Consider the following 55,859-nt stretch of genomic DNA (forward strand, 5'->3'; position numbering starts at 1 on the left):
GTTTTTTAAAGAGTCTTTGATAATTGTAAGTTTGAAAATCAAGCTCAGTTGAACACTTCAGCATTAACCGCCAGTAGTTTTTTAGCTTGCGATAATCTTTCATTTTACTAGCGTTCGAACCAAAGAACTGTTTCATGATTTGAATGCGTGTTTGATTCAATGAACGAGAAATTAATTGAACCACATGGAATCGATCAATGATTACTTCAGCGTTAGGGAAGAGCTCGCAAGCCAATGTAAAATAAGCGGCATTCATGTCAACAACGATTGTTTTTACTTGTTGTCGTGCTTCTAAGCTAAAGCGAGAAAAGTACTCTTTTAAACCGTTTAAGCGACGGTCTGGCAGAATATCAATGATTTCATGAGTAACGGAATCACAGTAAATAAAGCTCATTTTTCCGACAACATTTTTAACAGACTTGAATTCGTCTAGAGATAGGTTGGGCGGTAGATAAGTATAGTCAACTTTAAAAGCAGCGCCTAACTGAGTTAAAATACGTTCAGCAGTTGTTGGAGAAACGTTGTGTCGTCGAGATAAATCCTTTAACGAAATGGCATCACCTAATTCAATAGCGAGGGACTGTTTCACTTTATTAGCTATAAAACAGCTAGGGGCAACTTCTTCTGATTGGGCGACAAAGGTTCTTTTACATTTACGACAAAGAAACCGTTGTTTCTTTAACTCGATATAAGCTGGCCGATTGGCCAGATGAAGCCATTTTACCCTTGAAGTTAGAAAGCCATTCTTAACAAGTAGAAAATCAGTGTTTTCTCGGTCACAACATTTACAATGAGTGGGTGTATAAGTCAAAGTAGCAAAATAAAGGGTTGCAGTAACGCCTTTTATTTTTTGTTCAACGCATGCTTTTTCAGCAAATGTGATATTGGGGTCTTTTAAATTAAGTGATAATCGGATATAATCGTTATGAAACATATGAATTTTCCTCCCTGAATTGGTGTAAGCAACTTTATTCTAACTGGAAAGTTCATATGTTTCTATTTTTTTGCGTAAAAATAGGTGTGAATGAATCTCTTCATCCACACCAAAAATTATACAGCCAGAATTTTCTGTTTGGTTTTTTTGTAATTATTGTCTAATTAAGTAATCAAAAGCCCCTAAGGCAGCTGTTGCACCTGCACCCATGGAAATAATAATTTGCTTATAAATACTTGTGGTACAATCACCAGCAGCAAAAACCCCTGGTAGATTAGTCATCCCGTGGTCATCAATGATAATTTCTCCCCGGTTAGTGACATCAATTGTTTTCGGTAGCCATTCAGTGTTAGGCATTAGCCCTATCAGAATAAAGACCCCTTCAACGGCTAGTTTGTGGGTTTCTTTCGTTAGTTGATCTTCATAAACTAACGACTCAACGTGTTGCTGACCTTCAATGGCTTTAGTCGCAGCATTCGTAATAACTGTCACATTACTTAAAGAAGCTAATTTATCTTGTAAGACTTGATCGGCTTTTAATTCTGGTAAAAACTCTAAGACGTAGACGTGTTGACCCATGCCCGCTAAATCGATGGCGGCTTCAACGCCAGAGTTCCCACCACCGATGACCGCAATATTTTTATTAGCGAATAAAGGACCATCACAATGTGGGCAATAAGCAATGCCTTTGTTTTTAAATTCTTGCTCACCAGGGACATTAATGTTCCGCCAACGAGCGCCAGTTGCTAAAACTAAAGCTTTAGTTTCTAAAACGGCGCCATTTTCTAAAGTTAATTCAATGTGTTCTTTCTTTTGAATGTCTTTTCCTCGTAGGCCTTTCATCACGTCGACGCCGTATTGATTAACATGCTCTTCGACTTGGCGCATCAGTGTTGGCCCTTCAATATAAGGGGTTCCGATGACATTTTCAATCCCTAAAGTATCTAAGACTTGACCGCCGAAAGTATCAACGACCATGCCTGTGCGAATGCCTTTACGAGCGGCGTAAATAGCAGCACTGCTACCAGCCGGTCCGCCACCAACAACAAGGACATCAAACACTTCTTTCTCAGCTAGCTCAGCAGAGTTCACTGGACCAGTGACTTTCGCTAAAATGTCTTCAATCGTCATCCGACCATTGGCGAATTCTTCTCCATTTAATAAAACAGCCGGAACGGCCATAATTTGTTTAGCAGTGACTTCTGCTTGGAACATGCTACCTTCAACCATAGTGTGAGAAATCTTCGGATTTAAGACCGCCATGATATTTAAGGCTTGAACAACATCAGGACAGTTGTGACAAGTTAAACTGACATAACTCGTAAATGCTAATTCTGTTGCAATGTTTTTAATCACCGTCATTTGGGCATCAGGTATTTTCGGTAGCCGACCACTGACTTGAAGTAAGGCTAAAATAAAAGAAGAAAATTCGTGTCCCAGCGGTAACCCTGCAAAAGCGATCCCGCTTGGTGATTCTCCTTGATTGATTTCAAAACTAGGAGTCCGGCTTAAAGGGGCTTCTTTTAACGTTAATTTGTCAGACATTTGAACAACAGTCGTTAAAAATTCCCGAAGCTTGTCAGAGTCTGGACTCTGATCCAGACTAGCAATAAAAACAATGTCTGACTCTAATAAGGCTAAATATTGCTCTAATTGTGTCTTAGTATCTTGATCGAACATAGTGACCTCCTTAAATTTTACCAACTAAATCAAAGCTTGGTTTTAACGTTTCGCCAGTTTCTTTCCATTTAGCAGGGCAAACTTCTCCGGGATTAGCGCGTACGTATTGGGCAGCTCTAATTTTATCAATTAAAGAACTGGCATCACGGCCGATGCCATCTGCGTTAATTTCCATCGCTTGGACAATGCCTTCTGGGTCAATGATAAACGTTCCACGTTGGGCTAAGCCGCTAGCTTCGTCTAAGACGTCAAATTGTCTTGAAATAGCATGGGAAGGGTCACCTAACATAATATAGTTAATAGTTCCGATAGCATCAGAAGTATCGTGCCATGCTTTATGAGTAAAGTGGGTATCAGTCGAACAAGAATAAACTTCCACACCTAGCTCTTGGAGCGTAGCGTATTGTTCTTGTAAATCTTCTAATTCCGTGGGACAAACAAACGTAAAATCCGCTGGGTAAAAACAAATAATGCTCCATTTTCCTTTTAAATCCTCACTTGTTACTGAGATGAATTCTCCTTGATGGTAAGCTTCTGTTTGAAACCCTTCGATTTCTTTTCCAATTAATGACATTAATAATTCCTCCTATGATTGTGAATTTAGTACTTTATAATCATTATAAATAAGGAGTAGTTACAAGTCAATAATTAACCTTCGTTATTTGATGAAAGGGAAATAAAAAAGCCTGACAGCCGGTGTTGGCTATCAGACCTTTTTAAAAAAATTAACCGAGGAGTAAGGCATCGTCTTGTACAGCACTGCCACTATTTTTGTGGAAGAGCTCTAAAAGATCTGCTACGGTTAAGTTTTCTTTTTCAGTTTGGGCTAAATCAACGACGATTTGCCCTTGGTGTAACATGATTAGGCGATTGCCGTAAGTAATGGCATCGGCCATATTATGAGTTACCATAAAGGCGGTTAAACCTTGCTCAGCGATGATTTTTTCTGTTAAGTCCATCACGACAGATGAGGTTTTCGGGTCAAGGGCGGCGGTATGTTCGTCAAGTAAGAGTAAATCCGGTTTAACAATTGCTGCCATCAATAACGTAATCGCTTGTCGTTGGCCACCAGAAAGTAAGCCGATTTCCGTTTGTAAGCGATCTTCAAGACCTAAGTTTAAGGTAGCTAACTGTTCTTGGAAAAACTGCCGATCACTTTTCTTAACGCCAGGAGTAAAGCCACGACGGGAGCCACGTTTCATGGCAATCGCTAAGTTTTCTTCGACAGTTAAACGGACGGCAGTGCCCATCCGGGGGTCTTGGAACACCCGACTAATTTGTTTTGAGCGCTTAACGACATTCTGTTTAGTAATGTCTTTGTTGCCTAGGAACATTTGGCCTTCTTCAATTGGTAAAGTGCCAGCGATACTGTTTAGTAAGGTGGATTTACCAGCGCCGTTGCCACCGATAATCGTAATAAAGTCCCCTTGTTTAATTTCTAAGTTAAGTCCTTTTAAGACGTGGTTTTCATTAACAGTTCCCCGTTCGAAGTATTGGTGAAGTGCTTTAATTTGCAGAATGGTTTCCATTAATGTGACCTCCTTGACGTTTTTTACCTTGGAACTTTTTCTTAATGAGGGGCAATGATAAACAAAGAATTAAAATTAAAGCTGAAAAAAGTTTGTTGTCATTTGCTTCAATAGGAAATTCTAAAATAATTGCTAAGATAAAGCGATAAATAATGGCGCCTAAGACAATTGAGCCCATTCTGAAAAGGAGGGGCTGACTAGCAAAGAGAACTTCTGAGATGATAATCGAAGCTAAGCCAATCACAATCGTACCAACCCCAGCATTTAAGTCAGCGAAGCCGTTGTTTTGGGCTAATAAAGCCCCACTTAAAGCGATACAGCCGTTGGCTAACATGTAACCGAGAATCTTAGTCGTATTAGTATTGATGCCGTTGGCTTGACTCATGTCAGGATTATCACCAGTGGCAATAATTGATAAGCCGATTTCAGTTCTAAAGAAGATAAACAAACTTAAAATCAAGACAAGGACAATTAAGCAACCAACTAAAATGACAGCATTATTTTTACTTAAGCCGAGCGTTTCAAACCAAGTAAAAATTCGTTGTTCACCGATAAGGGAAACGTTGGGACCGCTCATAATCCGAGAATTAAGAGAGTAAAGGCCGGTCATTGTAATAATTCCCGCTAAAAGTGGCGGGATTTTTAACTTAGTGTGGAGTAAGCCAGAAACTAAGCCGGCTAACATGCCCCCAATAAAACCTAAGAGTGTACCGACAACTGGCGGTAAGCCGTTAACAATCGCTGTCGCAGCAATCGCCCCACCAAGGGGAAAAGTCCCCTCAGTCGTTAAATCAGCCACATCTAAAATCCGATAAGTAATAAAGACGCCAATTGCTAACAAGGCCCATAATAAACCTTGAGATAAGGAAGACAAGAAAATACTTGGTAAATTTAAAAAGATTGAGACAATGGTTTCCATGAAAAACGTCCTTTGTTTACGAAAGCAAAAAGCCTTCGCTTATTTTGGTGCTTGAATACTACTTGGGTCAATGCCTAAAGCTTTCGCCATGTCTTCATTAACGACTAATTTTAAATCTTCAGAAGTTTCGATTGCCATTTCCCCAGGATTTTCACCTTCTTTTAAGATGCGAGCCGCCATTTTACCAGTTTGTTTACCTAAGGCTTGGTAATCGATGCCGAAAGTTGTTAAACCGCCGTCTTCAACCATTTCAACGGAACCAGCCACAACGGGAATTTTATGTTCTTTCGCAACATCACCGACAATCGCCATGGCACTAGCAAAAGTATTATCAGTGGGGATGTAGATGCCATCAACGTCTTTGGCTAAACTAGTAGCCACTTGTTGGACGTCGTTAGTGCTGTTGGCCACAGCTTCTTTGACTGTGACACCACTTTTTTCCAGGGCAGCTTTTGCTAAGTCAGCTTGGATTTTCGAGTTAGCTTCTCCAGCATTGTACATAATTCCGATTGTCTTAGGAGCATCGATGACGCTTAATAGTAGTGCAATTTGTTTTTCAATCGGTACCATATCAGAAGTTCCTGTTAAGTTACCACCGGGTTTTTCGTTAGAGTCAACGAGTTTGGCGCTTTCTAAGTCAGTAACAGCTGTGACGACAATCGGAATCTCACTCGTTTCGTTTAACAGGGATTGACCAGCGGGTGTGGCGATTCCTAAGAGTAAATCAACGTTGCTTTTAACGAGTTTTTCACTAATACTTTTTAACTGATCTTGACTGCCTTGAGCATTTTGAAAATCAATCGTGATATTTTCGCCATCAGTATAACCAGCTTCGGCTAAGCCTTCAACGAAGCCAGCGTAAGCGGCATCTAAAGAGCCGTGTTCAACTTGTTGTAACACCCCAATCGTTAAGGTATCTTTGGCGGCTTGATCTGTCCCTTGTTTGCCACAAGCCCCTAAAGCTAATAAAGCGGTGCCTGCTAAAAGTGTTAATCCTAATTTCCATGTTCTTTGTTTCATCCTAATTCCTCCTAAGTTGGTGTGACTAGTATTTTTAACAAACAAAAAGCCATTTAGATATGATTATCTAAATGGCTGTGTAAGTCTAATGTAAAACTCATACGTTATTGAAATAGCCACTTAGATTTTAATTAATCCTACGTGGCTTTTTGTCGGTACGACAAAATGCTTTAGCCAACATAGATACAAAACATTGTTTGCACCCATGAGCTCATGACTACAAACACTATCTAAAGAAGCTAAAGTAAAAGAAAGTGTTATTCAGTTGTTTGGTATTTAATGGTTTCATATAAAAACCCTCCACTGATTTGAGATGAGTTTAGTATATGTTAAAAAGGGAACCTTTGTCAACTTAAATTTTGAATTGTCTGACAATTCAGTGTTGGGGAAGTGCAGCTCAGAAAGGGAGTGTTAATTATTCCGAAACTTTGCTATGATAGTTGTAGAATAAGTTACCAGTTAGTGACGGACTATGAAAGTGGGCAAGGAACATGAAATTAACGATTAAAGACATCGCCAGTAAAGCTGGTGTTTCAACAACTACCGTTTCACAAATCTTAAACAATAAAGGCAGCCGCTTTAGTGAAGAAACGAAACAAAAAGTCCTAGAAATTGTTGAAGAATTTAATTATAAACCTGATTTTTTTGCCCAAAGTATGATTACTAAACGTTCTAAAACAATTGGCATGATTGTGCCAGATGTTACCGATTTCTTCTTCTCTAAGTTGATTGAAGGGGTGGAGACTTATTTGAATTCTCTAGGGTACATGATTATTTTATGTAATTCGAAACATGACAGTCAATTAGAAAAGAAATATTTTGAAGAATTGATTCATCGTTCAGTAGAAGGGATTATTATTGCTACACCGAATACCTTAGATGAAGAGATTATGAATTACTGTTACGCTAAAAAGAAACAATTGCCAGTAATTTTAGTTGATTTAGGTAAGAACCAACGTAATGAAGGGAAGTTAATTGTTGAAGAATATAAAGGTGTCTATGAAGCGGTCAGTTACTTAATCGATCATGGCCATCGGAAGATTGGTTTTTTAAGAGAAGTCGAAGATTATTACCAGTTGTCGGAACGGATTACCGGTTATTTGAATTGCTTAGAAGATCACGGCATTGCCTATACTAAAACGTTAGTGGCGGAAAGTTACTTAACGATTGAAGGTGGCTATAAAGGGACTAAGAAACTTTTGAAGCAAAATACTAACGACTTCACGGCCTTAGTCTGTACAAATGACCAAATGGCTGTTGGGGCTTATCAAGCGATCCATGAAGCAGGCTTACGAGTGCCTGAAGATATTTCGGTTATTGGCTTTGATGGATTAGACATTGGTAATTATTTAGCACCAGCCTTAACGACTGTTTATCAACCCATTTTTGAGATTGGCTTTTCAGCAGCGAAGTTTACTGTAGACGCCATTGCTAATCCTTATTCGCGGATTCCTAATAAAATTTTTCCGACCAATTTAGTCAAAAGAAATTCAGTAAAACGTTTGACTATTTAAAATTATGATGGTATCATCATAAATGAAAGCGGTTGTAACACGAATGTTTAGGTTTGGTAAAACGTTTTACTAAGTTTTATTTTTACCTTTGCCGAATGTTTAGTTATAATAGTGATGACATATAGGGGGACAAGTTTGTGAGAATGATTGATTTAATCGAAAAGAAACGTTCAGGTGGCGAATTAACAAAAGAGGAAATTGAGTTTTTCGTAACAGGTTATACGGAAGACACGATTCCAGATTATCAAGTAAGTGCCTTTTTAATGACAATTTTTTATCAAGACATGACAGACGAGGAAATTACATATTTAACATTAGCAATGGCTAATTCAGGAGATGTAATCGATTTATCGTCTATTAATGGCGTAAAAGTTGATAAACATTCAACAGGTGGCGTTGGTGATACAACGACAATCGTCTTAGCACCTTTAGTTGCTAGTGTCGGTGTACCAGTTGCGAAGATGTCTGGCCGTGGGTTAGGTCATACTGGTGGTACGATTGATAAGTTAGAAGCAATTCCTGGTTTCAAAGTAGAGTTACCTAATGAAGACTTCTTACGTTTTGTTAATGAAAGTCAAGTTGCGGTAACAGGTCAATCAGGTGACTTAGCTCCAGCTGATAAAAAACTATACGCTTTAAGAGATGTGACAGCAACAGTTGATTCGATTCCCTTGATTGCTAGCTCGATTATGAGTAAGAAAATCGCTTCAGGAGCCGATGCCATTGTTTTAGATGTCACAACTGGTGATGGCGCCTTTATGAAAAACATCGACGATGCTAGTCGTTTAGCAAAAACAATGGTTAACATTGGCAAGCTAGCTGGTCGTAACACAATGGCTGTGATTTCTGATATGTCTCAACCTTTAGGTGAAGCCATCGGAAATACGATTGAAGTCGTAGAAGCGATTGAAACTTTAAAAGGTCATGGACCAGCGGACTTAACGGAAATGGTTTATGTGTTAGGTAGCCAAATGGTTGTTTTAGCTGGTAAAGCTGAAACGTTAGAAGAAGCTCGCGGCATGTTGATTGAAGCCGTTGAATCAGGGGCAGCCCTTGAAAAGTTCAAAGTCATGATTGCTAACCAAGGTGGCGATGCTGATATCGTTGACCATCCGGAAAAAATGGCTCAAGCCAAGTATGTTATTGAATTGCCAGCGAAAGAGTCAGGGTGTGTTCGGGAAATTCACGCTGAAAACGTGGGAATTGCAGCCATGCTTTTAGGAGCAGGCCGTAAGACAAAAGAAGACGTCATCGACTATAGCGTTGGTGTTAAGCTACATAAAAAAGTCGGCATGATGGTTGAAGCTGGCGAACCTTTAGTAACGGTTTATGCTAACCGAGAAGATATCGCAGAAGTGACGGAAATGTTATATAATAATATTGAGATTGGTGAAACAGTTGAAGAGCCAGTTTTAGTTAGAAAAATAGTAACTGAATAATAGGAAGAGGTTGAAAAGATGAGTTTCAATAGAAAGATCGATCATACCATTTTAAAAGCTGATGCAACGGAAGCTGATTTACGTAAATTAATAGATGAGGCAAAAGAGCATCAGTTCTACTCAGTTTGTGTGAACCCAACTTGGGTCAAGTTAGCAACTGAGCTATTATCAAAAGAGCCGGTCGCAGTTTGTACCGTGATTGGCTTCCCTCTAGGTGCCAATACGCCAGAAGTGAAAGCTTTTGAAACAAGAGATGCGATTAACAATGGCGCAGACGAAGTTGATATGGTTATCAACGTCGGCCAATTAAAAGCTGGTAACGAAGACTTTGTTAAAAAAGACATCGAAGCAGTTGTTAATGAAGCAAAAGATAAAGCCTTAGTAAAAGTTATTATTGAAGCTTGTCTCTTAACAGATGAAGAAATTGCTACAGCTAGCCGTTTAGCTAAAGAAGCTGGGGCAGAATTTGTTAAAACGTCAACTGGTTTCTCAACAGGTGGAGCAACTGAAGCTGCTGTCGCAATCATGCGTCAAACAGTTGGGCCAGAAATGGGCGTTAAAGCTTCAGGTGGGATTCACTCTGCTAAAGATGCTCAAGGCATGATCGATGCAGGTGCTACTCGTTTAGGTACGAGTGCGAGTATCGCGATTGTAACTGAAGGATAAAGGAGCGTTTCTAATGAGCCAAAAAGATAATTGGATTAAAGCAGCTCGGGAAGTCTACGCTAAGGCCTATGTGCCTTATTCAAAATTTCCAGTCGGTGCCTGCTTAGTAACGAAAGATGGTCAAATTTTTACTGGAGTCAATATTGAAAATGCCTCATTTGGTTTAACGAACTGTGCGGAACGAACGGCCTTTTTCAAAGCTGTTTCTGAAGGCAACCGTGAGTTTAAACATTTGGTAGTCGCAGGTAACACTGATGACCCAATATCTCCATGTGGTGCATGTCGTCAAGTAATGGTCGAGTTTTGTGAACCGTCAATGCCAGTTACTTTGGTTAATAAAGATGGGCTAACAAAAGATACGACGATTGCTGAGCTATTGCCGTATTCATTTACGGAAGAACAACTATAATGATTTGTGATTTAGCCAGTCAGAAATGACTGTTAAATAAAAAAAATACAGGGGGCTTTAAAGATGAAGACATCGAAAAAGATCGGAATGGGTTTATTAACACTAGGTTTGGCAGCGACATTAGTTGCATGTGGTAGCGGTAAAGACGCTAAAACAGACGAAAGCGCAGCTGGCGGTAAAGACAAAGCAAGTGATTTTTCAGCAGCATTAGTAACTGACTTAGGTGGCGTAGATGATAAATCATTTAACCAATCTGCTTGGGAAGGTTTACAAGAATGGGGTAAAGAAGCTGGTAAAGAAAAAGGAACTGGTGGTTTTAACTACTACCAATCTAACTCTGACTCAGAATTCACACCAAACTTAAACAGTGCAATCGATGATGGCTTTAACTTAGTATTTGGTATTGGTTTTAAATTACAACCAGCAATTGAAGAAATTGCCGGAGCAAATAGTGAAACAGAATTTGTAATCATCGACTCAGTCGTCGAAGGTAAAGATAATGTGGCATCAGTTGTCTTTAAAGATAACGAAGCATCATACTTAGCTGGAATTGCAGCTGCTAAAACAACTAAAACTAACAAAGTTGGTTTCGTTGGCGGACAAGAAGGCGAAGTTATTGGTCGTTTTGAAGCTGGTTTCGTAGCAGGCGCTAAATCAGTTAACAAAGACATCGACGTTGATGTTCAATACGCTGGATCATTTGGTGATGCAGCTAAAGGTAAAACAATTGCTCAAGCAATGTACAAAGGTGGAATTGACGTAATCTTCCACGCATCAGGCGATACAGGTAACGGTGTCTTCTCAGAAGCAATCGATATCATGAAAACTAACCCTGAAAACCCAGTATGGGTAATCGGAGTTGACCGTGACCAAGAAGCTGAAGGCGAATACGATGGTAAAAACGTAACATTAACTTCTACTCTTAAAGGTGTAGGAACAGCTGTTAAAGATTTATCAGAAAAAGCTGAAGCAGGTAACTTCCCTGGTGGCGAAACAATGGTTTATGGTTTGAAAGATGGCGGAGTTGATTTAACAGAAGGTCAATTAACAGATGACATTAAAACAGCTGTTGAAGCTGCCAAAGAAGAAATCAAAGATGGCAAAGTTGAAGTTGCCGAAGCACCAGAAAAAAAATAATTTTAAAATGAAGTAAGCTAATGCGTAAACGTATTTAACCGAAACAGTTAGGAAGTGAACATAGTGAACGAATCACAATACGTGATTGAAATGGAAAATATCACAAAAGCATTTGGAACGTTTAAAGCCAATGACAATATTAATTTAAAAGTTAAAAAAGGTGAAATCCATGCTTTACTAGGTGAAAATGGGGCAGGGAAATCGACACTAATGAACATTTTATCAGGTTTATTAGAGCCAACTTCAGGTACCATTCGCATTAAAGGAGTAGAGGAAAAAATTTCTAATCCCACTGTGGCTAACAAGCTAGGGATTGGAATGGTCCATCAGCATTTCATGTTGATTGATAATTTTACAATTGCCGAAAATATTATCTTAGGTAGTGAACCGACGAATGCAGGGAAGATTGACAAAAAACAAGCTTACCAAGATATTATGGCTGTTTCGGATAGATACGGATTTAAAATTGAGCCCGATGAATTAGTCGCCAACGTTTCTGTTGGGATGCAACAACGGGTGGAAATTCTGAAAACTTTGTATCGTGGAGCAGACATCTTAATCTTTGATGAGCCAACTGCCGTTTTAACGCCTCAAGAAATTGATGAGTTAATTCAAATCATGCACGGTTTGGTCGACGAAGGAAAATCAATTATTATCATTACGCATAAACTTGATGAAATCAAAGCTGTGGCTGACCGTTGTACGGTCATCCGTCGTGGTCAGAGTATCGACACTGTTAATGTGGCCGATGTCTCACCTCAAGAATTAGCAGATTTGATGGTTGGTCGTTCGGTGTCATTTAAGACACCGAAAGGTCCAGCTAATCCGACAACACCGGTCTTGAAGATCGAAAATATTGTCGTGAAAGAAAATCGTGGATTAGACGCGGTTAAAAGTCTGAGTTTAGAAGTAAGAGCTGGTGAAGTCTTAGGAATTGCGGGAATTGATGGTAATGGTCAAAGTGAACTATTACAAGCGATTACCGGAATGCGTAAAGTCGAAAGTGGTACGATTGAAGTAAACGGTCAAGATATGACGAATATGAAACCTCGTCAAATTACCGAAAACAGTACTGGCCATGTTCCAGAAGACCGTCACAAATTTGGTCTTGTCTTACCAATGACTTTAGCCGAAAACATTGCGATTCAAACTTATTATAAAGCACCTCTAAGTCGCAATGGACTCCTAAATTATGGCAAGATTAATTCTCACGCTTGTGAGTTAATTGAAGAATTTGATGTCAGAACAGTTAATGAATTAGTACCGGCAAGTGCCCTTTCTGGTGGTAACCAACAGAAAGCAATCATTGCCCGGGAGATAGATCGTGACCCAGATTTACTGATTGTCGCTCAACCAACTCGTGGTTTAGACGTTGGGGCGATTGAGTATATTCATAAACGCTTAATCGAGCAAAGAGACAATGGTAAGGGTGTTTTATTAGTGAGTTTTGAGTTAGATGAAATTTTAAACGTCTCAGATCGAATTGCTGTTATGTTCGAAGGAGACATTGTAGGGATCGTTGACCCTCAAGAAACAAGTGAACAAGAATTAGGATTATTAATGGCCGGGGTACCTTTGTATAAAGCCCGTGAAGGTCTTAAAGAGGAAGGAGCGGCGACTAGTGAATAAACAAAATTCATTGATTAAAAGTATCGCAGTTCCGGTTATCTCCGTTATCGCAGGTCTTTTATTAGGAGCTATTATTATGGTAGCCTTCGGTTATAATCCAGCTGAAGGTTATGGCGCAATGTTAAGAGGAGCCTTTGGTCGTTCTTATAACATCGGTGAAGTTCTCCGTTTAGCAACGCCGCTAATTTTAACTGGTTTAGGTTTCTCGATTGCTAATACTGCTGGTTTCTTCAACATCGGTTTAGCCGGACAAGCCTTATCAGGATGGATTGCTGCAATTTGGATGGCAATGACTTTCCCAGATTTACCAAAAGTTATTTTAGTGCCACTTTGTATTATTATTGGGGCAGCTGCTGGAGCTTTTTGGGCAGGGATTGCTGGCTTCTTGCGAGCACAATTTGGAACAAGTGAAGTCATCGTGACGATTATGTTAAACTACACAATCTTACACATTAGTAACCACTTAGTTCGTAACGTCTTTACAGAAAATGCAGATGCCACACCTAAGATTTCTGAGAATGCCTCTTTAAGAGCTGGCTTCTTAACAGAAATATCTGGCGGTTCCCGCTTAAACTTAGGAATCTTCTTAGCGATTATTATGATCGGCTTAGTTTGGCTCTTAATGAAACGAACAACAACTGGTTTTGAATTACGTTCAGTTGGTTTAAATCCTTTTGCTTCTGAGTATGCTGGAATGAACGCTAAGAAAAATATCGTCTTAGCAATGTTAATTTCCGGCGCTTTAGCAGGGATGGGTGGAGTTGTTGAAGGTTTAGGTACTTTTGAGAACTTATACATCTTAAGTGCTGCACCAGAAATTGGTTTCGACGGAATGGCCGTGTCACTATTAGGTGGCGGTAACCCAATCGGAATCTTCTTATCAGCGATTCTCTTCGGTATTTTAAAAATTGGTGGACTGAAAATGCCAAGTGTTGGGGTACCAAAAGAAATTGTTGAAATCGTGATTGCGTCAATTATCTTCTTCGTTGGAATCAGCTTTGCGATTCGCTTCATTATGGATAAAGTCGCACCTGATAAAAAAGTTGTCGAGAAAGGAGATGCATAATCAATGGTTGGAATTTTAGCTATTATCGTCTCTTCCTCACTAGTGTATTCTGCTCCTCTAATTTTTACAGCTTTAGGTGGAACGTTCTCTGAACGAAGTGGAGTTGTCAACGTTGGTTTAGAAGGAATTATGACAATCGGGGCCTTTAGTGCTACCGTCTTTAACTTATTTACAGCTAGTACTTTTGGGGCAGCGACACCTTGGATCTCAATGATTTTTGGTGGCTTAGTCGGAGTTCTCTTCTCCCTAATCCATGCTGTTGCCACAATTAATTTAAGAGCAAACCATATTGTTTCCGGAACGGTTATTAACTTAATGGCCCCAGGATTAACGGTTTTCTTAACAAAAATGATCTTTGATGGTCATGGTCAAACAGATTTAATTAAAATGCGTTTCGGTAAAATGAGTGTGCCAATCTTAAAAGATATTCCCGTTATCGGTGAAATCTTCTTCAAAGATACGTCAGCACCAGCTTACTTAGCAATTGCTGTAGCTTTTATCGCCTACTTCGTCATCTTTAAAACGAAGTTTGGTTTAAGACTACGGGCCGTTGGGGAAAACCCTCAAGCAGCTGATACTTTAGGGATTAACGTTTACGGCATGAAATATGCTGGCGTTATGATCTCTGGCTTCTTAGGCGGAATTGGTGGAGCGGTAGCCGTTCAATCAATCTCTGGTCAGTTCTCAATCTCAACGATTGCCGGTCAAGGGTTTATCTCTATGGCAGCAATGATCTTCGGTAAGTGGAACCCGATTACCGTGATGGGGGCAGCGATTTTCTTCGGATTAGCCCAAAGTTTAGCCGTTATCGGTGGATCAATTCCATTTATTAGTAGTTTAGAGCCTGTTTGGTTACAAGCAGCACCGTATGTCTTAACAATCATTGTGTTAGTTGCCTTTATTGGTAAGTCACAAGGACCAAAAGCTAACGGACAAACTTACATCAAATCTAAATAGTTCTAACTGAACGTGCCAAGATGAAAGCTTACTTTCGATCTCTGGCACGTTTCTGCTAGAAGCAGTTTTAAAACAACATGTTTTCTTAGCGAGTCATCACTGGAAAAGTAGTGAAAGCTGATCAGCTAATTGTTATAATTAACAAGAAACAACAATGAAGACATCGAAATAACTGAAAATCAAGAAAGAAGGAATTAGATGTTTAAAAGAGTACATTTAGTCGTATTAGACTCAGTTGGTATTGGTGAAGCACCAGATGCTGAAAAATTTGGAGACTTAGGTAGCCATACTTTAGGGCATATTGCTGAAACAGCAGGCTTAACCGTTCCGCATATGGAACAATTAGGTTTAGGCACAATCGAACCTTTAGCAGGGGTTAAAGCTGTTGCGGACCATCAAGGCTACGCAACGAAGCTTGAAGAAATTTCAGTAGGTAAAGATACAATGACTGGCCACTGGGAAATTATGGGCTTGAACATTGAAACGCCTTTCCGCGTCTTTCCAGAAGGCTTTCCAAAAGAGTTATTAGATAAAATTTCGGAATTTTCAGGTCGGGGCATCGTCTGTAACTTACCTTACAGTGGTACAGCCGTCCTTGACGACTACGGTGAACATCAAATTAAAACTGGCGATTTGATTATTTATACATCGGCTGACCCAGTCTTACAAATTGCTGCTCATGAAGAAGTGATTCCTTTAGAAGAGCTTTACAAAATTTGTGAGTACGTTCGTGAAATCACTAAAGATGATCCTTACATGATTGGTCGAATTATTGCCCGTCCGTATTTAGGAGAACCAGGAAACTTTGCAAGAACAGCGAATCGTCATGACTATGCCTTAGATCCTTTCGGCGAAACAGTCTTAGACTCTCTGAAAAATGCTGGCAAAGATGTGATTGCTGTTGGTAAAATCAATGATATCTTTAACGCTCAAGGGATTACTGAATTCGTCCGGACGAAGTCTAACATGGATGGCGTTGATCAATTGATCAAAGTCATGGGTCAAGACTTTACTGGCATGAGTTTCACTAACTTAGTCGACTTCGATGCTCTCTTCGGTCACCGCCGAGATGTGACTGGTTACGGCCAAGCAATTGATGAGTTCGATGCTCGCTTACCAGAAATTTATGCAGCGATGGCAGAAGATGACTTATTATTAATTACAGCGGACCACGGCAATGATCCAACCTTCCCAGGAACAGATCATACTCGTGAATATGTGCCATTACTTGCTTATAGTAAAAAAATGACCGGCCAAGGCAACTTGCCACAAGGCTATTTCTCAGATATTTCAGCGACAATTGCTGAAAACTTCGGTGTACCAGCCACAGAAAATGGCAAAAGCTTCTTAGATAAATTAAAATAAACCACCATTTACGGTGAAAGGACGATATTAATGACAAAAGTATTAAGCGAACAATTACAAGAAACAGTTGCCTATATTCAAAGTAAAGGCGTGAAAGAATTAGAATTTGGTTTAATTCTTGGTTCTGGTTTAGGCGAACTTGGGGATGAAATCGATAACCCAATCGTGATTCCTTATGAAGAAATTCCCAACTTCCCAGTTTCAACAGTCGTTGGCCATGCAGGGCAATTAGTGTATGGTGAATTATCAGGTAAAAAAGTCTTAGCGATGCAAGGTCGTTTCCACTTTTACGAAGGCAATAGCATGCAAGTCGTGACTTTCCCAGTACGAGTGATGAAAGCGTTAGGCGCCCACTCAATGATCGTTACTAATGCGGCTGGTGGTGTGAACACATCATTTACGCCAGGTAACTTAATGTTAATTACCGATCAAATCAACTTCACCGGGGCTAACCCATTAATTGGTGATAACGATGAGAACTTAGGACCACGCTTCCCTGACATGTCAGAACCTTACGATAAAGCTTACGGTCAAATCACTCGTCAAGTCGCTGATAAACTAAAAATCACTTTACAACAAGGGGTTTACATGGGGTATTCAGGACCAACTTACGAAACACCAGCGGAAATTCGCATGTCTCGTGCGATGGGTGCTGATGCTGTTGGAATGTCAACAGTCCCAGAAGTCATCGTTGCTCGTCATATGAGTATGCGTGTCTTAGGAATTACGTGTGTGACTAACTTAGCAGCTGGGATGCAAGCGAACTTAAACCATGCCGAAGTTGTTGAAACAACTGAACGGGTTAAAGCTGACTTCAAATCATTAATTAAAGAAACATTGAAAAACATTTAATTGAATTGTTAAAAATAGCAAGTTTAGCGACGTTGCCAGTTAGTGACGTCGCTGAGTTGCTAATTTTTTTCAGTCCAGGAAAGACTAACTAAAAAAATAGAGGAGCGATACTAATGAGTGTTCATATTGCAGCCCAACCAGGCGAAATAGCTGAAAAGATTTTATTACCAGGAGACCCTTTAAGAGCGAAGTACATTGCCGAAAAATTTCTTGATAACCCTAAATGTTACAATGAAGTTCGAGGAATGTTAGGGTATACCGGAACTTACAAAGGCGTACCAGTCTCAGTTCAAGGAACTGGTATGGGAATGCCTTCAGCGGCGATTTACGTTAATGAATTAGTTCGCGAGTACGGCGTGAAACAATTAATTCGTGTCGGAACGTGTGGCTCGATTCAAAAAGACGTCCATGTCCGTGACTTAGTGATTGCTCAAGCAGCAGCCACATCTTCAAATATTATTCGGAATGATTTCCCGAAACACGATTTTCCACAAATTGCTGATTTTGATTTATTATTAAAATCATACAACTTAGCCAAAGAAAAAGGCTTTAATATTCATGTCGGCAATGTGTTATCTGATGATGTTTTTTACAAAGACAGTATGGATGAAGTCTTCCGCCTAGGAGAACATGGCGTGTTAGGAATTGAAATGGAAGCAGCGGTTATTTATTATTTAGCAGCTAAGTACCATGTCCAAGCCTTAGCGATTATGACCGTCAGTGATCATATCTTAACTGGTGAAGAAACTAGTTCTGAAGAACGTCAAGAAACCTTTGATGAAATGATGATTGTCGCTTTAGAAGCGATTATTCAAGAGTAAGGCATAAAAGTTAACGGTCACTTTTAAGAAGGGCGAATTCTTCTCAAAAGTGGCCTCTTTGCTGTACAATAAAGCTATGACGTAATAAAGGAAGGAGTCACCAATGGAAATTGCAGAAATGAAGTTGATGATGAAGAATATGGCCACAAGCGATGGCATCCGTGATGCCGATCTGAAGGAACCAACAGATTTAGTTAAAGTCCGAAATATCTCTTACGGTCCTTATGGTTCAGAAAATTTGTTAGACATTTACTATCCTGAGAGTCAAGGTGGGAAGTTACCTGTTATTTTTAGTATTCATGGTGGTGGTTATTTTTATGGGGACAAAGAGTTATATCGCTTTTACACGATGGCCTTAGCGAAAGAAGGTTTTGTTGTCTTAAATTTTAATTACCGTTTAGCTCCCGCAGCCACGTACCCAGCCCCTTTAGAAGACACGAATAATGTCATGGCTTGGCTAGTTGCTAATCAAGCCGATTACCCAGTGGATTTGGAACAGTTGTTTATTGTCGGTGACAGTGCGGGTGGTCAGTTAGCAGAACAATACGCGACGATGCAAACGAACCCAGCTTATGGTAAATTATTTCCGTTTCCCTTAGCCCCAATTAAGATTAAAGGGTTGGGCTTAAACTGTGGGGTTTATTTTATCGGCACTAAAACCGCTATTAATGCTGATTTTCCTTTTTACTTTGGGGAGGAACTGACGGAAAGTATTAGTGAGCAATTTCCAGTCGAAAGTTATCTCACGGCAGAATTCCCGCCAACGAGTTTGACAACGGCAACTGATGACTTTTTACGGGACTTAGCCCAACCTTTAGCGGAGCAACTAGTAAGTCTCGGCGTTCAGGCGACAGCGAAAGTCTATCGAGATCCAGCAGGTGGCAAGTTGACTCACGTCTTCCATATTAATCAAAAGCTCGCCGTTAGTCGGGAATGTAATCAGGAACAAGTAGCGTTTTTTAAGAGTTTATAAGTAGTTTAATTAGTCAGATAACGAGAAAAGAGGAAGTTCATTATGAAAAACTTTGTATTTCAAGCACCAACTAAAATTGCCTTTGGCGAAGGTCAAATCAGTCATTTACCGAAACTTTTAGCAGAACACGGTCAAAAGGTCTTATTAGTCTACGGTGGTGGGAGTGTTAAACGGAACGGAATTTACGAAGCGGCCATTGGGCTATTAGCTGAAAATAAGTTCATTGTGACGGAATTAGCTGGCGTGGAACCGAACCCGCGGATTGAAACAGTGTTAAAAGGTCGGGAACTATGTCTGGAAAATGAGATTGATGTGATTTTAGCAATTGGTGGAGGCTCAACGATTGATTGCTCAAAAGCGATTGCTGCTGCCCGTTATTATGATGGCAACCCTTGGGACTTCACTCAAGATCGTAGTCTCGTTGGCGAAGCGTTACCTTTAGTGACAATTTTGACGATGTCAGCCACTGGTTCAGAAATGAATGGTGGAGCCGTCATTACTAACTTAGCAACTCAAGAAAAACTTGGGATGGGTGGTCCAACCTTAATTCCGAAAGCCTCAATTTTAGACCCAACTTACACGTATTCCGTACCAACAATTCAAACAGCAGCTGGTTCAGCTGATATTATGAGTCATTTGATTGAAAATTACTTTAGTCGTAATACGACGGCAGCTTTACAAGACCGAATCGCTGAAGGGATTATGAAGACAGTCATTGCCTATACACCAGTCGCTTTAGCTGAACCGACTAGCTATGAAGCACGGGCTAACTTAATGTGGTCAAGTTCATTGGCTTTAAATGGTTTAACAGGTAGTGGTAAAGAGGGAACTTGGACGTGTCACGCCATTGAACATGAACTAAGTGCTTTTTACGATATTACCCACGGCATTGGTTTAGCGATTGTGATTCCCCGCTGGATGGAACATGTCTTAAATGAGCAAACTGTCAGTCAATTTGTGGCTTTTGCTGTAAATGTCTTTGGGATTGAAGCCACTGGCGATGACTTTGCTGTGGCAAGAGCAGGAATCAAAGCCTTATACGAGACATTTGCTAGCTGGGGTATTCCAATGACTTTACCAGAAGTTGGTATTGATGAAAGCAAACTAGCCTTAATGGCAGAAAAAGCCATTGAACATAGCGCCATTACAAAACATGGCTTTGTTTCTTTAGAAGCAAAAGATGTGGAAGCAATATTGAAAAATTGTTTCTAAAATGAATGACTAAAAAAGTGTCAGAGACTAGGGGTCTTTGACACTTTTTTGTTTGTTGTAAAGTAGGGGGATTCTCAAGAAACGGGAGAGCTAATTTAGATTTAAAAAATAATCGTAAACGAGTTTTTTTAATTGAAAATTCTGCACGCTTATGTTATTTTTTAGCTGAGGACTGCTTAGATTTGACTGTTTTGTTTCAAGAAAGGAACGTTATGAGAAAGTACGTATTGATGTTTGTTCTAATACTGTTTGTCGGAACGAGTGGCATGGTAGCCGATGCTGTAATTAGTTCAGTTGGTGGAGGTAGTGAGAATTTAGATGGCTATAGTGGGGTATTTTACTCAACTATTTACTCGGAAGAATCTGAAAGCAATATAAGTCAGAGAAAGGTAACGTCGGGACCAGTTTCTGATGGACGTGGTTGGTGGCGGCGAGGTAAACGTCAAAACGAAGGTATTTCAGAATATGTTGATTATGTTAGTCGAGGTCATGCCTCAGTAGAAAATGGTAACGGTGATTACCATAGTGGTGGATGGAAGAACGCGTATATTTGGAGTAAAGCTAAGTTAGATTGGACCCGTAGTGGAAACAAAGCTTACTACAATTATCGTTAAATGATAGTTATTACTAGTTGCTAAAACTTATGGAAGAAAAAATTTAGGCAGTCCAATTGATCTTAAAAGGGGTCAGTTAAACCTATGAAAAAAATTGCGGTAGTCGGTTTAGTTTGCCAGTTGTTACTTATTGGCTTCGTCAGTCTCTTGTTACTCAATCAAATGGTTTTGAATAACTGGCAATTTCATAATAAAGACCGGCTAAGTTTATTAATGGCAGATGAGATAGCACAGACGGAACTTACCGAACAACGGCAGTTTTTAGAAAGCCTAGCTCAAACATATCAAGTTAGTGTAGCTAAATATCTCTGGCAAGACCAAGAGACACTAATAATTTATACGACTGATCAAAGTTTACAAGGTCGTTTGCAGTTAAAGGCTTCAGCTCAAGGAAGTTCGGCAAGGGGTAGTTTGTTTTCAAATCAAGACTTTATTTGGGACGACCCCAAAATTTCTATCGAAGTTAGACCTTTTAGAGAAGTTGAAGAAACGGGCATAGTCGGCATTTACTATATTGATTCCCTTCCGCCCCCTATCAGAAGTGTTTTTTTAGAAGAGTTAACAGCGGAGTTAGGGAATGTTACTTATGAAGTAGTTGAGGAGTATCATTATCGCTTAGTGGACATTTTGTTAGATCAGTCCCTCTGGTTAGTCGCTTTTAGTTTGTTATTACTCGTTAATCTGCTGAGCTATTGGCAATTTCTTTTGCAACAGACTAAAAAAATTGCCATTCTGAATTTGTTTGGTTACAAAGGCTTAGCTTGCTTTTGGCAGACTAGCCGAAGTTTAGTTTACTTAGGCTTAGTTTTGGTCATTAGTTTGCTAACGAGTGTCACTAGTTACTTTATGGTGACAAGAGGTGGTTTTTACGCCTTTTGGCTCTATAGTTTCAGTTTAATCAGTGGGTATCTTTTGTTAGTGATTAGTTACTTAGTGCTATTTTTTCTATGTTGGCGGCAACACTCTCAAGGATTTATGGCTGAACGGATTAAAGATAAAAATAATTTAACTTTAGGATTCTGGGTCAATCAAGGCAGTAAAGGACTTTTGTTAGCCAGTTTACTATTTTTACTTGTTGATGGCATACACGAGAGCAAGGAGTTACAACAAGAAATAGAGAGACAAGCAGAGTGGCTGAGAACAGAAAATGTTTATCGAACTAACTTACGTTTAATCACCCGCGATCCTGAAGTGTACCGACCCTTTGAAGTAAGATTAAAGGACTTTTATTTAGAAGCCTTACCTAAAGGGATCTTTTTAATCGATGCTAGTAACTATCATAAATTAAGTAATGATGAGTATTTGTATGATATGAATAATCGTAGTGGTACTGAGCTAGAGCGATTAACATCACCAGCAGGCATGTCTGTCACTATTAATGAAAATTACTTAAAGCTTAATCCAATCCTTAAAGCTGATGGCCAGTTAGTGAGTAATGAAGATCTTATTTACAAGGAAGAGGTTTGGAATGTCTTAGTGCCGGAAGTTTTAAAGGAGTACCAATTTGAACTTGAAAAACGCTTCCTAGAGCAATTTGATTTTCAAAAATATCTTTTTACAGAAGCCGAAAATCAGCAACAAGGGCTTAGTTTAAATCTTATCTATGTTAAAAATCAGCAAGGCTATTTTACTTATGATTCAGCAATCGACCGACTTGATTTTACGATAATTGACCCGACAGCAGTGGTTGACACTGGTAATTTAGACCCAGCTTTTTATACATCATGGCTCACGTCTTCCGTTTTTGTCTATTCTCCTGATGAGAATGGTTACCGTTATATCTTACCTGAAGTCATGGCCACGAATACTTTACCAAGTATTCAAAGCACAACGTCGATTTATGATGCCAGGGGGGCACAGATTAAGGAAAAAACGGATCAATTGCGAAGTTTAACCTTAGTGTTAAGTTTAATGGGCGGGACGATTTTATATACTAGCTATGGCTCCTTAAAGGGGTATTTAGCCATTAACCGTTATCGATTTATGATTAAATATTTATTTGGCTATCCGTATTTCGAGCTGTTATGGAAATTTATTATGAGTCAATTAGGACTAATCATAGTAATTGGGGCAGTTGTTTGGTGTGTGACTCAGTCGTTAATCATCATGCCGTTTCTACTACTTTTAATCTTAAGTGAATGGTTGATCTATGGTTGCTTAGTTAGCCGGTTAACTAGTAACGACTCAATCAGTAACTTTTCTAAGTTAGGAGGCCAAAATGATTGAATTAAAGGGCATATCAAAAGAGTATAAACACAAAAAAGTTTTAAACAACTATGACTTAATAATTGAAACCGGTGAATTTTTGTGTATTTATGGGAATAGTGGTGTTGGCAAGACAACGTTGTTAAATATTCTTAGTTTAGTTGAAAGACCAACGGCAGGGACTGTGATTTTTGACCAACATAGTCAACCGACTAAAAAGAAAGTCAGGGAACTGCGTTTAGCTAAAATTGGTTATTTATTTCAATCGTATGGTTTAATTGATAATGAAAGCGTGGCAGCTAACTTAGTAATCGCTTTGAAAGGCAAGTCCCTAGCTAAAGGAGAAGTCAAAAAAGCCATGCTCAAAGTCTTGGAAGAAGTTTCTTTAGACGTAGAACTCTCTCAAAAAGTCTTTGAATTAAGTGGTGGTGAGCAACAACGGCTAGCCTTAGCTCGTTTGTTACTTAAAGAGCCGACCTATATTTTTGCCGATGAACCAACGGGTAATTTAGATGCTGAAAACACAGACTTAGTTTTTGCTATTCTCCAAAGGTTCCACAATCAAGGTGGAACAGTTGTCTTTGTTACTCATAATCAACGACTACTAGAGAAAGCGCCGAAAACCTTAGAGTTAAAAAGGAAGTTCTGAAGGAATCCAATTGCAAAAAAGGACTGAATCTTAAGATTCAGTCCTTTTAATAATTAAGAAAGCTATTTTTTATAAATAATATTTCTTAGCAACACTTAAATCATCATTTAATTCGTAGACGAGTGGTTGACCAGTTGGGATTTCTAAAGCCATAATATCCTCATCAGAGATGTTTTCCAGATGTTTAGCTAAGGCCCGGAGTGAATTTCCATGGGCAGCGACTAGAACAGTTTCACCAGCTAGTAGTGAAGGGGCAATATAGTCGTCCCAATAAGGTGTCACTCGCTCTAAGGTGACTTTCAAGTTTTCCCCACCAGGAATGACCCGTTTGTCTAAATGGCTGTAACGAGGATCATTAACAGCTGATTTAGGGTCACTAGGATCGAGTAGGGGTGGCAAGGTGTCATATGACCGACGCCAGAGTAAGACTTGATCATCTCCGTATTTCTCTGCAGTTTCTTGTTTGTTTAACCCTTGTAAGGCGCCGTAATGCCGTTCGTTTAAACGCCAAGATTTATGTTCCGGAACCCACAGTTGCTCAGATTCTTCTAAGACATAATGGCTAGTTTTGATGGCACGTTTTAAAAGCGATGTATAAGCGATATCAAAGTGAATGTCAGCAGCCTTAATTTTACGTCCAGCTGCTTGAGCTTCAGCTACGCCTTGAGGGCTTAAGTCAACGTCTTCCCACCCAGTAAATAAGTTAAGAGCGTTCCATTCACTTTGGCCGTGACGAAGAAAAACTAATTTTTTCATAGTAAGGTCTCCTTTAGTTGGAAGAGGTCTTCCAGTTACACTTATTGTAGACCTTTTTCTTAAAAGACGCCAAAGATAACTATTAAACTCCGGTTAATTAATAAAAAAAACATCATGATTAGTCATGATGTTTTAGACCTAGGAAGTATAAGCCGCTAACCATAACAGCACCGCCGACGATATTGCCGAAGTAGACCGGGATGACGTTTTGGATAAATTGGAGCCAAGTCGCTTGGCCTTCAAAGATTGCTGCAGGAATAATAAACATATTAGCGACACTATGTTGGAAACCAATCGCCACGAAAGTCATAACTGGGAACCAAATAGCTAAAATTTTACCAGCCCCATCTTTTGCGCCGTAACATAACCAAAGGGCGATACCGACAAACCAGTTACAGCCGATACCAGAGATGAAAGCTTGTAAAGGGGTAGCGGCGATTTTTGCTTGGGCAATGGTGATCGTTTCTTCGAGATAAACCCCAGTACCAGTTAAGCCAACAATATGTCCGAAGAAATAAGCAACGAACAAGGCCCCGACAAAGTTAGCGGCGGTAATTGTCAGCCAATTAATAATTAACTCTTTGCCGGTAATTTTTTTGCCGAACCAAGCACTAGCAACTGCCATCATGTTACCGGTAATTAATTCACCACCACCGAGTAAAATCACGATTAAACCAACTGGGAAAACCGTGGCCCCGATAAAGGTAGCAAAACTCCCCCATTCAGCCGCTACGGAAGAGATAACCCGGACGTAAGCTAAGTAACCGAGAGAAATCATTGCCCCGCCGATGAAGCCGAGAACAAGTTTTGCTTGTAATGATTTTTGGACCTTTTTTGTACCCATAAGGATACTTGTTTCTAATATTTCTTCTGGTGAATACATAACACAACTCCCTATCATTTGTGAATTAATTATCATATGAAATAATTATAGTATAGCGGTCATTATAAATAAAGGTTAAATAGTAAAAAGAACACTAAAAATCACGGTTTTAGCTAATTTTCGGACTTTGAGGAACAATTAAGGTTTCGACGCCACGACTTTTGCCTACAAGGACCAAGTCGACGATGGCAAGAAACAAACCAGTTTCAACAACTCCGGGTAAGGTTTTTAACCAAGCGTCTAATTTCTCCGGCTCAGCCAGTTCCTGTAAATGAAGGTCAATCAAATAGTGACCACTGTCAGTCAAGAGAGGTTGTTGGTCATCACCCAAACGCAGAACTGGTTGTAAGTCCGTCGCAGCAAGTTTTTTGAGTAGCTGCTGACTGCCGAAAGGGATCACTTCAACTGGTAAGGGAAACTGACCTAAGGTTGTCACAAGTTTTGAGTCATCGACGATCCAGATATTTTTTTTGGAATAACTAGCCACGATTTTTTCGTGAAGTAAGGCAGCACCGCCACCTTTAATGCCGTGAAAGTCAGGACTGATTTCATCGGCACCGTCAATCGTCACGTCAATCTCCGCCACCTCATCTAAGTCTTTTAAAGGAATGCCTAAAGCCTGAGCTTGTTTTTTAGTTGCGGCGGAAGTTGTAACGCCAGTCATGATGAGACCCTCTTCTTTTACTCGCCGACCTAGTTCCGCTACTAAGTAAGCGGCCGTTGAACCAGTTCCTAAGCCGACAGTCATGTGATTTTTGACATAACTAGCGGCAGCGATCCCAACTTGGGCTTTTAAATTCATCGAAATTACCTCCTCTTGTTTTATTCTATTCTATTATATAGTAGAAGAGTAACAAAGACAGCGGAAAAGGTGGCCAATGGACTGAACCGCCACACTTTTTAAGGAGTTAAACAGAAAGTTTCTGAAAAAGCATAAAAACTTTAGAAAGATGGTTGACAAAAAGTCGAATAATGTGTTAAGCTCTTAAAGGTGCTTAAAGTTCAGTAGATTCAATGTTCTATCTGTAGCAAAAGCATTTTCTAACGGTAATAAACAACTGCAAGTTAGCTTGCATTCTTTTTATCGTAAAAAATGAACCACGCGGATGTGTGGGACTAGAAAACCCTTTAGGGAAGGAGGAAATAAAAAATGCCAACGATTAATCAATTGATTCGTAAATCTCGTAAATCAAAAGAAACTAAATCAGCGTCACCAGCTTTAGGTAAAGGTTATAACAGCCTTAAAAAAATCCACACTAACTCAAATGCTCCTCAAAAACGTGGAGTTTGTACTCGTGTAGGAACAATGACACCTCGTAAACCTAACTCGGCTTTACGTAAATATGCTCGTGTTCGTCTATCTAACAACCTTGAGGTTACAGCTTACATTCCAGGTATCGGCCATAACTTACAAGAACATAGTGTTGTTCTTCTTCGTGGAGGACGTGTTAAAGATTTAGCCGGTGTTCGTTACCATATTGTACGTGGAGCCCTTGATACAGCCGGTGTTACCGACCGTAAACAAAGCCGTTCTAAGTATGGTGCTAAAAAACCAAAAGCTGCTAAAGCTTAATTAACAACCAAAAACTAAAAAAAAAAAAATATTCGGAAGGAGGAATTTTGAATGCCTCGTAAAGGTCCTATTACAAAACGTGAAGTTTTACCAGATCCAATTTTCCATTCAAAAGACGTCACTCGTTTAATCAACCGTATTATGGTTGACGGTAAACGTGGTACAGCTGCAAGTATTATTTATAATGCTTTCAACATGATCCAAGAAACAACAGGGAACGACCCATTAGAAGTGTTTACACAAGCTATGGATAACGTTAAGCCTGTCTTAGAAGTTAAAGCCCGTCGTGTGGGTGGTTCTAACTATCAAGTTCCTGTTGAAGTTCGTCCAGAACGTCAAATTACTTTAGGTTTACGTTGGATTGCCAACTATGCTCGCCTACGTGGAGAACATACTATGGAACAACGTCTTGCTAAAGAAATCATGGATGCTGCTAACAATACTGGTGCTTCAGTTAAAAAACGTGAAGACACTCATAAAATGGCAGACGCTAACAGAGCTTTCGCTCATTACCGTTGGTAGAATCTTCTCTAAGTTCCAGTTATCCCTTAGGGGCGTAACTGGAATTAGATGATTTAGCTGTATAAAAAGTAACAGTAATTACATGAGAGGAGAAATTAGAATGCCTAGAGAATTTACCCTAGATAAAACTCGTAATATCGGAATCATGGCCCATATTGATGCTGGTAAAACAACGACAACTGAACGTATCTTATACTACACTGGTAAAATTCACAAAATTGGAGAAACTCATGATGGAGCTTCTCAAATGGACTGGATGGAACAAGAGCAAGAACGTGGTATTACAATTACTTCAGCTGCGACTACCGCTTCATGGAAAGGTCACCGAGTAAACATCATCGATACACCTGGTCACGTGGATTTCACTGTTGAAGTTGAACGTTCACTACGTGTCTTAGATGGAGCTGTAACAGTTCTTGATGCTCAATCTGGTGTTGAGCCTCAAACAGAAACTGTATGGCGTCAAGCAACAACTTATGGAGTTCCTCGTATTGTATTCATTAACAAAATGGATAAAATCGGTGCTGACTTCATTTATGCTGTTGGAACTTTACACGATCGTTTACAAGCTAACGCTCACCCAGTTCAATTACCAATTGGTGCAGAAGATACTTTCACTGGTATTATCGATTTAGTAACAATGAAAGCTGAAATGTACACAAATGATGAAGGAACTGATATTCGTGAGGAAGAAATTCCTGAAGAATACCGTGAATTAGCTGAAGAATGGCGTGATAAATTAGTTGAAGCTGTAGCTGAAACTGATGAAGCCCTAACTGAAAAATACTTAGAAGGTGAAGAAATTTCACAAGCTGAGTTAATGGCAGCAATTCGTCGTGCGACTTTAGCCGTTGAATTCTACCCAGTTACTTGTGGTTCAGCCTTCAAAAACAAAGGTGTTCAACTGATGTTAGATGATGTTATTAACTACTTACCATCACCTACAGAAGTACCACCAATTACTGGTATTGATCCTGATACTGAAGAAGAAGTTCTCCGTGAATCATCGGATGACGCTCCTTTCTCAGCATTAGCCTTTAAAGTAATGACTGACCCATTCGTAGGTCGTCTAACATTCTTCCGTGTTTACTCAGGTGTCTTAAAATCTGGTTCATACGTTAAGAACTCTTCAAAAGGAAAACGTGAACGTGTAGGTCGTATCTTGCAAATGCATGCGAACTCTCGTGAAGAAATTTCTGAAGTATATGCAGGGGATATCGCTGCTGCTGTTGGATTGAAAGATACAACAACAGGAGACACTCTATGTGACGAGAAACAACAAGTTATTCTTGAATCTATGGAGTTCCCAGAACCAGTTATCGAAGTTGCGATTGAGCCTAAATCAAAAGCTGACCAAGATAAAATGGGTACTGCTTTACAAAAATTATCAGAAGAAGATCCAACTTTCCATGCATCAACTAACCCTGAAACTGGGGAAACAATCATCGCTGGTATGGGAGAACTTCACTTAGACGTTCTTGTAGACCGTATGCGTCGTGAGTTTAAAGTTGAAGCTAACGTTGGTGCTCCACAAGTTTCATACCGTGAAACTTTCCGTGCGCCAGTTACTAACGCTGAAGGTAAGTTCGTTCGTCAATCTGGTGGTAAAGGTCAATTCGGACACGTTTGGATTGAATTTACACCTAACGTTGAAGGTGGCGGTTTCGCCTTTGAAAATGCTATCGTCGGTGGTGTTGTTCCTCGTGAATACATCCCAGCAGTTGAAGCTGGTTTAAGAGCTTCAATGGACAATGGTGTGCTTGCTGGATACCCATTAGTGGATATCAAAGCTAAACTTTATGATGGATCTTATCATGATGTTGACTCGAATGAGACAGCTTTCCGTGTTGCTGCTTCTATGGCGCTTCGTGCTGCCGCTAAGAAAGCTCAACCAGCTATCCTTGAGCCAATCATGGCAATTGAAGTTATCATTCCTGAGGATTACTTAGGTGATATCATGGGACACGTTACTGCTCGTCGTGGCCGCGTTGAAGGTATGGAAGCTCGTGGGAACTCTCAAGTAGTTCGCGCTATGGTTCCTTTAGCTGAAATGTTTGGTTATGCGACAACGTTACGTTCTGCGACTCAAGGTCGTGGTGTCTTCGCTATGACATTTGATCACTACGAAGATGTACCGAAATCAATTCAAGAAGAAATCATTGCTAAAAATGGTGGATCTAACTAATCAGTAGTTAATACTGTCTTTTAGTTACGAAATCATGTAAACTTATCGTGAAAAGGATGGCTCTTGGTCGCGAGATTGAGAGTCATCTAATAAAATAAAATTAGAAACAATTAGGAGGAATTTTTAAAATGGGAAAAGAGAAATTTGACCGTTCAAAACCACACGTTAACATCGGAACTATCGGACACGTTGACCATGGTAAAACAACTTTATCAGCTGCAATCGCAACTGTATTAGCAAAAAATGGATTTGGTGAAGCTCAAAACTACGCCGATATCGATAACGCTCCAGAAGAAAAAGAACGTGGTATTACTATTTCAACATCTCACATCGAGTATGAAACAGAAAACCGTCACTACGCTCACGTTGACTGTCCAGGTCACGCGGATTACGTGAAAAACATGATCACTGGTGCTGCACAAATGGATGGAGCAATCCTAGTTTGTTCTGCTGCTGATGGTCCTATGCCACAAACACGCGAGCATATCTTATTATCTCGTAACGTTGGTGTACCATACATCGTTGTTTTCTTAAACAAAATGGATATGGTTGATGATGAAGAATTATTAGAATTAGTTGAAATGGAAGTTCGTGACTTATTAAGCGAATACGATTTCCCAGGCGACGATACTCCAATCGTAGCTGGTTCAGCTCTTAAAGCCCTAGAAGGCGTTGAAGAGTACGAAGCTAAAATCATGGAATTAATGGCTGAAGTTGATGCTTACATCCCAACTCCAGAACGTGATACTGACAAACCATTCATGATGCCAGTTGAGGATGTATTCTCAATCACTGGACGTGGAACAGTTGCTACTGGTCGTGTTGAACGTGGTAAAATTAAAGTCGGTGACGAAGTTGAATTAGTTGGTATCTCAGAAGAAACTTCTAAAACAACAGTTACTGGTGTTGAAATGTTCCGTAAATTGTTAGACTACGCTGAAGCTGGCGATAACGTTGGAGCATTACTACGTGGTATGGCTCGTGAAGACATCGAACGTGGACAAGTATTAGCTGCACCTGGAACAATTACTCCACATACTAACTTCAGTGCTGAAGTTTATGTATTAAGTAAAGAAGAGGGTGGCCGTCACACGCCATTCTTCACTAACTACCGTCCTCAATTCTACTTCCGTACAACTGACGTAACTGGTGTTATCGAGTTACCTGAAGGTACTGAAATGGTTATGCCTGGAGACAACGTTACAATCGACGTTGAATTAATCCACGCTATCGCTATCGAAGAAGGAACTCGTTTCTCTATTCGTGAAGGCGGACGTACTGTTGGTTCTGGTGTTGTTTCTACAATCACTAAATAATCAGCATACTTTTAAAGCTAGAGGCTTGCCTCTAGCTTTTTTTGTTGTCTTTAACCTTAAGGGAAGAGGCGCTTTTAGTCAGAATCAGCTATTTAAAAGCTAAAAGCATGAAAAAGTGTCGAAAAACTCTTTAACTTGCTGAATTTAAAAGGGAAAGGCTGAAGTTCCGCTTTAGATAGAAGGAAGAGGTCGTAAAAGAGGCGGAAGGATCAGTAATTAGTAAAATGACACGCCGAAGGAATGCACTCGTAGCGGTACTTTGAGAATTGCTAGAAAGAGCCTTGAAAATGTTTGAAAAACTTGCAAAAAAAAGCTTGCCTTATTTCCAGATGTTTTGTATACTATTAGAGGTGCTGTCTGTATTGAACAGATTGTACGAGTGGGGGTACGAGTAGAACCCCTGCGGCTGAGAAGCGAGAGGTTGTGACACGCCCGGACGCATTGCCATGGACGGTTGTGTCGGATATTTTCGTGGAGCTATGTCTACTTTTCAAAATAGGCGAAGGAGGGAACAAGATGGCAAAACAAAAAATTCGTATCCGTTTAAAAGCGTACGAACACCGTATTTTAGATCAATCAGCGGAGAAAATCGTTGAAACAGCAAAAAGAACTGGAGCTAGTGTATCAGGTCCAATTCCATTGCCGACAGATCGTTCTGTCTACACAGTAATCCGTGCGACTCATAAATACAAAGATTCTCGCGAACAATTCGAAATGCGAACTCACAAACGTCTGATTGACATTGTGAATCCAACACCAAAAACAGTTGACGCTTTAATGAAGCTAGACTTACCAAGTGGTGTAAACATTGAAATTAAGTTATAACAAAAATTAAAAGGATGGAGGTGTACTCATGACCAAAGGAATCTTAGGTAAAAAAGTAGGAATGACACAAATTTTCACGGCTAACGGAGAGTTAATCCCAGTAACAGTTATCGAAGCTACTCCAAACGTTGTTTTACAAGTTAAAACAATGGAAACGGACGGCTACGAATCAATTCAATTGGGTTTCCAAGACAAACGTGATATCTTGGCGAACAAACCTGCGAAAGGTCATGTCGCGAAAGCGAACACGACTCCTAAGCGCTTCATTAAAGAGTTTAAAGATGTAGCGCTAGGAGAATACGAAGTAGGACAAGAAGTTAAGGTGGATGTATTCACAGAAGGCGACATCATTAACGTTACAGGAATTACGAAAGGTAAAGGTTACCAAGGCGTTATCAAACGTCATGGCCAATCTCGCGGACCGATGTCACATGGTTCTCGTTACCACCGTCGTCCTGGGTCAATGGGTCCAGTGGCTCCTAATAGAGTTTTCAAAAATAAAAAATTAGCTGGTCAAATGGGTGGCGATCGTGTCACTATTCAAAATCTAGAAGTTGTACGTGTAGATCTTGAAAAAAATGTTATCTTAGTTAAAGGTAACGTACCAGGTTCTAAAAAATCATTAGTTCAAATTAAGTCAGCGAAAGCTACTAAATAATCGTTTAAGAGAGGAGGAACTAAGGAATGCCAACTGTAGCATTATTTAAACAAGATGGTACGAAAAATGGTGAAGTTACTTTAAACGACACAATTTTCGGTATCGAACCAAACGAAAGTGTTGTATTTGATGCAATTATCATGCAACGTGCTTCATTAAGACAAGGAAATCACGCGGTTAAAAATCGTAGTGCTGTCCGTGGCGGTGGTCGTAAACCATGGCGTCAAAAAGGAACTGGTCGTGCGCGTCAAGGATCAATCCGCTCTCCACAATGGCGTGGTGGTGGTGTTGTTTTCGGACCGACACCTCGTTCTTACAGCTACAAACTTCCTAAAAAAGTTCGTCGTTTAGCAATTAAATCTGTTTTATCAGAAAAAGTTGCTGAAAACAACCTAGTTGTTGTGGATGCATTAAACTTTGATGCTCCTAGAACGAAAGAGTTTAAAGAAGTTTTAAGCAATTTAGATGTAACTACTAAAGTATTAGTAGTGTTAGAAAATGGAAATGACTTTGCAGCGTTGTCAGCTCGCAACTTACCAAATGTATCTGTTGTATCTTCAGATAACGTAAGTGTGTTGGATGTCGTAGCTAACAATAAAATGTTAATTACACAAGCTGCTCTTACTCAGGTAGAGGAGGTGCTAGCATAATGGAATTACTAGATATTATTAAACGCCCAGTAATCACTGAAGCTTCAATGTTAGCGATGGACGAAAAGAAATACACTTTCGACGTAGCTATCGGAGCTAATAAAACTTTGGTAAAACAAGCTGTTGAAGCCGCTTTTGACGGAGTTAAAGTCAAAAACGTTAACATCATGAACGTTAAACCAAAATTAAAACGCATGGGTAAATATGCAGGATATACAAGAAAACGTCGTAAAGCAATCGTGACGTTAACAGAAGGTTCAAAAGAAATTCAATTGTTTGATGCTGAATAATTAGGTAGCAGACTCTAATTTTCAATAGGAGGGAACAGACACGTGGGAATCAAAAAGTATAAACCAACCACAAACGGACGTCGTAATATGACAGGTTCTGATTTCGCTGAAATCACAACTTCAACACCGGAAAAAACTTTATTAATGCCGCTGAAAAATCATGCTGGTCGTAATAATAACGGTCGTATTACCGTTCGTCATCAAGGTGGCGGTCATAAACGTCAATACCGTGTAATTGACTTTAAACGTAACAAAGACAACGTTGTTGGACTTGTTAAAACAATCGAGTACGATCCAAACAGATCTGCAAATATCGCATTGTTACACTATACAGATGGTATTAAAACATACATCTTAGCACCAAAAGGATTAGAAGTTGGAATGAAAGTTGTATCAGGCGATAATGTTGATATTAAAATCGGTAATGCTTTACCGTTATCAAATATCCCAGTTGGTACTGTCGTTCATAACATCGAAATGAAACCTGGTAAAGGTGGACAATTAATCCGTTCAGCTGGAACGAAAGCTCAAGTTTTAGGTAAAGAAGGTAAATACGTGTTAGTTCGCTTGAATTCAGGTGAAGTACGTATGATCCTAGCTACTTGTCGCGCGTCAATCGGAGCAGTTGGTAACGAGCAACATGAGTTAATTAACATCGGTAAAGCCGGCCGTAGCCGTTGGATGCGTAAACGTCCATCTGTACGTGGTAGCGTAATGAACCCGAACGATCACCCACACGGTGGTGGTGAAGGTAAAGCACCAATCGGTATGCCGTCACCAGTTACACCATGGGGCAAACCAACACTTGGTTACAAAACTCGTAGCAAACGAGCTAAATCAGACAAATTTATTGTACGTCGTCGTAAGACAAAATAATAAAGTACTTGTGGCCTAATAGCCATACAATTTGAGAGGAGGCTCACCATGGGTCGTAGTTTAAAGAAAGGACCTTTCGTTGATGACCATCTATTTAAAAAAGTAGAGGCTCAAAAGGATCTTGAAAAGAAAAAAGTTATTAAAACATGGTCTCGTCGCTCAACAATTTTCCCAACATTCGTTGGATACACAATTGCTGTCTACGATGGCCGTAAACACGTACCTGTCTATATTCAAGAAGACATGGTAGGACACAAATTAGGTGAATTCGCACCAACTAGAACATATCGTGGACACACTGCCGACGATAAAAAAACTAAACGTTAATTATTGAGGGGAGGAATTGCATATGTCAGAACAAATTACTTCAGCAAGAGCAACTGCTAAAACAGTTCGTACTTCACCTCGTAAGACGCGTCTAGTGATCGATTTAGTAAGAGGGAAAAGCGTAGGAGAAGCGATTTCAATTTTGAAATTCTCACCTAACAAAGCTGCAGGAATCATCGAGAAAGTCTTGATGTCAGCAGTTGCCAATGCAGAAAACAACTATGATTTAGATGTTGAAAACTTGGTAGTATCTGAAGCATTTGTAAACGAAGGACCAACGATGAAACGTTTCCGTCCTCGTGCCAAAGGTTCAGCTTCACCAATCAACAAAAGAACAAGTCATATTACAGTAGTAGTGACAGAGAAATAAAAAGGAGGGATATTCAGTGGGTCAAAAAATTCATCCATTAGGATTGCGTGTAGGCGTTATCCGTGACTGGGAAGCTAAATGGTATGCTGAAAAAGAGTATGCTGAGTACTTACACGAAGATTTGAAAATCCGTAAGTTTATCTCTTCAAGATTAGCCGACGCGGCTGTGTCAACTGTTGAGATCGAACGCGCTGCAAAACGTGTTAACGTTTCATTACACACAGCTAAGCCAGGTATGGTTATTGGTAAAGGCGGATCTGAAGTTGAGAACTTACGTAAAGGACTAGTTAAATTAACTGGTAAAAAACCAAACGAAATCCACATCAACATCGTGGAAATCAAAAAACCTGATATGGACGCTAAATTAGTAGCAGAAGGAATCGCACGTCAATTAGAAAACCGTGTTGCTTTCCGTCGTGCTCAAAAACAAGCAATCCAACGCACTATGCGTTCAGGCGCTAAAGGAATCAAAACACAAGTCTCTGGCCGTTTAAATGGTGCTGATATTGCTCGTTCTGAAGGTTATTCAGAAGGAACAGTACCACTACATACATTACGTGCCGATATTGACTACGCTTGGGAAGAAGCAGATACAACATACGGAAAACTAGGAGTTAAAGTGTGGATTTATCGTGGAGAAATACTTCCTGGCATTAAAAACACTGAGAAAGGAGGGAAATAATCATGTTAGTACCTAAACGTGTGAAATACCGTCGTGAGTTTAGAGGAAAAATGCGTGGAGAAGCTAAAGGTGGTAAAGAAGTATCATTTGGTGAATACGGCTTACAAGCTATTGAATCAAAATGGATTACTAACCGCCAGATTGAAGCAGCACGTATCGCTATGACTCGTTATATGAAACGTGGCGGGAAAGTATGGATTAAAATTTTCCCTCATAAATCATATACATCAAAAGCAATTGGTGTTCGTATGGGTAAAGGTAAAGGAGCTCCAGAAGGATGGGTTGCACCAGTAAAACGTGGAAAAATCATGTTTGAAATTGCCGGCGTATCAGAAGAAACAGCTCGTGAAGCATTAAGACTTGCTTCTCACAAATTACCAGTTAGAACTAAAATTGTAAAACGTGAGGAAATGGGTGGTGAATCGAATGAAGGTTAAAGATATCCAAGAATTAACCACTGCCGACATGCTTAAAAAAGAAAAGGAATTTAAAGAAGAGTTATTCAACTTACGATTCCAACTTGCTACAGGTCAGCTAGAAAACACTGCGCGTATTTCAGAAGTACGCAAGTCGATTGCACGCATTAAAACAGTTTTACGTGCACAAGAAAAGTAACATTGGAAGGAGGCCATTAAGCGAATGACTCAAGATCAAGAAAGAAATCAACGTAAAGTTTACCAAGGACGCGTTGTTTCAGACAAGATGGATAAAACTATCGTCGTTGTTGTAGAAACGAAAAATGCTCACAAAAAATACGGTAAACGTGTTAAGTATTCTAAAAAATACTATGCACATGATGAAAACAATGTTGCCAAAATTGGAGACATCGTTAAAGTTATGGAAACTCGTCCATTATCCGCTACAAAACGTTTCCGTTTATTAGAGGTCGTTGAAGAAGCAGTTATTATCTAAACGAGATTTTCCTATATAGATTGAAGCTAAAATCTGAAAGGAGGATACTATAGTGATACAAACAGAGAGTCGTTTAAGAGTAGCTGATAACTCAGGTGCTCGTGAAGTCTTAGCAATTAAAGTGTTAGGCGGATCAGGACGTAAAACAGCAAACATCGGTGATATCATCGTATGTACGGTTAAACAAGCAACACCAGGTGGAGTTGTTAAAAAAGGTGAAATCGTTAAAGCTGTAATCGTTAGAACTAAAACAGGAGCTCGTCGTACAGACGGTTCATACATTAAATTTGATGAAAATGCATGTGTAATTATCCGTGACGACAAGAGTCCTCGTGGAACACGTATTTTCGGACCAGTTGCTCGTGAATTACGTGATAGCAATTTCATGAAAATCATTTCATTAGCACCAGAAGTATTATAATCAATTCTTGTCCAAAGGAGGTGCGAAACAATTATGTTTGTTAAAAAAGGCGATAAAGTGAAAATTATCACTGGAAAAGACAAAAGCAAAGAAGGCGTGGTATTAACTGCGTTCCCTAAAAACGATCGTGTGATCGTCGAAGGTGTTAATATGATGAAAAAACATCAAAAACCTAGTGCTGGCTCTCCTCAAGGAGGCATCGTCGAAACCGAAGCATCTATTCATGTTTCTAACGTGATGGTCATTGATCCATCAAACGGAGAACCTACACGAGTAGCATACAAAGAAGTTGACGGTAAAAAAGTACGTGTTTCTAAAAAAACAGGTGAAGTATTAGATAAGTAGTAAAGAACGGAAGGAGGGACCAACAGAATGAACCGCCTGAAAGAAAAATATATTAAAGAAGTAACTCCATCTTTAGTGGAGAAATTCAGTTATTCATCAGTTATGCAAACACCGAAAGTTGATAAAATCGTTATTAACATGGGTGTTGGTGAAGCGACGACTAACGCAAAAAACTTAGACAAAGCCGTTGAGGAATTAGCACTAATTTCTGGTCAAAAACCAGTAATTACTAAAGCTAGAAAATCTATCGCTGGTTTCCGTTTACGTGAAGGTATGCCGATTGGGTGTAAAGTAACTTTACGTGGCGAAAGAATGTATGAATTCTTAGACAAACTAGTAACAGTTTCTCTACCTCGAGTACGTGACTTCCACGGTGTCAGCAACAAATCATTCGACGGTCGTGGAAACTTCACATTGGGTGTTAAAGAACAATTAATCTTCCCAGAAGTTGATTACGATTTAGTCGACAAAGTACGCGGAATGGATATCGTTATTGTTACAACTGCTAACACTGACGAAGAATCACGCGAATTATTAACACAACTTGGAATGCCATTCCAAAAATAATAAAAGGAGGCGAACTACTTGGCTAAAAAATCAATGATTGCTAAAAATAAACGTCCCGCAAAATTCTCAACTCAAGAGTATACTCGTTGTGAGCGTTGTGGCCGTCCACATTCAGTTTATCGTAAATTTAAACTTTGCCGTATTTGCTTCCGCGAACTTGCCTATAAAGGACAAATTCCCGGCGTGAAGAAAGCTAGCTGGTAACAAAAAACCCGCATAAAGGAGGTAAATAGTTCAATGGTCATGACAGATCCAATCGCAGATTTTCTAACACGCGTTCGTAACGCTAACATGGTTAAACATGATATGTTAGAAGTACCTGCTTCAAAAATTAAACATGATATCGCTGAAATCTTAAAACGTGAAGGTTTCATCCGTGATGTTGAATATATTGAAGATGACAAACAAGGCATCATTCGTGTGTTCTTGAAATACGGAAAAAACGAAGAACGTGTAATCACGAACTTAAAACGTATTTCTAAACCAGGCCTACGTGCTTACGTTAAAGCTGATGAAGTACCTAAAGTCTTAAATGGATTAGGTATAGCTATCATTTCAACTTCTGAAGGTGTCGTAACAGACAAAGAAGCTAGAGAACGTAACATCGGTGGCGAAGTTATCGCATACGTGTGGTAATTGAAACAAACTAGAAGGAGGTGTCTTGAGTGAGCCGTATTGGTAATAAAGTAGTTATTATTCCAGCTGGTGTGACTGTCACACAGAATGGAAATGACGTAACAGTTAAAGGACCTAAAGGTGAATTAACTCGTACTTTCGTTAGTGCTATCACTATGAATATCGAAGGTAACGAAGTAACATTCTCTCGTCCAAACGACAACAAAGAAAATCGTGCATTGCATGGAACGATGCGTGCCAATTTTAACAACATGGTAATTGGTGTTAGTGAAGGGTTTGAAAAAGCACTTGAACTAATCGGGGTTGGGTACCGTGCTCAATTACAAGGATCAAAACTTGTACTTAGCGTAGGTTACTCACATCCAGTTGAGTTTGCTACACCAGAAGGAATTACAATTGAAGTTCCTGCCAACACAAAAGTTATCGTTAAGGGAGCCAACAAAGAAGTCGTTGGTGAATTAGCAGCTAACATTCGTGCCGTTCGTCCGCCTGAGCCATATAAAGGCAAAGGAATTCGCTATGAAGGCGAACACGTTCGACGCAAAGAAGGTAAAACAGGTAAATAATAAGACCTTGATCCGAATAACAGCTGAGAGATTGGTCAACAATCTTTCTCGATGTTTATTCTATCTTGCTTATACGTACCGAACTGCTTAATTGCAGTATTAAAAATTAAGAGGTGACAATTGTGATTTCAAAACCAGATAAAAACAAAGTACGCCAAAAGAGACATGGTCGTGTACGCGCAAAAATCTCTGGTACTGCTGAGTGCCCACGCTTGAACGTTTTCCGTTCTAACAAAAACATCTACGCGCAACTTATTGACGACGTAGCGGGTGTGACGCTAGCAAGTGCCTCTACCTTAGATAAAGAAATTTCAGGTGGAACAAAAACTGAAACTGCTTCAGCTGTTGGCGCATTAGTCGCTAAAAAAGCAACTGAAAAAGGTATTAAAGAAGTAGTCTTTGACCGTGGTGGATACCTTTACCATGGCCGTGTAGCAGCCCTTGCGACTGCAGCTCGCGAAAACGGACTAGAATTTTAGTAGAAGGAGGAACACCATTCATGGTTTATATTGATCCAAAAGGGTTGGAATTAGAAGACCGCGTTGTTGCGATTAACCGTGTTACAAAAGTTGTAAAAGGTGGACGTCGTTTACGTTTCGCAGCGATTGTAGTAGTTGGCGACAAAAATGGTCATGTTGGATTTGGAACAGGTAAAGCACAAGAAGTACCTGAAGCTATCCGCAAAGCAATTGAAGATGCTAAGAAAAACTTAATCGAAGTACCAATGGTTGGTTCGACAATTCCTCACGAAGTATTAGGTGTCTACAGTGGTGGACGTACTCTTATGAAACCTGCAGTAGCCGGTTCTGGAGTCGCTGCTGGTGGTCCCGTTCGTGCGATTATCGAATTAGCAGGTATTGCTGATATTACAAGTAAATCACTTGGTTCTAACACACCAATCAACGTGATCCGCGCAACAGTTGAAGGCTTATCTCGCCTAAAACGCGTTGAAGAAGTTGCGGCATTACGTGGTAAAACTGTTGAAGAAATTACAGGATAGGAGGACAACATAATGGCTGAATTAAAAGTAACTTTAAGAAAAAGCGTTATCGGACGTCCTCAAAACCAAAAAGATACAGTTAAAGCATTAGGTCTTGGCAAAATTAACAGTTCTGTAGTAAAAACTGCTAACGAAGCTATCAAAGGCATGATCAACACAGTATCCCACTTAGTGGACGTTGAAGAAGTATAATTTATTTCCAAAAGTAAGAATTACTAAAAGAGGAGGTGCCGAGTAAATGAAACTTCACGAATTACAACCTTCAGAAGGTTCAAGACACGTACGTAATCGCGTAGGTCGTGGAACTTCATCTGGTAATGGTAAAACAGCTGGCCGTGGACAAAAGGGACAAAAATCTCGTTCAGGCGGTGGCGTACGTTTAGGCTTTGAGGGTGGACAAACTCCATTATTCATGAGACTACCAAAACGTGGATTTACTAACATTAACCGCAAAGAATACGCAGTTGTTAACTTAGATGTCCTAAATAAATTCGAAGATGGAACAGAAGTTACACCAACATTACTTGTTGAATCTGGAATCATTAAAGATGAAATGTCAGGAATTAAAGTGTTAGCAAATGGCGAATTAACTAAGAAATTATCAGTGAAAGCTGCTAAATTTTCTAAATCAGCTCAATCAGCTATCGAAGCCGCTGGTGGTTCAATCGAGGTGATCTAATGTTTAAACTATTAAAGGACGGATTTAAAGTGAAAGATATCCGTAATAAGATATTCTTTACACTCTTTGTCTTGTTGGCCTTCCGTATCGGAGCCCACATTACCGTTCCTGGTGTTGATGCGCGAGCATTAGCACAATTAAGTGATAACCCGCTATTTAACATGCTGAACACAGTCAGTGGTAGTGCGATGGAACGTTTCTCATTGTTCGCAATGGGCGTATCACCGTACATTACTTCTTCGATCGTGATTCAACTGTTACAAATGGACATTGTTCCTAAATTTGTTGAATGGTCAAAACAAGGTGAAGTTGGTCGTCGTAAATTGAATCAAGCAACACGTTATTTAACTTTAGTCCTGGGTTTTGCTCAGTCTATCGCAATAACTGCCGGCTTTAATCAATTTGCAGGCTCTGGCTTTGACTTCGTTAAAAAACCAGACATGGCAACATTTATGACAATTGGTTTAATCTTAACTGCAGGTACGATGTTTGTAACGTGGATGGGTGAACAAATTAGTGAAAAAGGTATTGGTAACGGCGTATCAATGATTATCTTTGCAGGTATTATTTCAAGATTGCCTTCTGGAATTAAAGGTCTTTATGAAGATTACTTCATTAATATCAATCCAGCAGACATCTGGAAATCTGTAATTTTCGTTATTGGTTTAATCGTTGCAGTTATCTTGATCGTGACATTTGTAACTTATGTGCAACAAGCAGAGCGAAAAATTCCAATTCAATACACTAAACGGGTTGCAGGAGCACCACAAAGTAGTTATTTACCTTTAAAAGTAAATGCAGCTGGCGTTATTCCAGTAATCTTTGCAAGCTCATTGATTTCAACACCAAGCACAATTATGCAAGTATTTGCTGCGACTAAAGGTGAGGAAACATGGTTTAAAGTGATGTCTCAATTATTTAATTATTCAACACTACCAGGTGGAATTCTTTATGTCACATTAATTATTGCATTTACATTCTTTTATGCGTTTGTACAAGTTAATCCAGAAAAAGTCGCTGAAAACTTGCAAAAACAAGGCAGCTACATTCCATCTGTTAGACCTGGTAAAGGCACAGAAGATTATATCTCTGCGTTATTACTACGTTTAAGTTCAGTTGGTTCGATTTTCTTAGCTTTAGTTGCGATCTTACCGGTCATTGCAACAGCAGTTTTCCCTAAATTACCAGCATCGATTGGTCTTGGTGGGACGAGCTTGCTAATTGCGATTGGTGTGGCACTAGAGACTACTAAACAATTAGAAGGATTATTGATGAAACGTCAGTATACTGGCTTCATCGTCAAGTAAGAGGTCAGTGTTGAGGGTTGCCTCAGCACTAGCTCGAACTTAATTTAGGGTCAGAACTTTCCGGAGTTCTTGATACTTAGGAGGACACAACGTATGAATCTCATTATAATGGGGCTGCCTGGAGCTGGCAAAGGGACTCAAGCAGAACGTATCATTGATGCTTACGGCATTCCGCATATTTCGACTGGAGATATGTTTCGCGATGCGATGAAGAACGAAACAGCTTTAGGATTAGAAGCAAAATCCTATATTGATAAGGGAGCGTTAGTTCCAGATGATGTAACAAATGGTATTGTGAGAGATCGTTTAGCAGAGCCTGATACAAAAGCAGGTTTTCTCTTAGATGGCTTCCCACGTACAATTGATCAAACAAATGCTCTAGAAGAAATTCTAACTAGTTTGAACAAAAAAATTGATGCCGTAATCAATATACACGTAAAAGAAGATGTTTTAATTGAACGTCTAGCTGGTCGATTTATTTGTCGGACATGTGGGGCAACCTATCATAAAGTAAATAATCAACCAAAAGTTGAAGGAACATGTGATCGATGTGGTGGACATGATTTCTACCAACGAGAAGATGATAAACCTGAAACCGTGAAGAATCGTTTAGCTGTCAACATTGAGGGCAGTGCACCGATTTTAGACTTCTATGAAAAAGCAGACCTTTTACACACAATCGATGGAAATCGCGAAATAGATTCCGTCTTCCTTGATGTGAAAACAATCATCGAAGAAATCTAGTTTTTCTCAGCCGAGTATAGTAACGACTAAACTTGTAAAAGAGGGCCTTGGCAATCCTATGATTGTGTAACAAATTATGAATCAGAACCTTTTAAATCAGGAAACTCTGTGGTATAATTTGTAGGTTGAGGTGTTTTTTGGTGGAACAGTTGTCCCACCGATTTTTTATCGTGTGAAAACACGAAACAAGTATAAGGAGGTACTATGTGTGGCGAAAGAAGATGTGATTGAAATTGAAGGTACAGTCGTCGAAACTTTGCCGAATGCAATGTTTAAAGTAGAATTAGAGAACGGACATGAAATTTTAGCGCACGTTTCTGGAAAAATCAGAATGCACTATATTCGTATCCTTCCAGGAGATAAAGTGACTGTTGAATTATCACCATATGATTTAACTCGCGGTCGCATTACTTATCGCTTTAAATAATTGTACTCCGTAAAATTCAGGGAGGTATAATCATGAAAGTAAGACCATCAGTAAAACCAATTTGCGAAAAATGTAAAGTAATCCGTCGTAAAGGACGCGTTATGGTTATTTGCGAAAATCCAAAACATAAACAACGTCAAGGTTAATTAGGAGGTGTAGCATATAATGGCTCGTATTGCAGGAGTAGATATCCCTCGTGACAAGCGTGTAGTTATCTCATTAACATATATTTATGGAATGGGAAAAACAACTGCACAAAAAGTCTTAGCGAATGCTGGAGTATCTGAGGAAATTCGTGTACGTGAATTAACGAATGATCAATTAGATAAAATCCGTGCAGAAGTGGATAAATTAAAAGTTGAAGGCGATCTTCGTCGTGAAACAAACTTAAACATCAAACGTTTAATGGAAATCGGTTCATACCGTGGCATCCGTCACCGTCGTGGATTACCAACTCGTGGACAAAACACGAAAAACAACGCCCGTACCCGTAAAGGTAAGGCAAAAGCAATTGCAGGTAAGAAAAAATAATTAAATAATCGAAGTGAAGGAGGTTAGAACTTCATGGTAGCAAAAAAAGTTAGCAGAAAACGTCGTGTTAAAAAGAATATTGAGACTGGGATTGCACATATCCACTCAACATTTAACAATACAATCGTGATGATCACAGATTCTCACGGAAATGCTCTTGCATGGTCATCAGCAGGTGCGTTAGGCTTTAAAGGCAGTAAAAAATCTACACCTTTTGCGGCTCAAATGGCAGCAGAAGCAGCAGCTAAAGCTGCAATGGAACATGGTTTGAAAATTTGTGATGTTACAGTTAAAGGACCAGGTTCAGGACGTGAAGCAGCAATTCGTTCATTACAAGCAACGGGATTAGAAGTGACAGCAATTCGTGACGTCACTCCAGTTCCTCATAATGGATGTCGCCCTCCAAAACGCCGTCGTGTTTAATGAGCGTCTTTCATTTTGAGAGTGAACTTAACAGCGTCATTGAGCAAAACACTTTTCGTTTTGAAAGGGGTATAGATAAGAAATGATTGAATTTGAAAAACCAAGAATCACCAAAATTGATGAAGATAGAGATTATGGCAAGTTCGTGATCGAGCCTCTTGAAAGAGGGTACGGGACTACTTTAGGTAATTCTCTCCGTCGTATTTTATTATCTTCTTTACCAGGAGCAGCAATTACTAGCCTGCAAATTGATGGTGTCTTACATGAATTCTCAGCTGTTAAAGGCGTACGAGAAGACGTTACCCAAATCATTTTGAACATAAAAGGGTTAGCTTTGAAACTGTACACTGAAGAAGAAAAATCCCTAGAAATCGACGTTACAGGTCCTGCGATTGTTACCGCTGGTGACATTATCACAGACAGTGATGTTGAAATCTTGAACAAAGATTTACACATTTGTAGCGTTGCTGAAGGAGCTACTTTTCATGCCCGTTTAATGGTTAAACCAGGCCGCGGTTATGTGCAAGCAGACGAAAACAAAAAAGAAGATATGCCGATCGGTGTATTACCTGTTGATTCAATCTACACACCAGTTCGCCGTGTTAACTACCAAGTAGAAAACACTCGTGTTGGTCGTCGTGATGATTTCGACAAATTAACATTGGAAGTATGGTCAGACGGCTCCATCATGCCACAAGAAGCGATCAGCTTAGCGGCGAAAATTTTGACTGAGCATCTAGATATCTTTGTTAACTTAACTGATGAAGCAAAAAATGCTGAAATCATGGTTGAAAAAGAAGAAACTCAGAAAGAAAAAATGTTGGAAATGACTATCGAAGAATTAGACTTGTCAGTACGTTCATACAACTGTCTGAAACGTGCCGGTATTAATACCGTACAAGAACTAACGGATAAATCTGAACCAGAAATGATCAAAGTACGTAACTTAGGACGCAAATCATTAGAGGAAGTTAAAAACAAACTCGATGACTTAGGCTTAGGTTTACGCCAAGATGATTAAACTTTCTTAAAGGGAAGGACCTTATTTTAAAAGTTTTTGACTTAAAAAATAGTGGACTCCAAACCTATTTACTTTAAAGGAGGAAAACTAACGTGAGCTATCGTAAATTAGGACGCACTAGCAGTCAACGTAAAGCTATGTTGCGCGACTTAACGACAGACTTAATCATTAACGAGAAAATCGTTACAACTGAAGCACGTGCTAAAGAAGTACGTTCAACAGCTGAAAAAATGATTACTTTAGGAAAACGTGGCGATCTTCATGCTCGTCGTCAAGCAGCATCTTTCGTAAGAAATGAAGTTGCCGATGTACGTGAAGAAAACGACAAGATTGTAGTAGAAACTGCATTACAAAAATTATTCAGTGATATTGCACCTCGTTACGCAGAACGCAATGGTGGTTATACTCGTATTTTAAAAACAGAACCACGTCGCGGAGACGCAGCACAAATGGTTATCCTAGAACTTGTCTAAAATCAATAACTATACCATCACTTTATAGATGATTCACTTTAGAGTGTTATGATGTTGGAGTCTAAGACTCCGAGTCTAGCTCGTCGCATCTCCTTAGTCGTAAGACTAGGGAGCATGCACTCATCATAAAGTGTTTTTTTGTATAAAAAACTAAGTTGTACGGCTAATCCAGAAAAAGATTAGACGTTTATTTTTTTATCCAAAGAAATCCAAGTCAAAGGTGGCGATAGTCACTTTTCAAGGGTCTCTATGCTATAATAAGAAGCAGTTAAGTAGTCAAGACACCTTTAAGATTACTACTAGTAACAATTACTAAAACTAATTGATAAAAAGGCTAATTTCGGCTTATTAGATTGAAAAAATCCCTTTTTTTTGTTAGTGTTAAACGTATAATGGCTTAATTAGACTGAAATTGATCATGCAGAAGCTGACAGTTTGTGTTAGCTTTTCTTTTTTAGTCATCATTAAGGTAACCCTTAGTTAGTAAAGCCGTGAGTAATGACTGTAACGACTGATTAAATATAGAGAGGTAAGTTCATGGAGCCAATTATAGAATTAAATAAAATCAGTTTCAAATACCAAGAAGATCAACCTGAAAAAGCTTTAAATGATGTTTCTTTTACGATTAATCGGGGAGATTGGGTAGCAATTATCGGCCATAACGGTTCCGGTAAATCAACTTTAGCAAAAACAATCAATGGCTTAATCTTACCAAGTTCTGGTGAGGTGACTGTCGGTGGTTTAGTTTTGAATGAAGAAAATGTTTGGAATATCCGCAAAAAAATCGGCATGGTGTTCCAAAACCCTGATAACCAATTCGTCGGTTCAACAGTGGAAGACGACGTGGCCTTTGGTTTAGAAAACCAAGGAATCCCCCGGGAAGAAATGGTCGAACGAGTAACGAATGCTTTAGAAACGGTTCGAATGAGTGAGTTTAAAACGAAAGAACCAGCCCGCTTATCTGGGGGACAAAAACAACGAGTCGCCATTGCTGGTGTCGTTGCATTAAGCCCAGATGTGATTATTTTAGATGAAGCTACAAGTATGCTTGATCCGAAAGGTCGTTTAGAAGTAATTTCAACGATCCAAGGACTAAAACAAGCTAAGAATTTAACGGTTATTTCAATTACTCATGACATCGATGAAGCAGCTAATGCTAATCGAGTCTTTGTTATGAAAGGCGGGGAATTAGTTCAAGATGGCACGCCGGAAGAAATTTTTTCAACAGGTGCGGACTTAATCGAAATGGGCTTAGACTTGCCTTTTCCAGAAAAGTTAAAAATTGAGTTAGCCTCTTTAGGTGTGACTGTACCAACAGACTATATGTCTGAAGAAGGGATGGTGGATTGGCTATGGACATCCGCTTTGAACAAGTAGGGTTTACTTATCAACCTCAGACCCCTTTCCAACACCGGGCCTTAATCGACATTGATTTGGAGATTAAAGCAGGTAGCTACACTGGGATTGTTGGTCATACTGGGAGTGGTAAATCGACATTGTTACAACATTTAAATGCTTTAGTTAAACCAACAGAAGGTAAAGTCATCATCGGCGAACGGGAAATTTTACCAACAACGAACAACAAGAATTTAAAAAGCATCCGCAAGCAAGTAGGGATTGTCTTCCAATTTCCAGAAGCTCAACTCTTTGAAGAAACGGTGGCTCGAGATATTGCTTTTGGGCCGAAAAACTTTGGTGTGCCAGCAGAACGCTGCCAAGAAATCGTCAAAGAAACCTTAGAAATGGTTGGTCTTGATGAAAGTTACATGGAACGCTCCCCCTTTGAGCTCTCTGGTGGTCAGATGCGCCGAGTAGCGATTGCTGGTGTTCTAGCCATGGAACCGGAAGTCTTAGTCTTAGACGAGCCTACAGCCGGCTTAGATCCCCAAGGGCGCTTGGAGATGTTAGAAATGTTTGATCGCCTTCATAAAGAACGGGGAATGACCATCGTCTTAGTGACTCACGTCATGGACGATGTGGCGAACTATGCTGACTATGTGATTGTCCTTGAAAATGGCACCGTCGTGAAGCAAGGTGGGCCCCGGGAAGTCTTTGCTGATGTCGAATGGTTAAAAGACAAACAATTAGGAGTGCCAACTGCCACGGAGTTTGCTAAAAAACTTCAAGACAAAGGCTTTATCTTTGATGAGTTACCTTTAACAACGAAAGAACTGGCTCAAGTCTTAGTAGCCAATGCTAGTAAAGTAGGTGATGGCGAATGATGGATAAATTAATCTTTGGGCGTTTCATTCCAGGCGACTCAGTCATTCATAACATGGACCCGCGAGCAAAACTGTTAGCAAGTTTTTACTTTATTGGGATCATTTTCTTATGTAATAACTGGCAGTCCTACTTACTGATGTTTGCTTTTACTTTAGGTGTGATAGTTTTATCAAAAGTCAGCGTTAAATTCTTCATTCGAGGAGTTAAACCTTTAATTTGGTTGATCCTCTTTACGGTCATCTTACAAGTTCTCTTTACTCGTGGTGGAACTGTCTACTTTGAGTGGGGAATTATTAGTTTAACTCAATTTGGTTTGATGAACGGGGCCTTTATTTTCTGTCGCTTCGTCTTAATCATTTTTATGTCAACCTTGTTAACGTTAACGACACCGCCTTTAGCTTTGTCAGATGCGATTGAGTATTTACTGCGACCTTTAAAAGTCCTGAAATTCCCAGCCCATGAAGTCTCATTAATGTTATCGATCGCTTTGCGTTTCGTGCCAACGTTAATGGATGAAACTGAAAAAATCATGAACGCTCAACGAGCTCGTGGTGTAGATTTCGGTGAAGGCAACTTAGCCCAAAAAATGAAAGCCATCGTCCCTTTGTTAATTCCGCTGTTTGTCAGTAGTTTTAACCGAGCAGAAGATTTAGCCATTGCGATGGAAGCTCGTGGCTACCAAGGTGGGGAAGGTCGGACGAAGTACCGAGTCCTTCACTGGCAATTTAAAGACACACTTGTGATTTTTGTCTTTGCCATCTTAACTGTGGCGCTAGTCTTTTTAAGATATTAACATCCTAGTATCAAGGAACGATAAATACACGGCAGCTAAAAGTGTCTGCCTGACTTACTTAACAGCGCCCTCCTCTCTATTACAACGAGGCTGGGGCGTTGTTTCCAATTAGTCAGAAGCTAGCCTTTTAGTCAGCCTTTTAAGGAGAATAAAGATGCCTCGATATCAAGCAATTATTGCCTATGATGGCACGAATTACAGCGGCTTCCAAAGCCAAGATAATGGCAATACCGTCCAAGCGGAGTTAGAAAAAACTATCTCAAAATTAAACGGGAATCAACGAACAATTATTTATGGCTCTGGCCGAACAGATGCTGGGGTCCATGCCTGGGGGCAAGTCATTCACTTTGACTTAGAACATGGTCGTGACGTGGAAAAAATCCGTCACGCTTTTGACACTCAGACACCAGCTGACATTAGTGTCCGTTCAGTGGCTGAAGTCCACCCAGAGTTCCACGCACGCTATCATGCAGTGGAGAAGACCTATCATTACCATCTTGACATTGGCAAGCCTAAGAACGTCTTTAAACGCCATTTCGCAGCCTATCAACCATATCCTTTAGATGTCAGTAAGATGGAGGCAGCTTTACCAGCCTTGATTGGCACTCATGACTTTACTTCTTTTTGTGCCACTGGGACGATGATCGAAAATAAAGTGCGAACGATTCATGAAGCGACGATTTCTTACCTTGGTCCTGATGAGTTACTCTTTACTTTTCGTGGTGACGGCTTTTTATATAAAATGGTGCGAATCTTAGTCGGTACGTTGATTAAAATTGGCCGTGGTCAAATCGAACCTGAAGCAATGGCCCAGATGATTGCCGCTGAAGATCGCGAAGCCGCTGGCCCAACGGCACATCCTCAAGGGTTGTACTTGATGGAAGTTAAATACGAATAAACATAACAAACCCGCGAATCCTTCTAAGATTTGCGGGTTTTTTTATCGTTAAAGCTGAGTTGTTTGTGGCTTGTTGAGTAAGATGACAAAAGGGGCATAAATAATAACAGCTAAAGGGGAATTAAAAGGAGTAATTAAGGTTGCTTTCGCCCGACTATCCCTCCCAAAGTATCAATAAGCTTCTCAGGGCTGTCTAGTAACGTAGCTAGTCGCAAAGTTTATGTCACAACTAACAGGACTAGTTTTGCTGACCAGAAGACGAGTGACAATAGCTTATTCCTCAGTTATGTCCAAGTCGACTACGATGGAAATTCCAAGGCCTTAGCAAATTATTTACGAAGAACTTGAAAATGAAGTCAAAGCTTTAAAATAGGAGGAGTATTTGACTAACAAATATTTTTTGTTTTTTTTCAAATGGAACAGTAAAAAATATTGACAAAGGGGAGGATTGGGGGTAATATGGTAGATGGTATTGTTTGCCCCACGATGAGCCCCGGAAGACTTATTGTGTCAAACATCAGACTTATAAATTGGAGGAAACAAACGTGCGTACAACATATATGGCCAAAGCTGGCGAAGTAGAACGTAAATGGTACGTAGTAGACGCTACAGACATTCCTATGGGACGTCTTTCTGCAGTAGTTGCGTCAATTCTACGTGGTAAAAATAAACCAACATTCACACCTCATGTGGATACTGGTGATTTCGTAATCGTAATCAACGCTGAAAAAATCAAATTAACAGGTAACAAAGCAAGTGATAAAATCTATTACCGTCACAGTCAATACCCAGGTGGATTAAAATCTGTCACTGCTGGTGAATTACGTGAGAAAAATTCTCGCCGCTTGATTGAAACATCTGTAAAAGGCATGCTTCCTAAGAAAACTTTAGGACGTCAACAATTGTCTAAATTACACGTTTATGCTGGATCAGAACATCCGCATCAAGCACAATTACCAGAAGTATTAGATATCACTAACCTAATTTAAGGAGGGAAAATCATTGGCTAAAGTACAATATTTCGGCACAGGCCGTCGTAAAACCTCTGTAGCACGCGTTCGCTTAATGCCTGGTACAGGAAAAATTATCATGAACAAAAAAGAAATCGAAGAATACATTCCGCATGCTGACTTGCGTGAAGTTATCAACCAACCTTTTGCTGCAACTGCAACTGAAGGTGCTTACGATGTAATCGTAAACGTAAACGGTGGTGGCTATTCAGGTCAAGCTGGAGCGACTCGTCATGGGATTGCTCGTGCATTATTAGAAGTTGATCCTGACTTCCGTTCTGCATTGAAATCAAAAGGTCTTCTTACACGTGACTCACGTATGGTTGAACGTAAAAAACCAGGTCTTAAGAAAGCCCGTAAAGCATCACAATTCTCAAAACGTTAATCAAAACATTGTTATATCAACGATTCAACCATATTTCTGGTGTCGTTTGGTGTTAATTGTTATGATAAATCGTTTAATAGATTTAAAGCATCAGCATCTTGCTGGTGCTTTTTTTCTGGCATTAATTCAAGATAGTAGTTTTGAGTGGTTAGAATTGAATTATGACCAAGTCTTCTAGAAATATAATCAATGCTGATATCTTTTGAAAATAGAAAAGATGCATGGGTATCTCTTAGACCATGAAAAGTAGTTTTTGTTATTTCCAACTGTTTTAGTAATTTTTGAAGCTGTTGGGATTGTCTGAAACTATTCCAGTCGAATATATACTCTGACTTGTTTTTAGATAGTGTGATAAGAGCATTATAAACGTCCTTATTAATAGAAATATCACGTTTAGAATGCTTTGTTTTTAATTGAGTATCATTGTTAGTAGGACTAATTGAACGTCTAATATAAATGCCAGAATCAAATATATCTTCTTTTCGTATTCCTAATAACTCTCCTCTTCGTGCTCCAGTTTCTAGAGCTAACAAAACAAGTATATTGAATTCATCTTCTTGATGTTTAATACAGTATTGCCTTAACTTTTTGAATTCGGTGATCGAAAGTGCAATATTCTTTTTGGCTTGTTCTTGCCCTTTTGATTTTAGAAGTGAGCCAAAGTCATTTGTAATTAGACCTCTAGCATACGCATATTTTAGTGAACCTCTTATTTTAAGTACCAGTTCTCTAGTTGTCTTTTTCGAATGAGTTTCAGCGTAATAATCTAACTTTTTTTGCATGACAATATCATCAAGATGTTTTAGTTTAATACCTTCAAATAGCGTGTCAATAACTGTAATAGTTCGCATGTAATTAATGAATGTAGCTTCACGAACATAATTCTTCTTAACGGTATTTACCCATGTACGATAGAATTCAGTGAATAGGGTAGAACGTTCTGCAATATTTTTTCCTCGTCCTTTTTCCAATTCCATTTCAAGAGTCCATAATTCAGCATCTTTCTTATTTTTAAAAGTTTTTGTTTCTCGTTTGTATTCTCCTTTCTTATAAAGGGAAACTGTCGCTCGATATGAATTATTTCTTTTAGTAATTGTTGCCATTTTATCAGCCTTCTTTCTTATAGAAAAATTGATAAAATAGACTAGTCACATATAGAATATATGATAAGTGATATTTTATCAATTTTCAGATTAATTAATACAGTGGTTTTCTATAAACTTGAGAAGTTCTAATTTTGTAAATCTTTCTTGTTTGCCAACCATAAAGCATTTAAAATCAGGGTGACAGCGAATATATTTATCAAATGATTTTGGATCAATGCCAAGAAATTCGGATGCTTGTTGTCTTGTTAAAAGGAGAGGTAGATTACTACTCATACTTATCACCTTCTTTTTTTAATTGTTTATTTGGATTATGACGACGGGAATCAAGATATTTCGCAAAGAAGTATGTTCGTTCAATAATAAGACCAAGTAACAGATAATTATTTTTTCTAGCATAACGAACTAAATCTTCAAATTCTGTGAAATTATTCTCCTCGATAATATCTATGACTTCATTCATAAAATTATCGGAGTTTTGTTCCAATAAGAATTTCTCTATTTCAAATCCACATCCACTTTCAATATCCTCAACATTATATAGCGTCTTATCAGGGTTATCTGCATGAGTAAAATAATTAAACATACCTTTAGGTGATAAGACAATTTCTACATGAGAAGGTCCGTTAAGTTTATTACTAATTAACTCTGAGACTTGAGAATAACTTTTTAGAGAGTCAAAATAGAGTGCACCATGCTTATGAGATTTTTTTATTTCACCCGTTTCAGAATTAATGTCTTTATCATGCCAAGGACTAAGTACAAAAGGGACTCGTAAACTTTCAAGTATTTCTAAATAGTTTTTGGGAGAGCTTTCTTGATATATTAGAAAAGCCCATTTGTTAGATCTTTTTTCATTTTTCATTTTTGGGAGTTCCTTTCATGCTTAAAGACAAGCAAGAGGAATTTACTTATCTTTGATTACTGATTATTGATACCATGGGGGTCGTAGTAACCCCATGGTTCTGTTATAAACGGAGCTTCTTTGCTCTTGCTTAAAGCAAGCAAAAGCTCCGTTATTATTATCTGAAATTTGTTCCTTCCAAAACTAATAGGTGTTTTTTACGTTCGAAACTAGAGAAAACGTAGCAGGGAAATAGGCTCGAGATTTCTTCCCGCAGTCCATCAGTTGTGTCTGTAATAGATCTTTGAATTTCATGATCATTAGGAAGTTTTATAATGAAAAGAATGTTGTTATTACGAATATCGATAACTGATTTTTGGATAGCCAGATTATGTTTTTGTATTTTTAATTCATTTTCATTATCATAGTCAGTTTGTTTAATTAGGAATTTTCGCAAACGAAATGTTATCCAATATGATTTTATATAATTCAATAGTGAGTCTTTGGTAATTCTAAAAACTAATTCAGGCAGTATTAAAAATATTAATATCGCTATGATGATTAAAATAATTTTGTCTAAGCTATTTCCAAACAGTAATAAATACTTTTTGAAAAATTGAGTGTATTGTGTCAAATTAGGATTTGCTTCCGAAAACAAGAAAATACTCATTATTTCTAATAAAATTCTTATCATAGTTGATAATATCGATATGATAAATAAACAGCTGTTTATTCGGAATGTTTTGATAAAATAAGTTTTTTTCATAGATTTCTCCCTCTGTTCATATCATGAAATGTTGGTGTCAGTAACGGAACTACTTGAAAAGGGTGCTCTGAGTCAATAACTTGTATTAGTCCAGTTCCAATTCCTTGAGGTATCACAATTCCATCTAAATTTAGATCTGGAAATAAAAATTGTGTTGTTTTGGTATTAATATTACCAACTTGGATAAGTACGTTCATCTGTTCGCGAACAGAAATTGGTATCGCATTATTATCAAAACGTTGTGATACTAGTAATAGGTGTATATTGGAAGCTCTTCCAAGAAGTGAAATCTGTGATAGTAGGCTAAAAAAAGATTCTTTAATGGGTCTTGAAACGCCATCAGATAAAGCTAATACTTCATCTATTACTGCTGTAAAATGTTCAAATTTAGTATTTGGATTGTCATAAAGAATTTGTTGCCTTTGAAGGATTAAATCAAGACATTTACTTAATTCATTATTAACAGCTGAGACAAAGTCACTCTTACTTCGATTCTTATTAGGTGCTATTACTCGCACGTTGTTGTCTCGTGCCCATCTTGAAGGGAGATCAAATTTTGGATCTATAATAATTAAGTCACTTATGTTATTCAATATATGTAGCATATACGTCAATAAATATGATTTACCAGATCCGCTGTTACCAGCTATTCCTATGCTAGTTACATTATCTATATTTATGGTGAAATTCTCCATGATGGGGATAGTATTTGTTGGCACATTTTTGATAAAAAGATTTATATCATTTATAATCAAACGTTTTGAAATTCCTTTTTTCCAAGGGAAAAACAAAGCTCGTTTTACATGAATGTCCATTGTGTCAAGAGGAACAAAATAAATTCCAGCTTGTTTAAGTAGAGTAAATTCAGGATAAAGTGCAGCATTACTAATTAAATAAATATTTTGGTACAGCTCGTTATCTACAATGTAACTAGCAGGAAGGCGAGGGATGAAGAGAAATCCTTCATCCTGTACCTGAACATCAAAAGAATTAGTATATGATGTTTCGCCATTTATTTGTAGAGCCATATTTAAAGATTGGAGTAAATACGCTTCAAGCTCTTGTTTATTCACTATTTAATTACCTCAATTCCTGCTGATCTAAAATAGACATTAGGTCGAATCTCGATTGCTTCAAGTTTATTTAGTTTTATTTCTGACAGAAATGGAGGTAGATCTGGTTTTTTAGTGAATTTTACGGGAAACGGACTTATTCCCTCTTGAACAAAATAAAGTTTGTATCCCGTAATTTCATCTGTTCTTTTTTTTTCAATCCAGTTGTATTGAACTTCTATTTCAGAAGAGATACTAATTATAGGAGTATTATCTAAAATATATTTTTGTGCTGTTGTTTCGTTATATGAATTTAAAGAATTTTTTATTCTCATTATGTTTCTCCTTTAGTAGATGTAACTAGTATTTACTACTTTTATTTTTATCATTAGGTTGCGATCCTTTTGACAATTATTAGTATAGTACATATTATTATGGTAGAGTTTAGGTTAATGATTGCAACTTTTTTATCTATATATTTACCATACTTTAGAAAGAAGGCTACTTATGTATGAAAAGACAAAACAATATATTTTCTCTGAGATTGGGAAACGAGTAATGAACAAAAAAAAAGAAAAAAAGTTAACTTATTATCAGTTAGCTGGTTATAAGGACAAGGAGGACTATAGAGGAAGTCTCAAAGGACAGGAAGAAGAAAGCGAAGTTGATAAACAGTTTAGATATAACAAATTTGATTATTCCCTTATTACTAATATTGCTGGCGGCAGAGCTTATCCAAAGAAAAATCCCAACTTAGTTCCAGATTTATATATTGAGCATCTCAGCGAGAAATTAGGTTTTTATAGTGGAAAAGAGTTACTTTGGGGTGATCTTGAAAAAGATAGTAGTTTACAATTAAATATATTTAGAAACCTTTTTAATGATATTTTGTTGGGAACAGATGAAGATATGAAAGAAACTTATAATAGCCAACTTCTGGATTATGTACCTTACTCTGAATATTATACGTATTGGCAAATGTTTGAAACGGGTGAAATTGATATGCCAAAATTTCCTAATAGTAATTATACGGTTCCAGGTTATTTTTATCAGATAAAGCCTGATACTACAGTTGGCCAGTACACTATTCAAAAAGCAAATGCAATTAATTATACATGGTACAAATTCGATACTATGCTATTTAAATTAATTAATAACTTTCTCGAAAATGACTTTAAAGTCAAGTCTCAAAATGTTAATAATAATAGTTCTAGTAATGTATTATATACA

The 55,859-nt window shown here is 38.9% G+C and carries 71 protein-coding genes (1 of these 71 running past the window's edge); 56 read left to right on the plus strand and 15 right to left on the minus strand.

The genetic code is table 11. The annotated features are described in order from the left end of the window. The 6 genes from CBF35_RS05670 to CBF35_RS05695 all read right to left on the minus strand — a co-directional run. On the minus strand, positions 1 to 934 hold a 934-nt coding region (locus CBF35_RS05670), incomplete at its 3' end, for an ISL3 family transposase (RefSeq protein WP_126779004.1). A 153-nt stretch (positions 935 to 1,087) separates the two neighbouring features. Further along, a complete protein-coding gene (gene ahpF / locus CBF35_RS05675; RefSeq protein WP_126779005.1) occupies positions 1,088 to 2,614 on the minus strand; it encodes an alkyl hydroperoxide reductase subunit F in 1,527 nt (508 codons plus the stop codon). A 10-nt stretch (positions 2,615 to 2,624) separates the two neighbouring features. Next, positions 2,625 to 3,188, minus strand: coding sequence for an alkyl hydroperoxide reductase subunit C (gene ahpC / locus CBF35_RS05680; protein WP_126779006.1), 564 nt, complete (start codon positions 3,186 to 3,188; stop codon positions 2,625 to 2,627). 151 nt (positions 3,189 to 3,339) lie between these two features. Beyond that, positions 3,340 to 4,143, minus strand: coding sequence for an ABC transporter ATP-binding protein (locus CBF35_RS05685; RefSeq protein WP_126779007.1), 804 nt, complete (start codon positions 4,141 to 4,143; stop codon positions 3,340 to 3,342). Next, entirely contained in the window at positions 4,121 to 5,062 is a 942-nt protein-coding gene (locus CBF35_RS05690; protein ID WP_126779008.1) for an ABC transporter permease, read from the minus strand. Before CBF35_RS05690 ends, CBF35_RS05685 begins: the two co-directional genes overlap by 23 nt. A 39-nt stretch (positions 5,063 to 5,101) precedes the next feature. Then, positions 5,102 to 6,082: an ABC transporter substrate-binding protein gene (locus CBF35_RS05695; RefSeq protein WP_126779009.1), complete on the minus strand. Its 981-nt coding sequence runs from the start codon at positions 6,080 to 6,082 to the stop codon at positions 5,102 to 5,104. Between the two features lie 491 nt (positions 6,083 to 6,573). Here CBF35_RS05695 and CBF35_RS05700 point away from each other — a divergent pair, with 491 nt between their 5' ends. The 16 genes from CBF35_RS05700 to CBF35_RS05775 all read left to right on the plus strand — a co-directional run bounded on the left by CBF35_RS05700 (position 6,574) and on the right by CBF35_RS05775 (position 23,590). Further along, the gene (locus CBF35_RS05700) at positions 6,574 to 7,596 is read left to right on the plus strand and encodes a LacI family DNA-binding transcriptional regulator (protein WP_126779010.1); all 1,023 of its coding nucleotides are present in this window, start codon (positions 6,574 to 6,576) and stop codon (positions 7,594 to 7,596) included. A 137-nt stretch (positions 7,597 to 7,733) separates the two neighbouring features. After that, positions 7,734 to 9,035 carry a pyrimidine-nucleoside phosphorylase gene (locus CBF35_RS05705; protein ID WP_126779011.1) on the plus strand — a complete coding sequence of 434 codons (1,302 nt, stop codon included), beginning with the start codon at positions 7,734 to 7,736 and terminating at the stop codon, positions 9,033 to 9,035. An 18-nt stretch (positions 9,036 to 9,053) separates the two neighbouring features. Continuing rightward, a complete protein-coding gene (gene deoC, locus CBF35_RS05710; protein ID WP_126779012.1) occupies positions 9,054 to 9,701 on the plus strand; it encodes a deoxyribose-phosphate aldolase in 648 nt (215 codons plus the stop codon). Positions 9,702 to 9,714: 13 nt separating this feature from the next. After that, positions 9,715 to 10,110, plus strand: a complete 396-nt coding sequence (locus tag CBF35_RS05715) for a cytidine deaminase (protein ID WP_126779013.1) — start codon at positions 9,715 to 9,717, stop codon at positions 10,108 to 10,110. A 63-nt stretch (positions 10,111 to 10,173) separates the two neighbouring features. Then, positions 10,174 to 11,247 (plus strand): BMP family lipoprotein, encoded by a 1,074-nt coding sequence (locus CBF35_RS05720; protein ID WP_126779014.1) that lies wholly within the window; start codon positions 10,174 to 10,176, stop codon positions 11,245 to 11,247. Between the two features lie 90 nt (positions 11,248 to 11,337). Next, positions 11,338 to 12,876: an ABC transporter ATP-binding protein gene (locus CBF35_RS05725; RefSeq protein ID WP_126779253.1), complete on the plus strand. Its 1,539-nt coding sequence runs from the start codon at positions 11,338 to 11,340 to the stop codon at positions 12,874 to 12,876. Then, positions 12,869 to 13,942: an ABC transporter permease gene (locus CBF35_RS05730; RefSeq protein WP_126779015.1), complete on the plus strand. Its 1,074-nt coding sequence runs from the start codon at positions 12,869 to 12,871 to the stop codon at positions 13,940 to 13,942. Before CBF35_RS05725 ends, CBF35_RS05730 begins: the two co-directional genes overlap by 8 nt. A gap of 3 nt (positions 13,943 to 13,945) precedes the next feature. Then, positions 13,946 to 14,899, plus strand: a complete 954-nt coding sequence (locus tag CBF35_RS05735; protein ID WP_126779016.1) for an ABC transporter permease — start codon at positions 13,946 to 13,948, stop codon at positions 14,897 to 14,899. Between the two features lie 198 nt (positions 14,900 to 15,097). Then, positions 15,098 to 16,264 (plus strand): phosphopentomutase, encoded by a 1,167-nt coding sequence (deoB, locus tag CBF35_RS05740; RefSeq protein WP_126779017.1) that lies wholly within the window; start codon positions 15,098 to 15,100, stop codon positions 16,262 to 16,264. A gap of 30 nt (positions 16,265 to 16,294) precedes the next feature. Further along, positions 16,295 to 17,116 carry a purine-nucleoside phosphorylase gene (locus CBF35_RS05745; RefSeq protein WP_126779018.1) on the plus strand — a complete coding sequence of 274 codons (822 nt, stop codon included), beginning with the start codon at positions 16,295 to 16,297 and terminating at the stop codon, positions 17,114 to 17,116. A 113-nt stretch (positions 17,117 to 17,229) separates the two neighbouring features. Beyond that, positions 17,230 to 17,937 (plus strand): purine-nucleoside phosphorylase, encoded by a 708-nt coding sequence (deoD, locus tag CBF35_RS05750; protein WP_126779019.1) that lies wholly within the window; start codon positions 17,230 to 17,232, stop codon positions 17,935 to 17,937. 103 nt (positions 17,938 to 18,040) lie between these two features. Next, positions 18,041 to 18,910: an alpha/beta hydrolase gene (locus CBF35_RS05755; RefSeq protein ID WP_126779020.1), complete on the plus strand. Its 870-nt coding sequence runs from the start codon at positions 18,041 to 18,043 to the stop codon at positions 18,908 to 18,910. Positions 18,911 to 18,952: 42 nt separating this feature from the next. Next, the gene (locus tag CBF35_RS05760) at positions 18,953 to 20,122 is read left to right on the plus strand and encodes an iron-containing alcohol dehydrogenase (protein ID WP_126779021.1); all 1,170 of its coding nucleotides are present in this window, start codon (positions 18,953 to 18,955) and stop codon (positions 20,120 to 20,122) included. Between the two features lie 212 nt (positions 20,123 to 20,334). Beyond that, a complete protein-coding gene (locus CBF35_RS05765) occupies positions 20,335 to 20,736 on the plus strand; it encodes a bacteriocin (RefSeq protein WP_126779022.1) in 402 nt (133 codons plus the stop codon). Positions 20,737 to 20,820: 84 nt separating this feature from the next. Continuing rightward, positions 20,821 to 22,962 (plus strand): DUF1430 domain-containing protein, encoded by a 2,142-nt coding sequence (locus CBF35_RS05770; protein WP_126779023.1) that lies wholly within the window; start codon positions 20,821 to 20,823, stop codon positions 22,960 to 22,962. Further along, positions 22,955 to 23,590, plus strand: coding sequence for an ATP-binding cassette domain-containing protein (locus tag CBF35_RS05775; RefSeq protein ID WP_126779024.1), 636 nt, complete (start codon positions 22,955 to 22,957; stop codon positions 23,588 to 23,590). Before CBF35_RS05770 ends, CBF35_RS05775 begins: the two co-directional genes overlap by 8 nt. Before the next feature lie 69 nt (positions 23,591 to 23,659). Here CBF35_RS05775 and gpmA read toward each other — a convergent pair whose 3' ends face one another. The 3 genes from gpmA to rpiA all read right to left on the minus strand — a co-directional run bounded on the left by gpmA (position 23,660) and on the right by rpiA (position 26,031). Then, on the minus strand, positions 23,660 to 24,346 hold the full coding sequence (gene gpmA / locus CBF35_RS05780) for a 2,3-diphosphoglycerate-dependent phosphoglycerate mutase (RefSeq protein ID WP_126779025.1): 687 nt from the start codon (positions 24,344 to 24,346) through the stop codon (positions 23,660 to 23,662). A gap of 118 nt (positions 24,347 to 24,464) precedes the next feature. Then, entirely contained in the window at positions 24,465 to 25,229 is a 765-nt protein-coding gene (locus CBF35_RS05785) for a formate/nitrite transporter family protein (protein ID WP_126779026.1), read from the minus strand. 109 nt (positions 25,230 to 25,338) lie between these two features. After that, on the minus strand, positions 25,339 to 26,031 hold the full coding sequence (gene rpiA / locus CBF35_RS05790; RefSeq protein ID WP_126779027.1) for a ribose-5-phosphate isomerase RpiA: 693 nt from the start codon (positions 26,029 to 26,031) through the stop codon (positions 25,339 to 25,341). A gap of 348 nt (positions 26,032 to 26,379) precedes the next feature. Between rpiA and rpsL the strand changes: the two genes are divergently transcribed. From rpsL to rpsI, 39 genes are all read left to right on the plus strand, one after another. Next, entirely contained in the window at positions 26,380 to 26,802 is a 423-nt protein-coding gene (rpsL, locus tag CBF35_RS05795) for a 30S ribosomal protein S12 (RefSeq protein WP_126779028.1), read from the plus strand. A gap of 51 nt (positions 26,803 to 26,853) precedes the next feature. Continuing rightward, complete coding sequence (gene rpsG / locus CBF35_RS05800; protein ID WP_126779029.1) at positions 26,854 to 27,324, plus strand: 30S ribosomal protein S7; 471 nt, start codon at positions 26,854 to 26,856, stop codon at positions 27,322 to 27,324. 100 nt (positions 27,325 to 27,424) lie between these two features. Then, a complete protein-coding gene (gene fusA / locus CBF35_RS05805) occupies positions 27,425 to 29,509 on the plus strand; it encodes an elongation factor G (protein WP_126779030.1) in 2,085 nt (694 codons plus the stop codon). A 128-nt stretch (positions 29,510 to 29,637) separates the two neighbouring features. Further along, positions 29,638 to 30,825, plus strand: a complete 1,188-nt coding sequence (gene tuf, locus CBF35_RS05810; RefSeq protein ID WP_126779031.1) for an elongation factor Tu — start codon at positions 29,638 to 29,640, stop codon at positions 30,823 to 30,825. A gap of 516 nt (positions 30,826 to 31,341) precedes the next feature. Continuing rightward, positions 31,342 to 31,650: a 30S ribosomal protein S10 gene (gene rpsJ, locus CBF35_RS05815; protein ID WP_126779032.1), complete on the plus strand. Its 309-nt coding sequence runs from the start codon at positions 31,342 to 31,344 to the stop codon at positions 31,648 to 31,650. A gap of 28 nt (positions 31,651 to 31,678) precedes the next feature. Beyond that, complete coding sequence (gene rplC / locus CBF35_RS05820; RefSeq protein ID WP_126779033.1) at positions 31,679 to 32,308, plus strand: 50S ribosomal protein L3; 630 nt, start codon at positions 31,679 to 31,681, stop codon at positions 32,306 to 32,308. Between the two features lie 26 nt (positions 32,309 to 32,334). Next, complete coding sequence (rplD, locus tag CBF35_RS05825) at positions 32,335 to 32,958, plus strand: 50S ribosomal protein L4 (RefSeq protein WP_126779034.1); 624 nt, start codon at positions 32,335 to 32,337, stop codon at positions 32,956 to 32,958. Continuing rightward, a complete protein-coding gene (gene rplW, locus CBF35_RS05830) occupies positions 32,958 to 33,248 on the plus strand; it encodes a 50S ribosomal protein L23 (protein WP_126779036.1) in 291 nt (96 codons plus the stop codon). The genes rplD and rplW overlap by 1 nt, the downstream gene beginning before the upstream one ends. Before the next feature lie 42 nt (positions 33,249 to 33,290). Then, positions 33,291 to 34,124 (plus strand): 50S ribosomal protein L2, encoded by an 834-nt coding sequence (rplB, locus tag CBF35_RS05835; RefSeq protein WP_126779040.1) that lies wholly within the window; start codon positions 33,291 to 33,293, stop codon positions 34,122 to 34,124. A gap of 48 nt (positions 34,125 to 34,172) precedes the next feature. Further along, the gene (gene rpsS, locus CBF35_RS05840) at positions 34,173 to 34,451 is read left to right on the plus strand and encodes a 30S ribosomal protein S19 (RefSeq protein WP_126779042.1); all 279 of its coding nucleotides are present in this window, start codon (positions 34,173 to 34,175) and stop codon (positions 34,449 to 34,451) included. A gap of 22 nt (positions 34,452 to 34,473) precedes the next feature. Beyond that, on the plus strand, positions 34,474 to 34,821 hold the full coding sequence (gene rplV / locus CBF35_RS05845; protein WP_126779044.1) for a 50S ribosomal protein L22: 348 nt from the start codon (positions 34,474 to 34,476) through the stop codon (positions 34,819 to 34,821). A gap of 16 nt (positions 34,822 to 34,837) precedes the next feature. After that, a complete protein-coding gene (gene rpsC, locus CBF35_RS05850) occupies positions 34,838 to 35,503 on the plus strand; it encodes a 30S ribosomal protein S3 (RefSeq protein WP_126779046.1) in 666 nt (221 codons plus the stop codon). 2 nt (positions 35,504 to 35,505) lie between these two features. Continuing rightward, a complete protein-coding gene (gene rplP / locus CBF35_RS05855; RefSeq protein ID WP_126779048.1) occupies positions 35,506 to 35,940 on the plus strand; it encodes a 50S ribosomal protein L16 in 435 nt (144 codons plus the stop codon). Next, complete coding sequence (gene rpmC, locus CBF35_RS05860) at positions 35,930 to 36,118, plus strand: 50S ribosomal protein L29 (RefSeq protein WP_126779050.1); 189 nt, start codon at positions 35,930 to 35,932, stop codon at positions 36,116 to 36,118. Before rplP ends, rpmC begins: the two co-directional genes overlap by 11 nt. A gap of 24 nt (positions 36,119 to 36,142) precedes the next feature. Further along, on the plus strand, positions 36,143 to 36,415 hold the full coding sequence (rpsQ, locus tag CBF35_RS05865) for a 30S ribosomal protein S17 (protein WP_126779052.1): 273 nt from the start codon (positions 36,143 to 36,145) through the stop codon (positions 36,413 to 36,415). Between the two features lie 52 nt (positions 36,416 to 36,467). Beyond that, positions 36,468 to 36,836 carry a 50S ribosomal protein L14 gene (gene rplN / locus CBF35_RS05870; RefSeq protein ID WP_126779054.1) on the plus strand — a complete coding sequence of 123 codons (369 nt, stop codon included), beginning with the start codon at positions 36,468 to 36,470 and terminating at the stop codon, positions 36,834 to 36,836. 33 nt (positions 36,837 to 36,869) lie between these two features. After that, the gene (gene rplX / locus CBF35_RS05875; RefSeq protein WP_126779056.1) at positions 36,870 to 37,181 is read left to right on the plus strand and encodes a 50S ribosomal protein L24; all 312 of its coding nucleotides are present in this window, start codon (positions 36,870 to 36,872) and stop codon (positions 37,179 to 37,181) included. Between the two features lie 27 nt (positions 37,182 to 37,208). Beyond that, positions 37,209 to 37,748 (plus strand): 50S ribosomal protein L5, encoded by a 540-nt coding sequence (rplE, locus tag CBF35_RS05880; protein WP_126779058.1) that lies wholly within the window; start codon positions 37,209 to 37,211, stop codon positions 37,746 to 37,748. An 18-nt stretch (positions 37,749 to 37,766) separates the two neighbouring features. Then, positions 37,767 to 37,952: a type Z 30S ribosomal protein S14 gene (locus CBF35_RS05885; protein WP_016184192.1), complete on the plus strand. Its 186-nt coding sequence runs from the start codon at positions 37,767 to 37,769 to the stop codon at positions 37,950 to 37,952. Positions 37,953 to 37,985: 33 nt separating this feature from the next. Next, positions 37,986 to 38,384, plus strand: a complete 399-nt coding sequence (gene rpsH, locus CBF35_RS05890) for a 30S ribosomal protein S8 (RefSeq protein WP_126779060.1) — start codon at positions 37,986 to 37,988, stop codon at positions 38,382 to 38,384. A 29-nt stretch (positions 38,385 to 38,413) separates the two neighbouring features. Continuing rightward, positions 38,414 to 38,950: a 50S ribosomal protein L6 gene (rplF, locus tag CBF35_RS05895; RefSeq protein ID WP_126779062.1), complete on the plus strand. Its 537-nt coding sequence runs from the start codon at positions 38,414 to 38,416 to the stop codon at positions 38,948 to 38,950. Positions 38,951 to 39,072: 122 nt separating this feature from the next. Further along, on the plus strand, positions 39,073 to 39,429 hold the full coding sequence (rplR, locus tag CBF35_RS05900; protein WP_126779064.1) for a 50S ribosomal protein L18: 357 nt from the start codon (positions 39,073 to 39,075) through the stop codon (positions 39,427 to 39,429). A gap of 20 nt (positions 39,430 to 39,449) precedes the next feature. Then, on the plus strand, positions 39,450 to 39,950 hold the full coding sequence (rpsE, locus tag CBF35_RS05905) for a 30S ribosomal protein S5 (protein WP_126779067.1): 501 nt from the start codon (positions 39,450 to 39,452) through the stop codon (positions 39,948 to 39,950). Positions 39,951 to 39,962: 12 nt separating this feature from the next. Beyond that, the gene (gene rpmD / locus CBF35_RS05910; protein ID WP_126779069.1) at positions 39,963 to 40,142 is read left to right on the plus strand and encodes a 50S ribosomal protein L30; all 180 of its coding nucleotides are present in this window, start codon (positions 39,963 to 39,965) and stop codon (positions 40,140 to 40,142) included. A 46-nt stretch (positions 40,143 to 40,188) separates the two neighbouring features. Next, complete coding sequence (gene rplO, locus CBF35_RS05915; RefSeq protein ID WP_126779071.1) at positions 40,189 to 40,629, plus strand: 50S ribosomal protein L15; 441 nt, start codon at positions 40,189 to 40,191, stop codon at positions 40,627 to 40,629. After that, entirely contained in the window at positions 40,629 to 41,936 is a 1,308-nt protein-coding gene (gene secY / locus CBF35_RS05920) for a preprotein translocase subunit SecY (protein WP_126779073.1), read from the plus strand. The genes rplO and secY overlap by 1 nt, the downstream gene beginning before the upstream one ends. Before the next feature lie 93 nt (positions 41,937 to 42,029). Further along, on the plus strand, positions 42,030 to 42,680 hold the full coding sequence (locus tag CBF35_RS05925) for an adenylate kinase (protein WP_126779075.1): 651 nt from the start codon (positions 42,030 to 42,032) through the stop codon (positions 42,678 to 42,680). Positions 42,681 to 42,888: 208 nt separating this feature from the next. Then, complete coding sequence (gene infA / locus CBF35_RS05930; protein ID WP_126779078.1) at positions 42,889 to 43,107, plus strand: translation initiation factor IF-1; 219 nt, start codon at positions 42,889 to 42,891, stop codon at positions 43,105 to 43,107. Positions 43,108 to 43,139: 32 nt separating this feature from the next. After that, complete coding sequence (rpmJ, locus tag CBF35_RS05935; RefSeq protein WP_009488082.1) at positions 43,140 to 43,253, plus strand: 50S ribosomal protein L36; 114 nt, start codon at positions 43,140 to 43,142, stop codon at positions 43,251 to 43,253. A 19-nt stretch (positions 43,254 to 43,272) separates the two neighbouring features. Beyond that, positions 43,273 to 43,638: a 30S ribosomal protein S13 gene (rpsM, locus tag CBF35_RS05940; protein ID WP_126779080.1), complete on the plus strand. Its 366-nt coding sequence runs from the start codon at positions 43,273 to 43,275 to the stop codon at positions 43,636 to 43,638. A 33-nt stretch (positions 43,639 to 43,671) separates the two neighbouring features. Beyond that, positions 43,672 to 44,061 carry a 30S ribosomal protein S11 gene (gene rpsK, locus CBF35_RS05945; protein WP_126779082.1) on the plus strand — a complete coding sequence of 130 codons (390 nt, stop codon included), beginning with the start codon at positions 43,672 to 43,674 and terminating at the stop codon, positions 44,059 to 44,061. Between the two features lie 82 nt (positions 44,062 to 44,143). Further along, positions 44,144 to 45,082, plus strand: coding sequence for a DNA-directed RNA polymerase subunit alpha (locus CBF35_RS05950; RefSeq protein ID WP_126779084.1), 939 nt, complete (start codon positions 44,144 to 44,146; stop codon positions 45,080 to 45,082). A gap of 92 nt (positions 45,083 to 45,174) precedes the next feature. Beyond that, positions 45,175 to 45,555 carry a 50S ribosomal protein L17 gene (rplQ, locus tag CBF35_RS05955; RefSeq protein WP_126779086.1) on the plus strand — a complete coding sequence of 127 codons (381 nt, stop codon included), beginning with the start codon at positions 45,175 to 45,177 and terminating at the stop codon, positions 45,553 to 45,555. Between the two features lie 537 nt (positions 45,556 to 46,092). Further along, positions 46,093 to 46,932 (plus strand): energy-coupling factor ABC transporter ATP-binding protein, encoded by an 840-nt coding sequence (locus tag CBF35_RS05960; RefSeq protein ID WP_126779088.1) that lies wholly within the window; start codon positions 46,093 to 46,095, stop codon positions 46,930 to 46,932. Next, the gene (locus CBF35_RS05965; RefSeq protein ID WP_126779090.1) at positions 46,908 to 47,777 is read left to right on the plus strand and encodes an energy-coupling factor ABC transporter ATP-binding protein; all 870 of its coding nucleotides are present in this window, start codon (positions 46,908 to 46,910) and stop codon (positions 47,775 to 47,777) included. Before CBF35_RS05960 ends, CBF35_RS05965 begins: the two co-directional genes overlap by 25 nt. Continuing rightward, positions 47,774 to 48,571 (plus strand): energy-coupling factor transporter transmembrane component T family protein, encoded by a 798-nt coding sequence (locus CBF35_RS05970; RefSeq protein ID WP_126779092.1) that lies wholly within the window; start codon positions 47,774 to 47,776, stop codon positions 48,569 to 48,571. The genes CBF35_RS05965 and CBF35_RS05970 overlap by 4 nt, the downstream gene beginning before the upstream one ends. A 154-nt stretch (positions 48,572 to 48,725) precedes the next feature. Next, on the plus strand, positions 48,726 to 49,469 hold the full coding sequence (gene truA / locus CBF35_RS05975; protein ID WP_126779094.1) for a tRNA pseudouridine(38-40) synthase TruA: 744 nt from the start codon (positions 48,726 to 48,728) through the stop codon (positions 49,467 to 49,469). Between the two features lie 560 nt (positions 49,470 to 50,029). Continuing rightward, on the plus strand, positions 50,030 to 50,458 hold the full coding sequence (gene rplM, locus CBF35_RS05980) for a 50S ribosomal protein L13 (RefSeq protein ID WP_342352314.1): 429 nt from the start codon (positions 50,030 to 50,032) through the stop codon (positions 50,456 to 50,458). A gap of 13 nt (positions 50,459 to 50,471) precedes the next feature. Next, positions 50,472 to 50,864, plus strand: coding sequence for a 30S ribosomal protein S9 (rpsI, locus tag CBF35_RS05985; protein WP_126779098.1), 393 nt, complete (start codon positions 50,472 to 50,474; stop codon positions 50,862 to 50,864). 59 nt (positions 50,865 to 50,923) lie between these two features. Here the strand turns inward: rpsI and CBF35_RS05990 are convergent, their stop codons facing one another. From CBF35_RS05990 to CBF35_RS06015, 6 genes are all read right to left on the minus strand, one after another. Then, a complete protein-coding gene (locus CBF35_RS05990; RefSeq protein WP_126779100.1) occupies positions 50,924 to 51,967 on the minus strand; it encodes a site-specific integrase in 1,044 nt (347 codons plus the stop codon). Between the two features lie 90 nt (positions 51,968 to 52,057). Beyond that, a complete protein-coding gene (locus CBF35_RS05995; protein WP_126779102.1) occupies positions 52,058 to 52,243 on the minus strand; it encodes a helix-turn-helix domain-containing protein in 186 nt (61 codons plus the stop codon). Then, entirely contained in the window at positions 52,236 to 52,832 is a 597-nt protein-coding gene (locus CBF35_RS06000) for a replication protein (protein ID WP_126779104.1), read from the minus strand. The genes CBF35_RS05995 and CBF35_RS06000 overlap by 8 nt, the downstream gene beginning before the upstream one ends. Positions 52,833 to 52,989: 157 nt before the next feature. Then, positions 52,990 to 53,577: a hypothetical protein gene (locus tag CBF35_RS06005; RefSeq protein ID WP_126779106.1), complete on the minus strand. Its 588-nt coding sequence runs from the start codon at positions 53,575 to 53,577 to the stop codon at positions 52,990 to 52,992. Then, positions 53,574 to 54,650 (minus strand): ATP-binding protein, encoded by a 1,077-nt coding sequence (locus tag CBF35_RS06010; RefSeq protein ID WP_211345295.1) that lies wholly within the window; start codon positions 54,648 to 54,650, stop codon positions 53,574 to 53,576. Before CBF35_RS06010 ends, CBF35_RS06005 begins: the two co-directional genes overlap by 4 nt. After that, positions 54,650 to 54,964 carry a hypothetical protein gene (locus tag CBF35_RS06015; RefSeq protein WP_126779108.1) on the minus strand — a complete coding sequence of 105 codons (315 nt, stop codon included), beginning with the start codon at positions 54,962 to 54,964 and terminating at the stop codon, positions 54,650 to 54,652. Before CBF35_RS06015 ends, CBF35_RS06010 begins: the two co-directional genes overlap by 1 nt. 172 nt (positions 54,965 to 55,136) lie before the next feature. Between CBF35_RS06015 and CBF35_RS06020 the strand changes: the two genes are divergently transcribed. After that, positions 55,137 to 55,859, plus strand: the 5' portion of a protein-coding gene (locus CBF35_RS06020) for a hypothetical protein (RefSeq protein WP_126779110.1). 282 nt of this gene lie beyond the right edge of the window; 723 of the gene's 1,005 nt are visible here — the first part of the coding sequence; the start codon lies at positions 55,137 to 55,139; the stop codon falls past the right edge of the window.

This window comes from Vagococcus salmoninarum, from assembly GCF_003987495.1.
GTDB lineage: Bacteria > Bacillota > Bacilli > Lactobacillales > Vagococcaceae > Vagococcus_D > Vagococcus_D salmoninarum.

Coding starts and splice junctions, on each gene's coding strand:
- ahpF (WP_126779005.1), bottom strand. CDS start 2,614: ATGTTCGATCAAGATACTAAGACACAATTAGAGCAATATTTAGCCTTA.
- ahpC (WP_126779006.1), bottom strand. CDS start 3,188: ATGTCATTAATTGGAAAAGAAATCGAAGGGTTTCAAACAGAAGCTTAC.
- CBF35_RS05685 (WP_126779007.1), bottom strand. CDS start 4,143: ATGGAAACCATTCTGCAAATTAAAGCACTTCACCAATACTTCGAACGG.
- CBF35_RS05690 (WP_126779008.1), bottom strand. CDS start 5,062: ATGGAAACCATTGTCTCAATCTTTTTAAATTTACCAAGTATTTTCTTG.
- CBF35_RS05695 (WP_126779009.1), bottom strand. CDS start 6,082: ATGAAACAAAGAACATGGAAATTAGGATTAACACTTTTAGCAGGCACC.
- CBF35_RS05700 (WP_126779010.1), top strand. CDS start 6,574: ATGAAATTAACGATTAAAGACATCGCCAGTAAAGCTGGTGTTTCAACA.
- deoC (WP_126779012.1), top strand. CDS start 9,054: ATGAGTTTCAATAGAAAGATCGATCATACCATTTTAAAAGCTGATGCA.
- CBF35_RS05715 (WP_126779013.1), top strand. CDS start 9,715: ATGAGCCAAAAAGATAATTGGATTAAAGCAGCTCGGGAAGTCTACGCT.
- CBF35_RS05720 (WP_126779014.1), top strand. CDS start 10,174: ATGAAGACATCGAAAAAGATCGGAATGGGTTTATTAACACTAGGTTTG.
- CBF35_RS05725 (WP_126779253.1), top strand. CDS start 11,338: ATGGAAAATATCACAAAAGCATTTGGAACGTTTAAAGCCAATGACAAT.
- CBF35_RS05735 (WP_126779016.1), top strand. CDS start 13,946: ATGGTTGGAATTTTAGCTATTATCGTCTCTTCCTCACTAGTGTATTCT.
- deoB (WP_126779017.1), top strand. CDS start 15,098: ATGTTTAAAAGAGTACATTTAGTCGTATTAGACTCAGTTGGTATTGGT.
- CBF35_RS05745 (WP_126779018.1), top strand. CDS start 16,295: ATGACAAAAGTATTAAGCGAACAATTACAAGAAACAGTTGCCTATATT.
- deoD (WP_126779019.1), top strand. CDS start 17,230: ATGAGTGTTCATATTGCAGCCCAACCAGGCGAAATAGCTGAAAAGATT.
- CBF35_RS05755 (WP_126779020.1), top strand. CDS start 18,041: ATGGAAATTGCAGAAATGAAGTTGATGATGAAGAATATGGCCACAAGC.
- CBF35_RS05760 (WP_126779021.1), top strand. CDS start 18,953: ATGAAAAACTTTGTATTTCAAGCACCAACTAAAATTGCCTTTGGCGAA.
- CBF35_RS05765 (WP_126779022.1), top strand. CDS start 20,335: ATGAGAAAGTACGTATTGATGTTTGTTCTAATACTGTTTGTCGGAACG.
- CBF35_RS05770 (WP_126779023.1), top strand. CDS start 20,821: ATGAAAAAAATTGCGGTAGTCGGTTTAGTTTGCCAGTTGTTACTTATT.
- CBF35_RS05775 (WP_126779024.1), top strand. CDS start 22,955: ATGATTGAATTAAAGGGCATATCAAAAGAGTATAAACACAAAAAAGTT.
- gpmA (WP_126779025.1), bottom strand. CDS start 24,346: ATGAAAAAATTAGTTTTTCTTCGTCACGGCCAAAGTGAATGGAACGCT.
- CBF35_RS05785 (WP_126779026.1), bottom strand. CDS start 25,229: ATGTATTCACCAGAAGAAATATTAGAAACAAGTATCCTTATGGGTACA.
- rpiA (WP_126779027.1), bottom strand. CDS start 26,031: ATGAATTTAAAAGCCCAAGTTGGGATCGCTGCCGCTAGTTATGTCAAA.
- rpsL (WP_126779028.1), top strand. CDS start 26,380: ATGCCAACGATTAATCAATTGATTCGTAAATCTCGTAAATCAAAAGAA.
- rpsG (WP_126779029.1), top strand. CDS start 26,854: ATGCCTCGTAAAGGTCCTATTACAAAACGTGAAGTTTTACCAGATCCA.
- fusA (WP_126779030.1), top strand. CDS start 27,425: ATGCCTAGAGAATTTACCCTAGATAAAACTCGTAATATCGGAATCATG.
- tuf (WP_126779031.1), top strand. CDS start 29,638: ATGGGAAAAGAGAAATTTGACCGTTCAAAACCACACGTTAACATCGGA.
- rpsJ (WP_126779032.1), top strand. CDS start 31,342: ATGGCAAAACAAAAAATTCGTATCCGTTTAAAAGCGTACGAACACCGT.
- rplC (WP_126779033.1), top strand. CDS start 31,679: ATGACCAAAGGAATCTTAGGTAAAAAAGTAGGAATGACACAAATTTTC.
- rplD (WP_126779034.1), top strand. CDS start 32,335: ATGCCAACTGTAGCATTATTTAAACAAGATGGTACGAAAAATGGTGAA.
- rplW (WP_126779036.1), top strand. CDS start 32,958: ATGGAATTACTAGATATTATTAAACGCCCAGTAATCACTGAAGCTTCA.
- rpsS (WP_126779042.1), top strand. CDS start 34,173: ATGGGTCGTAGTTTAAAGAAAGGACCTTTCGTTGATGACCATCTATTT.
- rplV (WP_126779044.1), top strand. CDS start 34,474: ATGTCAGAACAAATTACTTCAGCAAGAGCAACTGCTAAAACAGTTCGT.
- rplP (WP_126779048.1), top strand. CDS start 35,506: ATGTTAGTACCTAAACGTGTGAAATACCGTCGTGAGTTTAGAGGAAAA.
- rpmC (WP_126779050.1), top strand. CDS start 35,930: ATGAAGGTTAAAGATATCCAAGAATTAACCACTGCCGACATGCTTAAA.
- rpsQ (WP_126779052.1), top strand. CDS start 36,143: ATGACTCAAGATCAAGAAAGAAATCAACGTAAAGTTTACCAAGGACGC.
- rplX (WP_126779056.1), top strand. CDS start 36,870: ATGTTTGTTAAAAAAGGCGATAAAGTGAAAATTATCACTGGAAAAGAC.
- rplE (WP_126779058.1), top strand. CDS start 37,209: ATGAACCGCCTGAAAGAAAAATATATTAAAGAAGTAACTCCATCTTTA.
- rpsH (WP_126779060.1), top strand. CDS start 37,986: ATGGTCATGACAGATCCAATCGCAGATTTTCTAACACGCGTTCGTAAC.
- rpsE (WP_126779067.1), top strand. CDS start 39,450: ATGGTTTATATTGATCCAAAAGGGTTGGAATTAGAAGACCGCGTTGTT.
- rpmD (WP_126779069.1), top strand. CDS start 39,963: ATGGCTGAATTAAAAGTAACTTTAAGAAAAAGCGTTATCGGACGTCCT.
- rplO (WP_126779071.1), top strand. CDS start 40,189: ATGAAACTTCACGAATTACAACCTTCAGAAGGTTCAAGACACGTACGT.
- secY (WP_126779073.1), top strand. CDS start 40,629: ATGTTTAAACTATTAAAGGACGGATTTAAAGTGAAAGATATCCGTAAT.
- CBF35_RS05925 (WP_126779075.1), top strand. CDS start 42,030: ATGAATCTCATTATAATGGGGCTGCCTGGAGCTGGCAAAGGGACTCAA.
- rpmJ (WP_009488082.1), top strand. CDS start 43,140: ATGAAAGTAAGACCATCAGTAAAACCAATTTGCGAAAAATGTAAAGTA.
- rpsM (WP_126779080.1), top strand. CDS start 43,273: ATGGCTCGTATTGCAGGAGTAGATATCCCTCGTGACAAGCGTGTAGTT.
- rpsK (WP_126779082.1), top strand. CDS start 43,672: ATGGTAGCAAAAAAAGTTAGCAGAAAACGTCGTGTTAAAAAGAATATT.
- CBF35_RS05950 (WP_126779084.1), top strand. CDS start 44,144: ATGATTGAATTTGAAAAACCAAGAATCACCAAAATTGATGAAGATAGA.
- CBF35_RS05960 (WP_126779088.1), top strand. CDS start 46,093: ATGGAGCCAATTATAGAATTAAATAAAATCAGTTTCAAATACCAAGAA.
- CBF35_RS05965 (WP_126779090.1), top strand. CDS start 46,908: ATGGACATCCGCTTTGAACAAGTAGGGTTTACTTATCAACCTCAGACC.
- CBF35_RS05970 (WP_126779092.1), top strand. CDS start 47,774: ATGATGGATAAATTAATCTTTGGGCGTTTCATTCCAGGCGACTCAGTC.
- truA (WP_126779094.1), top strand. CDS start 48,726: ATGCCTCGATATCAAGCAATTATTGCCTATGATGGCACGAATTACAGC.
- rplM (WP_342352314.1), top strand. CDS start 50,030: ATGGCCAAAGCTGGCGAAGTAGAACGTAAATGGTACGTAGTAGACGCT.
- CBF35_RS05990 (WP_126779100.1), bottom strand. CDS start 51,967: ATGGCAACAATTACTAAAAGAAATAATTCATATCGAGCGACAGTTTCC.
- CBF35_RS05995 (WP_126779102.1), bottom strand. CDS start 52,243: ATGAGTAGTAATCTACCTCTCCTTTTAACAAGACAACAAGCATCCGAA.
- CBF35_RS06000 (WP_126779104.1), bottom strand. CDS start 52,832: ATGAAAAATGAAAAAAGATCTAACAAATGGGCTTTTCTAATATATCAA.
- CBF35_RS06005 (WP_126779106.1), bottom strand. CDS start 53,577: ATGAAAAAAACTTATTTTATCAAAACATTCCGAATAAACAGCTGTTTA.
- CBF35_RS06015 (WP_126779108.1), bottom strand. CDS start 54,964: ATGAGAATAAAAAATTCTTTAAATTCATATAACGAAACAACAGCACAA.